Genomic DNA, 57,671 nt, shown 5'->3' on the forward strand with positions numbered 1-57,671 from the left:
TTTTAATGCAATCCTTAATTTCCTTGGCAATAAATCATAATTCATTCTATTTCAGTTAGTATCGAAGGTTTAGGGATGTTGTTGAGGAAATAGGTGCTTGGGGTATTAGGGTATTGGGGAGAAACGAGTTAAGAGTTAGTAAGTTATTAATTATTCACTATTCGCTATTTACCTTTGCCCCTTGCCCTTTTCACTGGTTAAGATACAATAACAAAAGGTTTAGACAAAGAATTTGAATCTACTTGAAATTATGGTTTCTTCCCCTGAACTAAAATCATCATCTTTGGTGGAAAATATCGTTAAATTGTTGCGTTGGGATAAACCCGCAGGAAGACTTATTTTAATGATACCTGCATTGTGGGCTTTATTTTTAGCTGGAGAAGGAAAACCTCCTTTACCTTTAGTTGGGGTTGTTATTCTCGGCAGTTTAGCCACCAGTGCGGCCGGTTGTGTTATCAATGATTTATGGGATCGAAATCTTGATAATCAGGTGGAAAGAACTAAAACTCGCCCTCTTGCCTCCCGTGCGTTGTCGGTAAAAGTGGGAATAGTTGTCTTTTTTATTAGTTTAGCTTGTGCGGCGGTGTTAGCTTTTTATCTTAATGCCCTCAGTTTTTGGCTTTGCGTGGGGGCTGTACCTTTTATTGTCTGTTATCCTTTAGCCAAGAGGGTTTTTCCTGTGCCTCAATTGGTTTTATCCTTGGCGTGGGGATTTGCTGTATTAATCAGTTGGAGTGCGGTGACAGGGAATCTTAATAACAATACATGGTTGTTGTGGGGGGCAACGGTAACATGGACGATGGGGTTTGATACGGTATATGCTATGAGTGATAAAGAAGATGATCTAAAAGTGGGAATTAATTCTAGTGCCATCTTTTTTGATGATTTGGTCGGGGATGCAGTCGGCTTATTTTATGCTCTTACGGCTGGTTTATTTGCTTATATTGCTATGGTTAATGGTTTTAACCTCTTTTTTGGGGTGACATGGGCGATCGCAGTTATTTTATGGGTAGGGCAGTATATCCAAATTAGAGGCATTAATCAGGATTCGATTAATTATGGTCAAATTTTTAGTCAAAATGTCTGGATTGGCTTTATTTTACTGTTAGGAATTATTTTGGGGGTGAGATAAAAAGACAGAATGGAAAATTGGTTAGGCTTGATGATTGGTAATTCTCGACTCCATTGGGCTTATTTTCAGGGTAAAGAATTAAGAAAAACATGGAATACTCTTTCTGCGGATACTGTCAAAGAATTAGAAACAGTTTTAGATGAGGAGCTTTTTAGCTATATTCAGAGTCGAATGTCTTTATATGTGGCTTCGGTTGTGCCATCGGCTACGAAAATTTATCTTTCCCTACCTCAAACAATTATCATTAATTATCAAAAAATACCCCTACACAATATTTATGATAGTATGGGATGCGATCGCATCTTAGCTTTATGGGGGGGAGGATGTCATTATGGTTTTCCTTGCCTAGTAATTGATAGTGGTACAGCTTTAACCTTTTCAGGGGCAGATGAGAAACAAAACTTTCAAGGAGGGGCAATTATGCCAGGGGTGAGATTACAATTACAAACCCTTTTCTTTAACACGGCCGCTTTACCTGAAGTACAAATTATGGGGGAAATAACCCCCCGTTGGGCAACAGATACCCCCTGTGCCATCCAAAGTGGGGTTGTTTATACTATCGTTGCGGGAATCAAAGATTTTGCTCAAGATTGGTTTAAAAAATATCCCCAAAGTAAAGTCATTTTGACAGGAGGAGATGCTTTATTGTTATCTCGATATTTAGCAAATATTGATCCTGATTTTAGTCAAAAATTAATTGTTGATCCTGATTTAATTTTTTGGGGTATGCAATATTATCAAAGTGCGATCGAATTTAGGGATTAACCATTTTTCATTCCTCATTTGCCCTTTTTATCCTTTCCTAATTCCCAATAATTAAGTTTTTTTCCATTACAAAGTTGCTTCTTCCTTAACTAATTTACTCCAACCTAAATCCTTTAAATTATTATTACGTCTTAAAGGACGAGTTACTAACTCTAAAATATCACGAGCATTAGTAAAACCATGAATTTGGGCAAAAGTGAACTCTACAGACCATTTTGTGCTGATTCCCCTTGCTTCTAAAGGATTAGCATGAGCCATGCCTGTTATCACTAAATCAGGTTGAATCTCTTTGATTCTCTGCAATTGATTATAGTTATCGGGTTTTTCCACAATAGTCGGTAAAGATACCCCCATTTCCTGACAAGTTTGGGCAAGAAAATCTAATTCAGCTTTTTGATAACGCTTATCCATGTAAGGGATACCAATTTCAGGTACAGTCATACCGCAACGAATTAAGAAACGAGCAAGAGAAATTTCGAGTAAATTGTCACCCATGAAGAAAACTGACTTACCTTTAATTAAATCAACATAATCTTGCAGATTTTCCCAGATTTTTGCCTCTCTTTCTTCTAAACCTTGAGGCTCAACTCCTAACACAGAGCAAATTTTCTCAATCCATGCCCGAGTGCCATCAGGGCCAATGGGGAAGGGTGCGCCAATTAATTTACACTTACGGCGACGCATTAAAGTGGTAGCAGTGCGACTTAAGAAAGGATTTACCCCTGCCACATAATAACCCTCATCAATCACGGGTAACTCGGTATAACGTTTTGCCGGTAGCCAACCATCGATTTTTACTCCCTGTTTTTTCAACTCTAAGGTTAAATTAGTAACAACGGGATCAGGTAATGAACCAAATAAGACTAATGGGGGATGCTCATGATATTCATTATGAACTGTATCTTCCTGTTTTTTGCCAAAATTAAGCAATTTCTGGATAGCATTTCTTTCTTGCTTATCTTCCGTCTGTTTAACTTCTGCTTCCTTCGGACAACGATTCGCCATGGCCGCTAATACCGTATCTTCTCCTTGAGTAAAGGCATAATCCAAACCATTAGCACGAGCTACCACAATGGGAATACCAATTTCTTGTTCTAACTGAGGGGCGATACCTTCTAAATCCATCTTGATAATTTCTGTGGTACAAGTACCAATCCAAACAATTACACTAGGATTGCGATCGCGCTTTATTTGTTCACAGAGGCGTTTTAGTTCATTATAATCATTAAGTTGAGCGGAAATATCCCCTTCTTCAAGTTCTGCCATAGCGTAACGAGGTTCAGCAAAAATCATCACTCCCATCGCATTTTGAAGGAAATAACCACAGGTTTTTGTACCAATAACTAAAAAGAAACTATCTTCAATTTTTTGGTATAACCAAGCCACACAACTGATAGGGCAAAAAGTGTGATAATTACCAGTTTCACATTCAAAATTTAATTCAGGAGTAGTAGTTTTTTCCGGTGTAAAAGTCATAAATTTTTAATTCTATATTGTTGATATAAACTAATTCTTTTTTTCGTAATTAAGGGCTTTAGACCTTTTTCTCATTTACTGAGAATAATTTAGTTAACTTCTGTTGTTAAATTTTTCGTTCTTTTTTCTCTTTACCGCATTTTAATTTGAGATAAATTAATGCCAATAAAATATGAAAAAATATGGTTAATTAATTTATAGATTATGTCAGGCTGTTGCCAACTGTAAAAAGCTCCAGAGAAGCTATTTCTAGTAAATAGACATTTGCATAGATACAGACAAGATGCCTATTTTACGGTGAGAGAATTAGATAGGATAAAGATAAAATCACCATTAATTATTCATTGATTTAAACCATCATTAACTCTAATTCATCCTCTTTATCCTCTTTGGCTTGAGGAGGATTCAAATAATAATCAGAAAGTAAGCCGAATAATTCTCTGTCGTGGGCTTCACTGGGAACTACTCCCTCTGGTAATGCTAAAATCTGATCAGCGATATTCAAATAATAATCGCACACATAATCTAAAGTTTGGTCTTTTTCTGCCATTTCAAATAAGGTTTTTCCCTTGACTCTGGAGACTCGGATGTCTTCAATTAGGGGTAAAACCTCTAACACAGGCATTGCCACATGAGATACATATTTATCAATTAAATCCCGTTTCGAGGTGCGATTACCAATCAACCCTGCTAAACGAAGAGGATGGGTGCGCGCTTTTTCTCTGACAGAGGCGGCGATACGATTGGCGGCAAATAAAGCATCAAATCCATTATCAGTAACAATTAAACAGTAATCAGCATAGTTAAGAGGGGCGGCAAATCCTCCACAGACAACATCTCCTAAAACATCGAATAAAATAACATCATACTCATCAAAGGCGTTTAACTCCTTGAGTAATTTAACCGTTTCCCCTACTACATAGCCACCGCAACCAGCCCCCGCAGGAGGGCCACCAGCTTCAACGCAATCAACTCCTGCATAGCCTTTATAAATAACATCTTCAGGCCAAATATCTTCATAGTGAAAATCTTTTTCTTGTAGGGTGTCGATAATAGTGGGAATTAAAAAACCTGTGAGGGTAAAAGTGCTATCGTGTTTCGGATCGCACCCTATTTGTAATACTTTTTTGCCTCTTTTAGCGAGGGCGGTGGAAATATTGCAACTGGTGGTAGATTTACCGATGCCACCTTTTCCATATACTGCTAGGGTTAAAGTCATTTTACTAATGTCTGATTAAAATTTATTCTTTTTGCATTATTGACTAATTTTTAGGAAATTAACAGGTGCTATGGTTTTATCTTTGGTAGCTATAGAGCTTTATTTTGTTTATTTCTGTTTTAATGGAATTTTTTAGCCTTAAATTCTTTTTTAACCTTATATTTTGTTATTAATAATATTTTGTCAATTAATTTACAGTAATTATGTTTAAAAGCAAACTTTTAGATTTATGATTGCTTAATATTCTCTAAAGTTGCCATTTAGTAAGGCTTTAATGATAAATAAAATGCGATCGCATCTTTGGGGAAATGATTTGAGAGAAGCAAAAAACCCCAAAAAAAAATTAAATGTTAATTATTATGTAGATGTTAACTATTGTGTAGCTCGAAAGGAATTAGGGTAACAGTGTTTAATTAATTTCTCCCTGAAACCTGACACCCGAAACCTCTTTCCTAACTCTAAACGGAAATAAGATAGCTTTTGATTTTCTCAATGACTTGATCTATGCTTAAATTATCAGTAATAAGCTCGATCGCATCTTCAGCTTTTTTCAAGGGTGCAATAGCTCTGGTACTATCTAAGTAATCTCTCTCCTCTATTTCCTTGATTAAAGTATCTAAGTCAATATCATTTTCTCCCTGATTTTGTAAATCAATTAAACGTCTCTTGGCTCTTGCTTGGGGAGTAGCAGTTAAAAATATCTTTAATTGGGCATGGGGAAAAACATTCGTGCCAATATCTCGCCCTTCTGCCACAATACCCCCTTTTGCTCCATATTCTTGTTGCAATGTTACCATTTTTTCTCTTACCGCAGACTGTGCCGCAACTTTTGACACCTGATTAGTAACTCTTGGGGTGCGAATCTCTTTTGTTATATCCTGCCCATTAATTTTTACCGTCACAGGAATTTGTAAATTATCACTAGGTAACAATTCTAACTGCACATTTGCCACCAAAGAAGCAATACTTTCTTCATCTTCAACATTAATATTATTTTCCATCACCAACCAAGTAATCGCCCGATACATCGCTCCAGTATCCAAATAAATATAACCCAATTCACGAGCTAAACGACGGCTAACGGTTGATTTTCCTGCCCCTGCCGGTCCATCAAGGGCTATAATCGGTTTAGTCACTGTTAAAATCACATTATCTATCAAACGAGTATTACCAACATAAACAGCGATCGCAATTAAAGCAGAATCGCTTATTTCTGTCAAGGGTTGCAAAGTTTCAGGCTCAACTATTTCTACATATTGCAATTGTATATTTACATCATTTAAGCCTTTTTTATTAAGAGAATCATTAAGATTTAAGCCTTGCTTATTAAGGGAATTGTCAAGATTTAAGCCCCCCTTATTAAGGGGGGTTTGGGGGGATCTAAACTCCTCCTTAATAATCTGTAACAATTTCTGACAATCCTTTTCTCCCTCTTGAAAAGCTCGTTGTGCTTTGCTCAAACTGCGATAAAGTAAAGTAGCTTTTTCCTTTTCCTCAGAGGATAAATACTGATTACGAGAACTCAACGCTAATCCTGATTCTTCTCGAATAATAGGGCAAGACTGTACCTGTACGGGAATATTGAGGTCTTTTGTCATTTTTTTGATAATAGCCACTTGTTGAGCGTCTTTCTGCCCAAAATAGGCAACATTTGGACGGACTAGGTTGAATAATTTAGTGACGATAGTAGCCACTCCCTGAAAATGCCCTTGACGATATTTCCCACACAAAACCGAAGTCATAGCAGTGGGGGGATTGACGATGGTGCTTTCTTCTTCTGAAGGATAAATTTCGTTCACAGAAGGAGTAAATAAGAGCTTAACCCCTAATTGCTTACATATTGCCTTATCTTGCTCTAATGGTCTTGGATATTGGTCTAAATCTTCATTTTTGCCAAATTGTAGCGGATTGACAAAGATACTCACCACCACAAAATCTGTTTCCGTTACCGCCCGTTGAATTAAACTTTCATGCCCGGAATGTAATGCACCCATAGTTGGCACAAACCCAATTTTTTGAGAAGGAGAAACCCTGCTTATTTCTCTTTGTAATTCACTAATACTGGTTACAATTAACATGAAGCTCAAGAATTTTTGCAATAATTGTTTATGGCTAATCAAGAATTAATTAACCAAGTTCGTCTTTCAATTTTCAATCTTCCTTCTCCCATTGTCAATTTTATTTCTCGCTTTTTTCCCCTCATCGTTAAAGCAATTATTCTACTGTTATTAGCCATCAGTTTTATTCTTCTTACTCCTCAATCTGTCAACGCCCAAACGGCGGTTAATTTTACCTATGCTGAATTGGAAGGGGAAGACTTTTCTCACCGAGACTTAACAGGTTCAGTTTTTGCCGCTTCTAATCTACGCAATGCTTCTTTTTATCAATCTAATCTCACTAATTCTGTGATGACAGAGGGAATTTTATTTGGTGCTGATTTACGAGAAACCGACTTTACAGGTTCATTAATTGATCGTGTTACCCTTGATTTTGCTGACTTACGCAACGCTATTTTTACAGATGCGATCGCAACTCGTACCCGTTTTTATGATACAAATATAGAAGGAGCAGACTTTACAGGGGCAGTAATTGACCGTTATCAAATAGCCTTAATGTGCGATCGAGCTTCTGGAGTTAATTCTATCACGGGGGTAGCGACTAGAGACAGCTTAGGATGTGATTTCAATTAGATGCTCAAATAATTTCAGTTGTCGAGCAAAAATATGAGGATAAGGGCAAGTTTCAGGTTGCAGGTGTTAGGGAGAAACGAGTTCGGAGTTATTAATTATCCACTATTTACCATTGTCCCTTGCCTTTTGCTTTATAACCCATAAATTTTCACGATAAGCAAAGGTACAGTAAAAGTTAAAGTAAAGGTTAAAGGTAAACCAACACGGGTATAATCGAGAAATTTATATCCCCCCGGTGCATAAACCATCGTATTCGTTTGATAACCAATAGGGGCTAAATAGCTATTAGAGGCCGCAAAAGTTACCGCATACATAAAGGATAAAGGTTCAAGTCCGATAGTTTCCGCCACTTTAACCGCAATAGGAATCATTAAAACCACTGCGGCATTATTAGATAAAACCTCCGTCAACATGGAAGTAGCAAAATAAAATAAAACTAAAATCCAATACCCTGATAAATTTCCTGCCACTTTCAATAAATTATCCGCTAACCATTGGTTTGTGCCAGAATTATCCATCGCAATACCCAAAGGTATTAAACCAGCTAAAAGAAAAATAATATCCCATCTGACAGAGCCATAAATTTCACCCGGTTTGAGACATCCTGTCATCACCATTACTAAAACCCCCGCTAAACTACTCACCAAGATAGGTACTAAATCAAAAGCAGAAGTTAAGATAACCGCTAAAATAATAGCTAAGGCAATTCCTGCTTTATTTTGTCTTAAACCCTCTCGATTTTTTTCTTCTAAAACTAATAACTCTCTAGTGGTTTGTAAACCGATAAAACTGTCTTTTGGGGCTTGAATTAAGAGTAAATCGCCAAATTTTAGAGGAATTTTGCCAAATCTTTCTCTAATTAATTCTTGACCTCTTCTTACGGCTAAAACTGTAGCATTATAACGTTGTCTAAATCTTAAATCTTTTAAACTAGAGCCAATTAAACGAGAATTGGATAGTATCAAAACCTCCGCTATTTTTTCTTCTTGGGAATTATTTTGTTCTTCTAATTCTTGAGAATTGAATTTAAAGTCTGCGAGGATTTCCACTCCTCTTTCGTCTTTGATATTTAATAAGTTACTACGACTTCCCCTAACTAATAAAATATCTCCTACCGCTAAAACTTTATCCGCTAAAGGTGGTGGAAAGTGGGTATCATTGCGGATAATTTCTAAAACATCTAAATCAAATTTACGTTGAATTTCACTACTGCGCAAAGTTTGTCCTATTAAACTCGATTTGGGGGGAATAATCATTTCACTGACGTATTCTTTTAATTCATAATCTTCCGCTAAAGATTCTCCCCCCGGAGGTTTTCTTGCTGGTAACAATTTTGGAGAGGCGATAGATAAATAAATTAAGCCGATTAAAAATACGGGTAAACCAAGTTTAGTAAATTGGAAAATGCCAAATTCTGGATAGCCTAATTGCACGGCAATTCCACTGGCAAGAATGTTAGTTGATGTACCTAGTAAAGTAATTAATCCCCCCAATATTGTCAGAAATGACATGGGTATGAGCAGTTTAGAAATAGAAACTTTTGCTTGTTTACTCCACTGTTCAACAATTGGTAAAAAAATTGCAACTACTGCAGTATTATTAATAAAAGCGCTAATAGGACCTACAATCACCCCTAGAGTGAAAATTTGCTGAGTCGGATTTTTCCCCCCCCATTGAATTAGCCAATCTCTGATAATATTAAGAATGCCTGTTTTGGTTATTCCTGCACTGAGAATAAACATCGCCATAACGGTAATAGTTGCGGAGTTACCAAATCCAGAGATACCTTCATTAGGAGAAACTAACCCCAATATCATCAAAACAACGGTAATGGATAAAGAAGTTAAATCTACGGGCAACCATTCGGCAATAAAGGCAATTAGGGCAACAATTAAAACTGTTAAGGTCAAAAAGATAGGGGAAATGTCCAACCAATTCATAGACTATATGCTTAAAGATTAGTAATCAATATACAGAATTTTTTGTTTTTATGGGGGTATCTTTTAATTTTGTTGTGGTTTTATTATTATGGTTTCGACGAGGAAAGATGTAAATATGATTAATTCTTCTGCTTATCTTCTAGTGGTTCATGGTAGTCGAAATTCTTTTTATGCTCAACAGTTAAGAGATTTAGCTTTTTTAGTGAGAAAAAAATTAGATTTGTTGCAGGTTACTTATGATTTAGATGTTGCTTATTTAGAGTTAGGGAGTCAATCTTTATCTGAGAAAATTATCGAATTTGGGAATCAATTAGAAAGAAAAGGTTATAAAAGTCTTAAGGTTTTACCCTTATTTTTGTTATCAGGTACTCATGTTATCAATGATATTCCTTCTGAAGTGGAAGTTTCTCGGCAAAAATGTTCTCTACAAATCGAGATTTTACCTCATTTGGGAAAGAGTTTATCTTTAATTTCCTTACTATGTGCTGAATTTGAAAGGCGGGGAAATTTAGACCATCATAAAGATTCTGGTATTGAACGCATTTTATTTTGTCATGGTACAAGTTTACAAAAGGGAAATGAAGAAATAGAAGGTTTGGCAGGTGAAATCAACGCCCAGGTGGCTTATTGGTCAATAAAACCGAATTTAAACTCTGTTATAGCCCAATTGGCTCTTAATGATCCTCAACAAATCATGATTATGCCTTATTTTCTCTTTACGGGAAAAATTATAGATGCGATCGCATCTGAAGTGGAGAAGTTACAAAAAAAAGTAAGTTGCGAATTAAAGTTATTGCCACCTCTGACTCAGATTGATGGTTTCTCCGATATTATCATCAATAGACTTCTTGCAGAAGTCGAGCAATAGGGAAAGGAAAAGTCTTTTTAATCAAATTATGAATTTGTCAAGTCTAATTCGCTAGACAAATCTAAGTGAAAACTTCAAGGAAATAGAAATTAGAATAGAACTAAGGCAGTTAAAGATTAATTAAAACGAAACTTATTGCCAAATTTCCCAAATTGTTATATGGAGATAGCCAAATGGAAGCCCTAGTCAGCATAGTCATCCCCGTTGTAATTTTTGCCTTCACAGGCTTTAAAGTCGATCGAGAATATGAAAGAGGGGTAATTTTTCGTTTAGGGAGAATGAGTAGTATCAAAGGACCTGGTATTTATTGGACAATTCCTCTGATTGATCAAAAAGCTAAAATTGACATTCGTACAAAAACAGTTGATATACAATCCCAAGAAACCATTACCGCCGATAGTGTCACTGTCAGAGTTAATGCGGTATTATACTACAGAGTCTTAGATCCCGATCGCGCTATCAATCGTATCGAAAACTACGAATTTGCAGTTTATCAAGCATCTATGACTACCCTGCGGAATGTAGTTGGACAAAATATTTTAGATGATATACTACGAAATAGAGACAAAATTAACCATCAAATCCAAGAAATAGTTGATGAGATTACTGATCCTTGGGGTATAGTCATTGAAAGAGTGGAAATGAAGGATGTAGAAATTCCCCAATCTATGCAAAGAGCAATGGCACAGGAGGCAGAAGCCATTAGAGAAAAACGGGCAAGACTGATTAAAGCCTCCGCAGAAAAAGAAGCCTCTTTAATGCTTTCTGAAGCTAGTAATCAAATTGCAGAAAATCCCATCGCCCTTGAGTTGAGAAGGCTACAAACTTTAACGGAAATCGGTGCAGAAAATAATACCACTACAGTTATGTTAGTGCCAACCGAATTAATCACTATGACTAAACAAATGGCAGAAAAGATGAGTAAGAGCTAGAAGCAAGGAGCAAAATTAAAAGGGCAAAGGTAAATAGCGAATAGTGTTGGGGTGAATAATTAAAAACTCCGAACACTCATTACTCGTTACTTATTACTTTCTCCTAACACCTGCAACCTGAAACCTCTTTCCTAACTCATAATCTCCTTACCCACATCTCGATATTTCTTCCATGCCACTTTAGCGCGATCGTCGCTGTAGTCTTTGACCGTTTTTCCGTGTTGTGAAGCTCTTTCAAAAGCGATTAAAAGGGGGATTTCTGTTTTGAATAGAGGCAAATTTTGCTCTTTTAAAAAATACTTTGCAGTTCTGCTATTGCTTGTACGAGAATCTACTTTTGTCAAGAGAATTTTATAATTATTAACATTATGTTTTTTCAGCATTTCTACTGCTTTGATAGTCGCATCAAGATCCAAGTGATTAGGGGTGGTGGGAATAATCATCAAATCATTTCCCTTTGCTAAGTCCACAAAATCATCTTCTTCTGGACCTCCTCTCATATCTGTGACGATGTGTTTATGAGTTGCCATAAAAGGGGCAGAACCTGCCTGAGAAGCAACTGTAAAAGGTAATTTTTCCTCCCTAGCCCACACTAAAGCAGAACGATTGCGATCGGCATCAACAAGTAGAGTTGGTTGATCTGTTTGTAGATAAGCGGCTAAATGAATAGCTGTTGTGGTTTTGCCAACACCACCTTTTAAGGATGCAATAGCGATTAACATAATTTTTTAATAGTATTTTGTGTTTTATTAATTTAGGTTTTATATTAATGGTTTTTTAGGCTTAATTTGTTATTTTTTCAATCAGTTTAGATAGATTTTATCTTAAATTATTCACAAGAATGGGAAACACAAACACCATCAATGATAAATATAAATATAGTTAATAGTCAGTAGTTTTTCTATTAGGCAATGAGCTTAAGAACCTTGTTTTATAAATTATTCACTATTGACATTGCCTCTTGTCTTATAACTTTCCCCTATCACAACCAGAAAAATGTATCCTGAACTCAGGTTATTATAAACTAAAAAAAAGAAACCTAACCTAAACATTAAATGTGAATAATCCAACAAAAAAGAAAAACTTGATCACTCAATTAAATTGGAAACCTTGGTTATTTTTAACACCAGCCTTAATCTTATTAACTATTTTCTTATTCATACCTATTTTAATGGTATTTTACCTTAGTTTTACTGATGGCAACATAATTCAAATTAGTTGGATTGGACTCAAAAATTATCAAAAACTATTAATAGATCCCGATTTTTCTCAAATTATTTTTAATACAATTTACTTCTCAACTTTTACCATTATTCCGAGTTTAATTATTCCCTTATTTTTAGCAATACTACTCAATCAACATATACCCCTAAAAGGATTTTTCCGCACAGCTTATTTTATTCCCTCCATAACATCTTTAGTCGCTATGGGATTAGGATTTCGTTGGTTATTTCAAAACAATGGCACTATTAATCAAATACTATTCAAACTTAATTTTTATCCCATCAACTGGTTAAACAATACATTTTGGGCTATGCCTGTACTTATTCTTTTTAGCACATGGCGACAAATAGGTTTTAACTTAGTAGTTTTTCTGGCAGGATTACAAATAATTCCTCAAAACCGTTACGAAGCCGCAGAATTAGACGGTGCAAATTTTTGGGCAAAAATATGGTATATCACCTTACCAGCCTTAAAACCAACTCTTATTTTTGCGACTATTACCACAACTATTTTTACCTTGAAATCCTTTGAGCAAGTTTACATAATGACAGGAGGAGGCCCCTCCAATTCCACGAATATTTTAGCTTTTTATATTTATGAATTAGCTTTCCGTCAATTTAATTTCGGCTATGCCTCTGCCAGTACAACAATTCTTCTTGTGATAGCTTTAATTTTAGTTTCTTTACAATTATTTACCACTAAAGATAATGAGTAGAGAGAAAGGGTGATGAGAAGAGAGGGTGAGAGGGCAGGACTGTTTCATTTTCAAATTTTAAAAGAAAAATAAAGGCGATCGCCTGATAAAATAAAAGGGCAAAAGATCGCATTTATTATAGGTTGAAAAAATGTTAAATAATTTAGTTAACAAATTACTAGAAATTCAAGACTTTCGCAAAAAAAAACAGCTTCGTTATCAACAGAGAAATAGACAAGAAAGAATAGAATATTTCCAAATTTTAGGAAAAATAATCAAAGAGTATGGTAGTAGAAGTCTTGTTTTTATTGATGAGTCAGGATTTGAAGAAACAATAATTTGTCCTGATGGTTGGTCAAAGAAAGGGGTAAAAATTTATGGAAATAAACAAGGAAAACGGGGTAAAAGAGAAAATTTAGTAGCAGGAAGAAGAAAGAAAGAAAAAGATTTTATTGCACCAATGATATTTACAGGAAGTTTAAATGCAGAAGGTTTTGAAGGATGGTTAGAAAGATATTTATTGCCATCACTTAAAAAGTTATCGGTGCTAATTATGGATAATGCACCAATTCACCGGAAAAATATAATTAAACAATTAGTAGAAGAATCAGGACACATAATTTTATTTTTGCCAAAATACTCTCCAGATTTAAATGATATTGAACATGATTTTGCCGCATTAAAGAAAATGAGAATGTATGCCCCTTCAGGAACATCTTTAGATGAAATTATCCGTGATTATTGCACAAGTTAAATGTAACTTTCTTATTTGAAATTACTATATATTGCGATCGCATTTTTTATTTGACCATAGTAGATGGTGGGAGTTACCCACCTTAAAAAACTATTAGTTTTCCTCTAACTTCATTGAAACTATTTGTATTAATTAATACTCAAAATCCACGTGCCAACGCTTAATCTTAAAGGCACTTGCCCCGGAGTGAGTATCTGTCCTTGAAAATAAAAAGTACCGCCAGAGTTGGGGTTTTTTACGTTGGAGAATACTAACTCTACTTGATTACTTTCGAGCAAAGGTTCTTCTAAGGCAATTTCAATGATACGACTTTCTTCATCCCAAATGATTTCCCTAACTGGTAAAGTGGCATTTTTAGCTCTGACTTCTATTTTATTAATGTCAAATTTGCCATCAAAATAGTCTGGATAGCTGATAAAAAATTTATCTACACCTTGAGTTAATTTTTTCCCCGGAATTCTTAAACGATAACGATCCCATTGTCCTGCATTTCCGCCAAAATCTAGGCGATAATTTAGTACATCTTTACGATCAACCCCGCTAAAAATAGTTAACCCCGGATTGGTTTGAGCAAAGACAAGATAGGGTAAACCTGTTACTAGGGTAGTACTTAAGGCAATAGTGGCAAAAATACTTTTTTTATTGAGTTTAAATAGATTAGTCATGGTTTAGTATATGTTTAGTTTTTTAGTTTATTGAGCTAATGGATAATGTAACAAACTATTTCTATGGACTGTGTTTCTTATTCTTTTTGTTCCTTGACAGGGGTTTTTATTCCTGATTCTGTACAGATATAATCTAAGGGTTTATCCCACGATTCCCTTATCAGTTTATCAACATAAGCAAAGTCAAAAATAATGCCGATTCTAGTTATATTTTGCCATATTGGTTGAGCAAAGAGGCGATCGTAGTATCCTCCTCCATATCCTAACCTATAACCGAAGCGATCGCACCCCACTGCTGGAACTAAAATTAAATCCACCTGATGAGGGCAAATTAAGGGCGAGTGAGTAGAAGGCTCAAGGATACCATATTTTCCAGTCTCTAAGTCATTCATAGAAGTAAATTGATGCCAAATTAACTCATTTCCTTGGCAACGAGGTAAGCCCCAAATTTTTCTTTTATCATGATGCAATAGGCTTAAGTCTGGTTCTTGCTTAAAACTTAAATAACTAAGAATAATTTTACTTTTACTTACCAATAAATTCTTTGATAAATGGTGACAAATTTGCTTACTTTTTTCCTGCCATTGAGGTGATGATAGTTTTAATCTCTCTTGTAAATATTGTTTTCTTAGCTGTTTTTTTTCTCTGTTCATTCTTAACTTTAGTGGGTATCTTCTTTTGTATAGTCTGGATGGGATAAATAAATATTTTTAATGGGTATTTCTTCAATATTTTTTTGATTATCATATACTTCTAAACCACGGTAACTAATAACATATTTTTTATTATTTGTAGTTTCAGTTTCATAGCTAAAATTATTAGTTAGATGAGCAGGAATATTATTTATTTCCTCTTGACTTTTTTTAGCAATTTGCAAGTAATTCATCTCAATGGCATTAACGTTATCTTTTTCTTCAATACAGATATAAATATTATCTTGTTCCGTTTCAAATACTGCCACTGGTTTTCTTGGTTGACAAGATGCGATCGCATTTTTTTCTAATGCTCCTTGTAGGATATTTATTTCTACTTCCTTTGGTAAATAATGAGTCGAAATTACAGGCTCTATTTTAGTAATAATACTAGCTTGAATAACCTTAAAATCAAAAGGACTAATATTGTATATTTTGCTATCAGGATCATCATAATTACCTTCCGTTGCTCCATAGGTGGGAAAAGAACCAAAAGCCCTCAAACTAATCATTGTTTCCTGAGTATTATTATTTATTTGAATTAACTGTTTTTCCTCATTATTTGTACATATATAAATAGTGGATTGTGGCAATTTAAAATTAGCTTCTAATTGAAAACTATTACATATATTAGAATTAACCTTTTCAGCTTTTGCAGACTTAACTAAAGAAATAAAAGGAAAAGAAAGATTGATTATTTCAAAAATTAAAACAATAAAAAAAGAAAGTGGTAAGTTATACTTAAACATGAACTATCTTATTCAATAAGAAATTATTTTAATATAGAACTATAGCCTATAATATCATAATCAAAATATTTTAGAAAAATAAAATTTACTATCTACAAAAATGAGAAAAGAATATATCAAAAAATCAAAAATCTTGAGTTTAATTCTCAGACATCAACCAGAGTATATAGATATAAAACTAGATGAAAAAGGATGGGTTTCCATAAATGAACTTTTATCAGGTTGTGAAAAAAAAGGGATAAAAATAAGTCGAGACGAAATAGAAGAAATAGTCGAAACGAATGATAAAAAAAGATTTACGATTTGTACATCTACCGACAAAATAAAAGCTAATCAAGGACATTCCATTAAGGTTGCATTAAATCTCGAATGTGCAAATCCTCCCGATATTCTTTATCACGGTACAACAACTAAATTCAAAGATTCAATACTAAAACAAGGACTACTGAAAATGAATCGTCATCATGTACATCTTTCCTCAGATATTGAAACAGCCAAAAAAGTGGGTAGCAGACACGGAAAAGTAATGATATTAGCAATTGACGCTAAGAAAATGACAGAAGACGGATATAAATTTTATCTTTCCGAGAATAACATCTGGTTAGTTGATCAAGTGCCTTCTATTTATTTCTCAAACACAATAAACTAAAAAACTATTTTAATAGAGATAGACAAAAAAGCCAGAGGTTTGCTGTTACTATCTTATAGTCACTACTTGTCACCATGTGTTTAGCTCCCGATATGAGTTTTATTCCCTTTCCCCAAGTTTTAAGAGAAATACCATAAACAATAATAAATAAACAAATATTAAATCTTTATAAAGGACACTTTACAGAAACTAGGAAAAATGTAAAAATAGATACAGAAATAAAAAATAAATCTCTTTGAAAATCAAGTTCTAAAAAAAATGCACTTTATAGGTTGTAGATTACAATCGTTAGCCTTTGAAAGTAATAACCTTAAACACAATAAAAAATAAGGTGAATATTTAAGAGAATGATGGTCAATGATTAATCTATACCGAAATTAAATGAAGTCATAATTTTGCTAAGAAGAATAATGATAAACAGAGAGATAAACAATAAACATAATTAAGTGGAATCTATTTAATTTCGACCTCATAAGAATCTTATTTATTATCACCAGAGGAGTTAAGAGAGTGAATATGAAATATCGTGGAAATGTCTATAAATCAGAAAACAACTTTTTGGAAGTAAAAGAAACTGATATAGTTGGTGGTAAATATCGTGGTTGTCAGTGGAATCATAAATTACCTAGACACGTAACACAGCTAAGACCCAAATTAGGTCTTCAATATCGTGGTGTAAGTTATTGTAGTAATCCCACAATGTCTAACTCCGTTGACAGCAATATCAATGTCGCCGCAATAAGTAATGAAACAAGAAAGACAATAGTTTGCGAAAAGATACATAGTGTCCATCTTGAAAATATGCGTCGTAATTTAGAGAAAAGAATCAAAGCCGCTCAAGAGGAAAATAATGAGACACTGTTATTAATGTTGAAAAAAGAAAGCCTTGAGTTGGAGTTAGTTTAATTGCTTACAGTTTAGAAAAAATCTCAAACTCGTAATTTTTCTGTTGTACATAACTCTTAAACCAAAACTGATTGACTTCTAATTGTGGAGTTGGTCAGTTTTTTTTATTTCATGATTGATTTACAATAAATAACCAAATAATATTATTTTAGTTCTCAGTCATGAATTTAATTAAGCGCAGTTTATATTTAATTTCTCTAACTTTTTTTTTTGGGGAATAACAGGATGTACTAATTTAATTAATTGGGGTATCGCCTTTCCTCAAATACAAGAAATTACTCAAATTAAAAACGAAACTAATTTAACCCAATCGGTAATCATACAAGGAAAAATTGAAAAATCAATTCCTCTACTCAATTCCTATGCTTATAAAATTAAGGATGAAACTGGTTCAATATGGGTTGTTACACCTAGTCAGAAATTTGGGCAAGGGGAAGATGTAACGATACAAGGTCAACTAAAATATAGAGATATTACTATTGAAGATAAAGATTGGGGAGAATTTTACGTCGTGGCAGATAATTAAACCTTTTTTGAACGACTGTTTATACTTAACCTAAATTCAATGAAAAAAGTATTGAAAAATCAAACCTGAAACCTACTGATTAGAAGATATGGTTATATCAAACTGAGGTTAGATCAATTTAACCGCATTTTCTGTCAATAATAAATACTTTTTGCCTAATATCAAGTTCGGATAATTAGTTATAAATAACGTCTCTGGTTTTTGCCCACCAATGATAACAAGTTAAACCTTTGATTAATTCTTGTTGTTTCATTCGCTTTTGACAACGATATATCAATAAATTTTCTAACTCGTCTAAATTATCTGGAGATTGATTCGCTATTACTTCATCCAATAATCGCCATAACCCTCTTTTGTCAAACTCCGCAAACACTTGCAATTTATAGATTATGGAACTTAAGTCAATATGATTGACTAGAGTTACTTTTTTGTCATTGTCATTGAATAGATGCAACTATTTTAATTATAAGTTATCATCCGAACTTGATATTAGAAGAAAATCAATCAACATAAGTTTTCTGTAAATTATTATGACTTTTTACGAATTTCCTCTTCTCTTTTCCCTATCATCACCAGACAATTTTATATAGAGTTCAGGTCAAGTTAAGTATTATTAACGGAAAGAAAAAGCAGTATTGTGAGGAGTATTTCCCAAAGCGTCGCTAAGTTGAGAATGAATATAACCGTTAGTGGCTAATATTCTACCACTATCCAAATCGAACTCAGAGCCATCATAGGCAGTGACAAATCCTCCTGCCTCTTTAACTATTACAACCCCTGCTAATAAATCCCAAGGTTTTAATCCCCTTTCCCAATAACCATCAAGTCGGCCTGTGGCTACATCACATAAATCTAAGGATGCACTTCCTCCTCTCCTTACCCCCTGAGTTAAATGAGTCAAATAACAAAATTCTGCATAGTTATTATCTTCTGTTTCTCTACGATCATAAGCAAAGCCTGTTACTAATAAACTATTTGTTAAGTTATTTGTTCTCGAAACCCTAATTGGTGCATGATTCAATGTTGCCCCTAAACCATCAGCTCCACTCCATAACTCTTCACGAATGGGATTATATACAACTCCCACTAAGGGTTTTCCTGAAGCCAGTAAGCCAATGGAAACGGCCGCTTGAGGATAACCATGAGCGTAATTTGTTGTACCATCAAGAGGATCTATTACCCACAAATATTCACTTTCTTGGATGCCAATTGTGCCTGATTCTTCGGCAAGAATACCATGATCAGGATAATGTCTTTTTATGACACTTAATACTTTTTCTTCAGATTTTTGATCTACTTCTGTAATTAAGTCTCCAGACCTACCTTTTTCCCTAATATCTAATTGTTTACCCCAATATTGTTTTAAAATAGCTCCTCCTTCTTGGGCGGCTAAAATAGCAATATCAAGAAGTTTTTGTTTGTTAAGATTTGAAGATTCGCTCATCTTTAAGTTAATTGAAAATTGATTAGATTTTTTTGTTGAAATCTGACAAAGGGCAACAATGAATAAAATAGACTGTTTCCCTAATGTAATTGTTATAAATTAACAAATTTAATTCCACCTAAAACCTTTAACCTGACACCTTTTTGGGGATAATTTATCATATCCAGAGTAAGTGAGCCTTTATTCCTAATTCCCAACAATGTTTTGCTAACTTTTGATTGTCAAAGCTCTTTATTTTATCTATATTGTCAACTTTTAGTTAACAATTAAATTTGATTTTTAATCAGGAAGTTTATATTGAGAAACAATTTTTTCCGCATACTCAGGAACATGATCTTTTAGTTTTTCTGGATAATTACGTTTAACATAAAGATAATTGCGGGTAAAGTGAGAGTCAATGGAAAAACGAGCATATTCTAAGCCTTTTGGCCCTACTTTTTCTATTACTACCCCCATTAGTTTCGCCGCCCACATGGGTAGTGTTACTCCTTTATCATAAGCAGGAATACTGTTTTGTACCGCTTGGGTGCGATCGCCTCTTGAGATAACAGGTTGAGTGTGTAACTGGCTTTTAACTAAATCAAGCATTTCCCTACCAATATCATTACGAACTACAATCCACTGCCAACCAAAAGGAGCTCCCATATAACCTACAACCAAATCTGCAAGAGAGTTGACATAATCAAAACAAGTCATACAAGAAGGAGCAAAAACATCCTTTAATTGATTAGTTTTTAAGCCAAAGAAAGGTACTTTTTCCACACTGCCATCTTCATGTTTAAAATGTACCCGAAAATCCTGCATAAACTCGTAAGCTACAACAGTATCAGGAGATTTACTGGTAGTCTCTAAAAACTTCTGCAATCCTGCACGAGTGACATTATCCACGCAAGGAGTGCCTAAAACATAGAGTTTTTCTAAGCCTAACTTATCCTCCACTGCCCTTAAAGCCTGAATTTGACAACCAACCCCAATTACCAATAAGCGTTTCATCCCCGATTGTTCAATCTGTTCGAGTATCGATAAATTAGGGGATAGAGTAGGTTTATTCACCTTTGCCCCCAGAATTTCCTCTGTAGTGGTAGCAATAATGGGTTTAGGTTGAAAACGATCTTCATCACTGTTTTGAACGCATACAACTCCTTCTACAAGCCCCTGCGTTAACATTTCACAGGCGATCGTACTTACAATACCAGTCCACTGTGCCCCTTCAATAGGTTCAATTTTTTTTGCAGACATCATTTCCTGATGCACTCCAAAATAGAGGTCATTTTCGTTGTTTAAGTCTCGACTACGCCCATGGGCAATGGTTTCTAATTCAGCAATTTGTTGATTAATAAAAGCACAGGCTTCTTTTACATAATGGATATAATAGGTATCGCACAATCCGCATTCACTACATAAGTCTTTTGCAGGGCGACGACTACCTTGTTTTAAGGCTTTAGCTTTACGATGAGAATTGATTACAGTCATTATTTGTTTAAATTAATGTCAAAATATTAGTAAAAGTCTGTATTAGGTTTCAGGTATTAGGTTTCAGATTTTAGGTAACTATTCATTATTCATTCACTTTAACTCTTTGGGTAATCATACGAATACCACCATCACGAATAAGAATAACAGAATACCAGTGATCCTGATTATCGGTGACAGGTAACTTAACTCTTTTAAAAATTCCTCCTGCCGTTAAAGCGTCTAATTCAATGCTAGAAGGTTCAAGATAAAGAGAAGGAGATACTTTTTCTTCTGATACTCCTCCTAATACAATATCAGCACCAACAGGTTCTTCTAAAATTACGTCAAAATCAAATTCTTGCCCAACATTTACTTTTGTGGGTAAATTTACTCTCGCTTTTGGTGGATTTTCTCCTGATGTGATTTCTGTTTTTTCGCTAATGATGTCTTGCTTTGTTAACTGATTATTAGAAAAATGTTGATTAGCTTTTATTTCAGAATTGAGGATAAATTTTTTGCCACCACTTTCATAACTTCCCTCTATTTTGGTTAAGGTTACTGCTGATAATTCTCCTTGTTTTTCTTCCCAAGATTCAATGCTAGTCGTATATTTCAAATCGGGATATTTTGACCATGTTTTTTCTAAGTATTCTTCTATGCTTTGAGAATTAAACCCATCTGATGATTTGAATGAGGGGGAAATATTTTCTTTTAAGAGTTCAAGATTTCTATTATTAGCGGCACTATCAATTTTTGTTACTATTTCTAATATGTTTGATGGAATATTATTGGATTGGGCTTTGACTTGTTTAAATTGGGTAATAGTTAAAGATAAGCCTAATAAGATTAAAAGCAAAAATTTATTTGTTTTGTTCATAAAATTAGTGATGTTAAATATCTATTTTTATTTTTACGAATATTGATAAAAGTATTGTTGATTCTTACAACAAAAGATGTCAAGTTTGAGGTTTCAGGTGTTAAAAGTTTTTCATTATTAATTATCCTTGCCCCTTACCCTCTTACCTTTTCATTAATTACTAATACTAATTCCCGATAGAATAGAATTACCTGTATTTGTACAAAACCAGTGTAGTTTATTCGGATTTAAGGCTAATTTAATATTATTCTCATTCCATTGTAGTTCAGGATTGATTAATATTCTCAGGGAGTGGTTCGAGTTGGGAATTTCGACACTAACTAATAATTCTCGCCCAAAATTTTCGGTTAATAAAACTTTGCCCGTTACTGTTATTTTATCTTTTTCTGTGGCAAGGGTAATGTCTTCGGGGCGAATGCCCAAATCAACTTCGGAAAGAGATTTATTACCTTCGGGAAGGGGGATGATTGTTTCTCCGAGTAAAGCCTTCCCTTGTTTACATTCTAGGTTTAAAAGATTCATTTGTGGACTACCGACAAATCCTGCCACAAATCTATTGGCTGGTTGATTATAAATGCGATCAGGTGTATCAATTTGCTGGATTAACCCATCTAATAATACCACTACTTTGCTTGACAGGGTCATGGCTTCAGTTTGATCATGGGTAACATAAATCACGGGTTTATTTTGATTGGCAAATAGTTGTTTCAATTCCGCCCTTACTTTTTCTCTCAGTAGTGCATCTAGGTTACTCAATGGTTCATCTAAAAGAAAAACATCTGGCTTTCTGACTAAAGCACGGGCTAAGGCGACTCTTTGTCGTTGCCCTCCTGAAAGTTGTTTTGGTTTGCGATTGAGTAAATCGGTTAAGCCTAAGTTGCTACTAACCACAGTAACTCTATTTTTGATTTCTTCTGGGGGAATTTTTCTTATTCTTAGGGCAGAGGCAATATTGTCAAATACACTCATGTGGGGATATAGAGCGTAGCTTTGAAATACCATAGCCATGTTGCGATCGCCCGGAGAAATATTATTTAACTCTTTTTCATCTAGAATAACTTTACCGTTAGTGGGTTTTTCCAATCCAGCTATTAAACGAAGTAAGGTAGATTTTCCGCATCCAGAAGGTCCTAAAAGAGTGATAAAATCACCATCATTAACAGTCAAGCTAATATCTTTGACGGGAATTACACTGGGTGCAAATTGTTTTTTGAGATTTTCTAGTTTTAGTTGTGCCATAATTTTAATTACTAATTCATTATTACTAACTAAGCCAAGACGTAATTTAGCTTATATTTTTGCTTAATTCTCGAAAATAACTCAAACACCTACCTCTACCTATTAAACACCTACCTATTGCCCGTTGCCTATTCCCCATTCCCCGTCTTAACCAGACAAATTAATAATGCACTCCTAGAAAAATTAGCCCTTGATAGCCCCTGCAGTAATACCTTGAACAATACGGCGTTGAAATGTTAAGACAAGTATTATCAGAGGTAATGTTCCCAAAATGGTAGCAGATGCGATCGCACCGTAGGGAATTTCGAAAGCACTACTGCCTCCTATTTTAGCCACAGCGATAGGAATAGTTTGTAAACTATCTCTAGTGATAAAAGTGAGAGCAAAAATAAATTCATTCCAAGCAAAAATGAAGGTTAAAATTCCCGTTGTCACCAAAGCGGGTAAAGTTAGAGGTAAAACAATTTTCCACAAAATAGACATTGTTTTATAACCATCTATACGGGCAGAGTCTTCTAAATCTTTTGGTAATTGTAAGAAGAAACTACGTAAAATTAAAATAGTTAAGGGTAAATTAATTGCAGTATAAGGAATAATTAAAGATAAATAATTATTACCTAAATTGAAAAACTTAACTATTTCTAATAAACCCAAAAAAAGTAAAACATAAGGAAACAGACTAACGACCAAAACCAAAGACAGAATAATATTTTTAAACGGTAAATTTAATCTAGCTAAAGCATAAGCAGAAGGCGCACCAATAACAACGCAAAGAATAGTGGAAATTAGAGAAACAAAAGCACTGTTGAACATATAGCGAAGAAAAACAAAACCCAAATCCAAATAATGCTCAAGAGTTAATTGTTCTAAATTAGGGAAATAAACTGTAGGAATTTTTGTAATAGCCTCATTTGTTTTAAGAGAAGTTAAAATCTGCCATAACATAGGTGCTAAACAAAATAATATCATGAAAATTATGCCTAGCCATAAAATAATTTTTTGCTTATTTAATGTATTAATCATAGAGAATTAAAAATTAGAACAATTAATGATTGTGACTGCAAATTAAATTTAAAAATCTAATACCAAATATCAATTTTTTTGTAATTTAGAAATCAGAAAAAAAGTCAAAGCAACCACTAAAATTAATAGTAGAAAAGTAACTACAACTAAAGAAGCACCATAGCCAAAATCCAGATAACGACGAACTGTAGCATAAATATAAATAGCTACCATTTCTGTACTACCAGCGGGGCCTCCTCCAGTCATTACCTGCACTAAATCAAATACTCCGAAAGATTGAGCAAAACGAAATAAAAGGGCAATCAAAATTTGGGGAGTTAGTAAAGGAATCGTAATTTGCCAAAAACTTTGCCATGGAGATGCACCATCCATCTGATGGGCTTCATACAAATCTGAAGGAATAGATTGTAATCCTGCTAATAGAATAATGGCAATAAAAGGAGTTGTTTTCCACACATCAGCTACGATAAGAGATAACATCGCCCGATTAGGTTCACCTAACCAATTAATATTTTCAGAAATGAAACCTAAACGCATTAAAATATCATTAACAACCCCATATTGGTCATTAAAAATCCATGCCCAAGCTAAACCCATAACCGCAGTGGGTAAAGCCCAAGGAATTAAAGCAGTTGTGCGCACGATTCCTCTAGCAAAAAAGGCTTGATTGAGAATCAAAGCAAAAATCATTCCCAGAATTAACTCAAGGGTGAGACTAACGGCGGTAAAAATAGTTGTATTTCTTAAACTTTGCCAAAAACGCCCGTCTCCTAATAATCGGCTGTAGTTACTAAAACCAGCAAAAATTGATTCTAATTCCGTACCTAAATTCTGTTGAAAAAAACTCATCCAGAAAGCACGGGTAATAGGATAAATAAAAACGAGAGTCAGAATAATTAACGCAGGAATTATCAACCACCAACCGATATATTTTTCTTGGTTATAATTATTTGTTGATAATCTCATTATTTAGTTATAAATAGTCACAGAAATAGTATAACGGCTAATCTAATATTCATCAAATTGTTAAATATTTTTTTGATGCCTTACCAATATGAGGCTTTATAGGAAAGAGATATTATGTTGATTTTATCTAATTAGAAAGAAAATAAATTGTCTATGTGATAATCTTTTAAGAAGAAATAAACGGTTTATGCTTGACATTAATAAACAAAAATATGGAGGAAATTACATTTTTTATTGCTATTTATTTGAGTAAATATTATGTTATAATATCTTAATTATGTTATATTTAAACAACTGAAAATACTTACAATTTATTATAATAAACTTGATGTTAGTATCGTTCAAATCACTATGATTAAAATTGCCATAGATTAATTTATCAATACCATGAGCTCAATAGGATCGCTATAATCAAATTAAACTTATATATATAAATTCAATTATTATGACAAAAGCAATTTGGAAAGAAGTTATTGTTGCTGAAAGTGACAATTGCGAAATAGTCGAAGGAAATAGCTATTTTCCCCCTGATAGCATTAAATCAGAGTATTTTCTTTCTAGTGATACTCACACTACTTGTGGTTGGAAGGGTGTTGCTAGTTACTACACATTAAAAGTAAATGGGGAAGAAAATAAAGATGCCGCTTGGTATTACCCCAATCCGAAAGAAAAAGCATTAAATATCAAAGGCTATGTTGCCTTTTGGCGTGGAGTTAAAATAGAAAATTAAACTTGAATTTATATATCCCTTCAATTACTATAATACCTTCATGAACCATTCTGTAAGTAGTACTAAAAGCCCCTTAAATTTAATTCAGTGGCTCGAATATCATTGGGCGACTCCTGCTTATGGGGGATGGGTTTTAATCGGTATTGCTTTAAGTTTTTTCGGGGCGGCAACCAACACGATGGCAGGATGGCTTTATGTTTTGAGCGGAATGCTACTTTCTTTGTTGGGATTGAATTTTGTTGTGGCAATTAATACTCTCAAAAAATTGCAGATTAAACGTTTAGCGATCGCATCTGTTCATGCAGGAGATGAATTAACCCTTTCTTTAAAGATTAATAATCCTACGCAAAAAAACAAAACTTTAATCACCATTTTAGAACACATCCCCCCCTCATTGGGCAAAGAAATAAAACATAATATTGAAACTCTGCCATCTGGACAAGAAATACTTTTAACAGCTTATTTACAGACAAATAATAGAGGTATTTATCATTGGGATTATCTTAGTTTAAGAACCGCCGCCCCCTTTGGTTTATTTTATTGTAGTCGTTACTCTCAAGTTAAGACAAGTGCGATCGTTTATCCCCATATTCTCACCTTACAAAACTGTCCTTTGATTGATAACTTAGGTCAAGAAGAAGCCAGAAAAAGAGAAAGCAATCAAATATATAATAATGCCACAGAAGGAGTGACAAAGGCTTTAAGACAATATCGTTATGGAGACCCTATTCGCTTAATTCATTGGCGTACAAGCGCTCGTTTAGGAGAATTACAAGTAAGAGAGTTAGAAACCATTACAGGAGGCGAAGAAATTACAATCTGTTTAGATAACTCTGGAGAATGGGATAAACAAGATTTTGAAAATGCAGTTATAGCAGTTGCGTCAATGTATTGTTACGCCAGTCGTCAACAACTAGAAGTTAAAGTATGGATAGGGGATATGGGATTGATTCATGGAAGAAAAGTCACCCTCGAAACTCTAGCAGGAGTCAACTATGGAGGTACGATGAAAGATAATATTCCCCAATTACCTTTAATTTGGATTTCTCACAACTCTAATTACCTAAACTCTTTACCTTTAGGAAGTCGTTATTTTCTATTTAACAAAGATATTGTTTCCTCTTCTCTCAAGGGTATAATTTATGATTCCGAAACCAGTTTAATCAGTCAATTACAAAAACCTTTACAATAGACGCACACTCAAAAAAAATACAGGCTAGATGCCTGTTTTACAGTAAAAAACAATATTTTTAGAAAAAATTTAATATTTTTAAAATAACTGACCTCAGTTCGGTTTAAGAATATCGGGTAAGTGTCAGGTTGTTGGGGTATTAGGGGGAAACAAGTAATGAGTTAGGAGTTAGGAGTTAAGAGTTAGAAGTTATTAATTATCAACTATTTACCTTTGCCCCTTGCCCTTTGCCCTTTGCCCTTTTCTCCATCACTCATGGATAAAAATTTATCCCGAACTCAGGTTAACTAAATAATAACTAAATAATTTTTTTCAGAAAAAACTTTTTCACATTTCCCATAAAGGCTTTAAAAGGATGTTGAAATTTATCTAACTCATAATCTGCTCTTTGTTCTATTTTTTGCACTACTTCAGGATCAAGGTTTAACAGTTGAATAAGTTGACGATATACTGCTTTTTCATCAGGACAAATTAAATTACCTTCATTATCAGGACTAGCTTTAATCACCATATAGGCGAGTTTGGCGGCTAAACAACGATCTTCATTAGTTTTTAATTGAGACACTAAATCAGAAAGGGGTATTGGATTTTGTTTATAGCGATTTAAAATGTCTTTAAAAGCAATTTCTGCATTAATTCTGGCTTGAGTTTGTTCAGCAACGCTAAATGAAGATAGACCCATCGTATTATAAAAAGGATCAGGATCATCAAAGTAAATCGGTTCGGGTTCGGGAGGAAGATTAGACTTAAACTTTTCTAATAGTATTTCCGTTTCTTCTTCACTCAATTCATCATCAGCCCATGCTAAAGCACAAACTATATTAAGAATCAATAATTGAGATTCTGGCAAAAATAAACTAGGATTGTCTGACATTCTATTCTTCTTTTTTTATTGATAGTTAATAATATAATCAAGTATATTTAACCTGAAAAACTATTTTGGCTAAAAAAATTTACTTAAATAGTAATTAGTAATTAGGAATTAGTTAACTGGTGTTCTCCTTTATTTAAGAAAGTGGCAATATCTTTAGAGGGTAAAGGACGACTTAGTAAATTACCTTGTATTTGATGACAACCCAAATTTCTCAATAATTCCATTTGTTCTAGTTTTTCCACACCTACAGCTACTAGACGAGAATTATAACCCTCACAAAATGCACTCATACATTGCACTAAAGATTGATTTTGAGGGTTGCTATCTAATTGAGTGATAATAGAGGGACTAATTTTTACAGTGTTAAAGGGGACTTTTTGTAAATAAACAAGGGAAGAAGTTCCACTGCCAAAACCATCAAAACAGAGCCGAACTTTTTGTTCTGATAATTTATTTAAAACTTGATAGGCATAGTCGGGATTTTGTAAGAAGCAGTTTTCTGTGATTTCTAGTTCTAGTAAATGGGCGGGTAATCCAGTTTGTTCGAGAATTCTAGTGATTGTTTCTAAAAAGTTGGGTTGACAGAATTGACGGGCGGAAATGTTAACCCCAATGGGTAGAGGTGAAATATTTTCTTGAGTCCACTTGTGCATCTGCATGGTGGCGGTTTGTAAAATCCAAACTCCTAAAGGCAACATAAAATCAGTTTCCTCTGTCAAACGCAAAAAGTGACGAGGAGTAATTTTTCCTAATTCGGGATGTTCCCACCGCAGTAAGGTTTCTAAGCCAGTTAGTTCTCTTGTATTAATATCTGTTTGGGGTTGATAGCAGAGGAAGAATTGTTGTTCTTTAACGGCTGTACCAATTAAGTTTTCTAGTTTCAGAAGACTAGCACCTTTTGGAGTGAGGTTGAATCCCGTTACCCCATAATTAGGATTATTTATTTTTACTTGTTCAAGGGATAGTAAACCATTTTTGGTGATTAAGGATTTGTCTTCCCCATCTATGGGATAAATCAATAAACTTAATTTTAGCTCTAGTTTAACTTGCTTATTGGCTGTCTGTTCTTGTAAGTAGCTAGTAAGAGTTGATGATATTTTTTTTGTAATTCTAGCAGGATCTCTTGGCCCTCTGATATGGGGAAATAAGACGGCAAATTTGTCTTCATCCCACCTAGCTATTAGATCACCTGTTCTAAGGCATGATTGAAAAATTTGAGTAAAGTTTTGTAGTAGTTTCTCGCTTTCATCTTTTGGGTGTTGATTTTGATATTCTTGCCAGTTTTCGATTTGTGCAAATAATACTCCCATTAGATATTGATAACGTTGGGCATTTGCGATCGCAATTTCTAATTGTTGTTCAAATAAATTTTGATTAGGAATATTTAAAAGAGCATCATGAAATGCTAAATAATTAGAATAGTCTTGGGAAGAACTTACCTGCTTATTAGGATTACGAAGTACAAAACAAAAAATTTCTTTATTCTGATAAGTAATTAAACTCACACTTGATTCTAAATTAACTAATGTACCATCAGGACGACGATAAAGATATTCTTCTAGTAAATCTTGCTTCGTTTCTTGTACTTGAGTTAAATCTTTATTAAAACTGGTTAAATCACTGGCAATAATATTGTAAAGAGTTAAATTACTTAAGTCTTCGGAAGAATATCCCAACAATTTGGAAAAACCATCGTTGATTTCAATAATTCTGCGATTACTAGCATAAGCAAGAAAAACTCCCTCAGAAATATGTTTAAGAATGGCAAGGTAACGAGCTTGACTATCTTTTAATTGAGCTTCAGTTTGTTTTCTTTGAGTAAAATCATAAATATAACTTCTTACCAGTTTTTTTTCAGACAAATAATGAACATACTGCTCAAAAACTTCCGAGCCGATTTTCACCTCTCTGAGAAATAAATTTCCTTGCCGATTATTATACTCAGTTAATAAACCCGAAAGAATGGGATGCTCTAATTTATCCTCATGGATTGTGTCAAATTTAATACTAGCGGCAGGATTTATATAAGTAATATTTCCTTCCCAATCTAGCTCGATAATTGGATTTGGACTTAATTCAGGGAATGAAGCTAAACGAATCAACTCTTGTTGGTCTTCAGGATTACTTGAATTTTCTTCTTTACTAATCATAGTTTCGCTAGACTGATTAGTTAAAGTTACTCGTGAAGCGGATATGCGGTCTAAGTTTTCTGGGTTGAAAAGATCAATGCTAGAGTCGCTAGGGACAATATAATAATTAGCTTTTGCATCTGTGCCAAAACGAATACTATCTCCATGTTTTAATTCATGGGAAATAGTTGAATGCCCGTTGACAAATACACCATTAGTACTTTTTTTTCCTTGTAAATCTCCATCTATTAAGCGGTAAGAAAAATTTTCTCCCTCTTCATCCATTTTACGAATTAAAGTGGCGTGAGTTCTTGAAACTTGATAATCATAAAGAATAATAGGGTTATGAGAATCTCGCCCGATAGTGTAGTTGCTTTCTTCTAAAAAGACGATTCTTCTACCTTTCCTATCTTCAATTACGAGAATGTGACGAAATTCCTGTGCTTCACTCATTATGGATTTACCTAGAATAACTAATTTATGTTAAATAAATGTCAACTTTCTTCTTATGGCGGGTTGTTTTGAATACTTTGATTTGACTAATTTATCTTTGTCTTTCATCAATTATAGTTCACTAAGTAAATTATATTTCACTTGATATATAAACTTAAATTTTATTTATTAAGGTTAAGGTATTAACGAGAAAGAAGGCTTAGGGGAGGGGTATTGGGGGATTAAGGGGAAACTCACTCTGACAATCAATTGCTAATTATTAATTGAGACTACCATCAACACTAAAATGGTATTAATGATATAGAAAATACCTACTATTTGTGTTTCACTCCAACCGCTTAATTCTAAGTGATGGTGAATAGGTGCCATTTTAAATAATCTTTTTCCTTTCCCTTCTGAGTCTTTTGTCGCTTTGTAATATGTTACCTGAGCAATAACCGATAAGGATTCAATAAAAAATAATAAGCTGATAATAAATAAAGCCCATAGGTTTTCGCTTAAAATCCCCACTCCTGCTAACCCTGCCCCTAAAGCTAGTGAGCCAGTATCACCCATAAATACAGAGGCTTTATTGCGATTGTGTAAGACAAATCCTAAACAACTACCACTAATGGCTAAACAAAAAATAAGTAAATCGGGATGGGAGTTAGCGGTTAATATTCCTAAACCTAAAAATGCGATCGCACCTGTGCCTCCTGCTAATCCATCAACTCCATCAGTTAAGTTAGTAGCATTACTTTCAGCTACCATAACGAAGACGGCAACAAACCAAAAAAGAAAACTTAGAGGCAAAATGATGTTGAATGGTAAAGTAACATTGGTGATAGATGCAGGTTGAGTGAAAAACATCCAGACACAAAAAATAACGGCAAAACCTACCTGTAAAATTAATTTTTGTTTAGGGGTTAAACCTAAATTTGTTTTTTTACGCAAAATTTGCCAATCATCAACCCAACCGATAAAGCTATAGGCAAAAGTTAGTAATACTAAAGCAGTGACATTAGGGCTGAAATTTGCCATGATTAGAGCAATAATTAAGCCAGTGGGAATGAAGAAAATTCCGCCCATTGTAGGAGTTCCAGCTTTTTTGAGGTGACTTTGAGGGCCATCTTCTTGAATAATTTGAGAGGCTTTAATTTTCTGTAGTATGGGAACAACGATATAACCTAATATACCGCTAATGAGTGTTGCTATCCACAGAGGCAGAGTTTGAATTTTATCTAAGGATATAAAAGAAAGTGTAGAGAGAATTACGGTTAGCAAGATTAAAAGTAACCATCCTGTAGGATTGAAAATGCGATCGAATGATAATGTATTAGTTTTCATAGTTGTTGATAATTAATCATCAAGAAGAAGTGTTTACTTTAATAAAAGACTCTACCTCAGAGGGTTATTTCAGGTTGTCAAAATTCTATAATAAAATGGTCTTGATTTATCTGATTAAAATGATTTTTTTCCATAGGTTTATTCAAAAACTGAGGCTAAAAAATTAGTGGCACTATTGACATCTAAAGGAGGAGAATAGAAATAACCTTGAGCAAAGTCACAACCAAGATAAGTTAGAATGTCTTTCTGCATTTTATTTTCTACCCCTTCGGCCACAACTTCCATTTTCAAACTATGAGCTAAGGCTAGAATCGTTTTAATAATAGTTTGACTACTCATCTCAGCACTCATTTTATCCACAAAACTTTTATCTATTTTTAGGGTTTTAATCGGTAGAGAATGTAAGCGACTAAGGGAAGAATATCCCGTACCAAAATCATCGATACAAAGGTGAATACCTCTATCATTTATCTTGTTTAAAATGTCAAAAGTTGAAGAAGTTGCGTCTTCTAAATACCCTTCAGTAATTTCTATTTTTAAACAACTCTCAGGAAATAATTTTCGATTTAAAAAAGAATCTATTTTTTCTGTAATATTACTTTGAGATAAATTAATAATTGATAAATTAACATTAACAAAAATATGGGTAAAATTCCGAAAAGATGAATACCAAATTCCTAATTGGTGACAGGCTTTTGTCAATACAAAATCATTGAGCCAATTGATTAAGCCGATTTCCTCTGCAATGGAAACAAATAATTGTGGAGAAATAAAACCAAATTGGGGATGATTCCAACGAATTAGGGCTTCAAAGCCTTTAATAATGTTATTTTTTAGGCAAAAAATCGGTTGATAATATAAGTCTAATTTTTCTTCTTCTAATGCCTTTCTTAAATCATTTTCCAACTCTAGCCTAGATAAAGCCTGATTTCTGATAGTTTCATCTAAAATAACATAAGTTCCTTTACCATTTTTTTTTGCTTGATATAAGGCAACATCTCCATCCCTTAAAATATTAGTAACATCTACTTTTTGATAGTTATGAATTGCTACCCCAATACTGGCATTAATAAATAATTTATAATTATTAACAATAAAAGGTTTTTGTAATTCTTGTAAAAGTAATTTAACAGTATTAGTTATATTTTTTATACATTTATCATCTTGTAAAAGAATAATAAACTCATCCCCCCCAAAACGACTAACGAGAGAATTTTCGGGAGAAAAATGAATCAATCTTTCCGCAACTAAGATTAATAATTTATCTCCAATTAAATGTCCTAAACTGTCATTAATTACTTTAAAACGATCTAAATCAATAAAGAGAATAGAATGGAAAATATCAGCATTAATCGGGTTTTTATTGTTTGCTTCTTGAATTAAATCAGTTAAATAAGAATTAAGCCAATTACGGTTTGGTAATTTTGTTAAGTCATCATAGTAGGCTTTGTATGCTAATTCCTTTTCTCTTTGTCTTAACTCTAATAATGCTTGATGTAAATTTTTTGTTTTTTCATTAACTTTATCTTCCAAATTTTTATTCAATTTAATTAGCTTTTTCTCCGCTTTTTTTCTAGCTTTTATTTCTGCTTCTAATTGTTTATTTTTATGGCTTAGTGTTTTGTTTACATTAACCAATTTTAAATGTATTTTTACTCTATATAATACTTCTTCTGGTTGGAATGGTTTAGTTATATAATCAACTCCTCCAATTTTTAAGCCCTTTATTTTATATTCCAAATCGTCTAATGAGGTCATAAAAATAATGGGGATATTTGCGATCGCACTATTCTTTTTTATTTCAATACAAGTCTCAAATCCGTTAATTTCAGGCATTTTTATATCCAAAAGGATTAAATTTGGCTGTATTTCTATTGCTTTTTCTATGCCTTGATAGCCATTTTTACACTCAAAAGTTTTAAAATTTTCTCGCTCTAAAATCTTCACTAAGACTTTTCTATAAGTTGCATTATCGTCAATGATTAGAATTAAATCTGAGTGTTTATCTCCCATAAGTTATTAAGTTATTTATAGCTTAATCAAAAATTAAGCAGTTTTTAACCTTTGATTAACCAAGGTTTTTATACTGACTTTAATTATTATAATCAAGAATCTAAAATGTATGAAAACAATTTTTATTACATATAGTAATTCATAGTTTGTTATTAATTAAAAGCTATATTTTATCAAAAAAATATTTTAGAAAAAAACAGAGATAATGTTTATTATCCAGTAGTTATGATTAATTAAGACAAAATAATTTCTCTAACCTTTTTTTAACAGTTTTTATAGCAAAATAAAAGCTAAAAGTTTATAAATTATTATTAAATAATTCCTTATTTTTTAACCTAACCAATAATATACATATTCAGCATAATAGAGCCTAAATAATATCATTGAAATTGACTTAAAATAACTATTGCTCCCGAATGACTAGCAATATAAGCACCAATTTGATTCGCTTTAGAAATGATTTCAAGAGGTTTTAAACCTTGTAAATATCCTGTTATAATAGCCGCCGAAACTCCATCTCCTGCTCCTACTGAATCTGCATTAATATCTTTTGTTGCTCTCGATATTTCTCCACTATACTCTCCAGTTTTATCAATCCATTTAGTGCCTTTCTCTCCCTGAGTTAAAACTATTAAATCTAATTGATAATTATTTAACCAAGTTGAAAGATTGCGATCGAATTTAAGATGATTAATGAGATATTCTGCTTCAAATAAATTAAGTTTGAGAATATTAGTATGATAAATACTTTGTAGAATTATTTGTTGATTAATTATCGGATTACGCAAGTTTAAATCTAAAAATTTTATCCCTTTAAATTGACTGATAATAGTGTTTATAGTTTGACGGCTGACAATATTTCTTTGAGCTAAAGTACCAAAATATAGAACCTGGTAATTGTGCAAATTATTGAGTAAATTATTATCTAAAGCTAAGTAATCCCAAGCAACATTTTCTTTAATAAGATAGCTTGGCTCTCCACTTTTGCTTAAATTAACAATTACTTTGCCTGTTTCTTTTTCTTGATCCCATTGTATATAATCAGAATTAACCCCTTTTTGATGTAAATTTTTGGCAATTTTCGCTCCTAAAATATCTTGCCCAATTCTCGTTAACAGGGTCACTTCTGCCCCTAGTTGTACACAGTTAACACTAAAATTAACAGGAGCACCTCCTAAAACTTTTTTATGGGGAAAAAAATCAAATAATGCCTCCCCAATGGCTAATATATTATTCATAATTAATGATCCAAAAATCTGATCCAACAATCGGAAACAATGACAAACTATGAAATATTAGTAAATTTTGCTACACCCAACAAGGTCATAATTTTGGATGATTTATGGGGTGTATTGCTTTTTCGTCAGAGAATCGACTAATCCTTCCAGAGTATATTCTTGGGCTTCAATATCAACTTTACCTAACAATTCTTGACAAGTCATAGATGTTTGAGGACCTATAGATGCGATCGCAACTTCTGTTAATAATGATGATAAAGTTAACTGGGGAGTTGTTTGTAAGGCTTGAGTTACAAGATAATGAAAATTACGGACAGTTTTAGAACTAGCAAAGGTAATAATACTAATAACTTCTTTTACTAAAGCATCCCAAACTATATCATCTATGGTATCAGGACAAGTGGATTGATAAGCAGGTATTTCCACAACTTCCCCCCCTTGTTGGGTTAATTCTTGTACTAAAATCTCTCTACCTCCCGTTTCTACCCTGGGAAATAAAATTTTTTTGCCCTCAATACTTTCAGGAAAATTAATCACAAGAGAATCAGCGATAAAATCAGGTGGGATAAAGTCAGGGGATATATTATATTTCTCCAAAAAATGAGCAGTTTTTTTACCCACCACAGCTATTTTTAAGTTTTTGAGATGATTAATATTCTTACCAAGATGATGTAACCTTTCCAAGAAATACTCAACCCCATTAGCAGAAGTCAGAATCAACCAATGAAAATCACTAATATGATTAATTGCTTTATCTAGGGGTTGCCAACTAGAAGGAGGCTTAATTTCCAACGCTGGCATTTCCAAAACTGTCGCCCCTTTGGCTTCTAACATTTGCCGAAAACTATTTCCACTTTGATAGGCACGGGTAATTAAAATTGTTTCTCCTGCTAAGGGATATGATTCTCGATAATTGGACATTATTAGACTCTATAATATATGTTATGTAATAATTTCACAGATGATTGGGGTGTTAGGGTGCTAGGGAAATGAGAGTTCGCTGCACTCGTTCCACAAAGCGGTACGGAGTTCGGGGTTAGGAGTTAGAAGTTAGAAGTTATTAATTATCATCAACTATTTACCTTTGCCCCTTGCCCTTTAATTTTGCCTTTTTGAAATCTATTCACTCATTACCCTTCCTTATTTATCTAACCACTTTACCAATAACAATAATGCAGGGAGATAAAGAAATATTAACTGTTTGCTCAATAATATTACCTAGTGTGCCTTTCCATATCTGTTGTTGATTGCTTCCTGCTTGTTTAATAATCGCAATGGGAAAAAGATGCGATCGCCCGTACTCTTGGAGTTTATCGACAATAACAGGTAAATTTCTACTACCCATTAAAATAACAAGAGTGTTAACTTGACTGAGGACTTGCCAATTTAATAAATTAGAATCATGTCCTGTAACAACCATAAAACCATGACTATCTTTTTTTTCTGTGAGAAATATATTGGCTAATAAGGGAGCGGCAATAGAAGAAGAAATCCCCGGTATAAGTTCATAATCTGCATTAATAGCTTGTAAAGTTTCAATTTCTGGATTTATTCTGCCAAATATCCCCGGATCACCTCCTTTGAGTCTGATTATAGTTTTATATACGGGTGCATATTGTGCCAATAGTTGATTAATAGCTTCTTGGGGAGTACTTGCTTTTCCTCCTCTTTTGCCTACAGGGATTTGCAAACAATTTTTTGGCACAAGCTGAAGAATTTGACGATTAATCAAAGCATCATAGATAATAACGTCCGCTTGAGAAATGAGACGATGAGCTTTTACTGTCAAATGATCAATATCACCAATACCAGCACCAACAAAAAATACAGTCATTCAATCATTAAAAGTTAGAGATCAAAAACAAAAAAAGGGTTGACAATCAACTAAAAAATTTACTCATTGACAACTAAAAGTTGACAATATAGGTCACCTCAACACCATAATACCCAGATACAATCTTAATATTTTTAATTTAAGTCATACTCAATTCTTAAGCAGAAGGTAGTCTTTGGGTACAGGGACGAATTAGGGGACCGGGCAAAATGCGATCGCCTTCTACTCCCACGGGAATACCTCTTAATTGTCGTAAAGCATTAATTGCTTTAACACAGTCACAGCCAAACATTTGCACTGCGGTATCGCTTTCTTCTTCTGTTACTTCTAATAGTAGATGTCCTTCTTCATTTTGTTCTACATTCGGGAATTGATTAACAGACTCTTGTTGATTAATTTGGGGAAAAGCCGCTAAATATTGATTCCCAGTACAAACACTGCGATTGCAGTTTAAGTTACTAGGGCTAGGATTAGAGGCAGAAATAGAACCTTCAGAGTTTGGTATATCTAAGGCTTGAACTGAATCTCCATAAACTAGATTAAGAAAAAGAGTTCCAATCATAGCAGGAGATGAGAGTAATAAAATTTTCAGCGAAGAATTAATATTCATAATCAAAACTTATTCACTATCACACCAGAATAGATCAATTTTTATCAATTTTACCAAGATTCTATTGGCTTATTTTACTTTTACTCTTAGCCCCTATTTATTGTGACCCTATTTTTTCTAAAAGAGGCGATCGAATTTGTAGGTTTCGTATTAAAATTCAGCAAAAGTGTGATTAAATTTATCGTCTTCAGCAATTATGAGTAATTCAGGTAAAGTTTCTGTGGGGATTGTAGGTGCGTCTGGTTATGGTGGCGTACAATTAGTTAGGTTACTATTAGAGCATCCAGAGGTAGAGGTTGTTTATTTAGGGGGTGATAGTAGTGCTGGAAAAAATTATGGCGATCTATATCCTCATCTATATAATAAAGTCAAAACAAAAATAGAACCTATCGACTTAGATGCGATCGCATCTCGTTGTCAAGTAGTCTTTCTAGGACTTCCTAACGGTTTAGCCTGTGGCTTTGCCCCTCAATTAATTGCCAAAGGCTGTAAAGTATTAGACTTATCCGCCGATTACCGCTTCAAAAACCTAGACACCTATACAGCATGGTATAAAACCGAAAGAGAAGATAAAGATATAGCATCCACCGCAGTATATGGCTTACCTGAATTATATCGAGAACAAATCAAAAATAGTAGTTTAATTGGTTGCCCCGGATGTTACCCTACTGCTAGTTTGTTAGCCTTAGCCCCCTTATTAAAACAGGGTTTAGTTTTACCAGAAACAATTATTATCGACGCAAAATCTGGAACATCAGGAGGAGGAAGACAAGGAAAAATAAATTTGCTTTTAGCAGAAGCAGATGGTTCATTGGGAGCTTATGGAGTAGCAAAACATCGCCATACCCCAGAAATTGAACAAATTTGCTCAGATTTAGCCCGTAGAGATGTAAAAATTCAATTTACTCCCCATCTTATCCCTATGCCGAGAGGAATTCTCGCCACTGTTTACGGTACATTAACTGATCCCGGATTAGTGACCGATGATATAATTACTGTTTATAAAGCCTTCTACCGTAACTCCATTTTTGTAGAAGTTTTAGACAAAGGAATTTATCCCCAAACAAAATGGGCTTGTGGTACAAATGTTGGTTATATAGGTATCGAAGTTGATCCTCGTACGGGCAGAGTAATTGTCATGTCAGCCATTGATAACTTAATTAAAGGACAAGCAGGACAAGCCGTACAATGTTTAAATATTATGATGGGATGGGAAGAAAATCTCGGTTTGCCCACTCTAGGTTTTTATCCCTAAATAATCTCAAGTCGGTTTAAGAATATCGGATAAGGATAGGTTTGACGGTTTCAGGTGTTAGGGAAATGAGTTAGGAGTTAGGAGTTAGGGGTTTTATAAAAGTAGGGGAGTGGGGAGTAGGGAGTAGGGAGAATTAAAAATTCGGAAATTTTCTAACATCTAACACCTGAAACCTGAAACCTGAAACCTGTCACCTTTTAATTATCAACTATTTACCTCTGCCCTTTGCCCCTTGCCCCTTGCCCTTTTAACTTTGCTCTGTACATCGTTACCCTTTATCTTTTCCAGTTTATTTTGCCAAAAGTCTATGAAATTAGGTAATTAAAGAAAACTTAAAATCCCTGTTTCTCCATCTATTTCTACTTTTCCTCCTACTGGTAAACAGGCATTATCCCCATCATGCCCAAAAGGTAAGTCACTGATAATTGGTATCTCTAACCCCTGAAAACGATCGCACCACACTTGTTCCACAGTCCAACTGGGGATATTTTCGGGAGCATCACAACCACTAAAACGCCCTAAAACAACTCCCTTAACTTTGTCCAAAATGCCCATTAAACGCCACTGGGTAATCATGCGATCAATCTTATAGGGTGCTTCCTGCACATCTTCTAAGGCTAAAATTACGTCATTAAAGTCGGGACATACAGGGGTACATAAAAGGTGGGTTGCCACCGTTAAATTAGCAGGTAATAACTTTCCTATGGCTTTTTTACTCCCCCATCCCCTTCCTTGTAAGCTCGGCAACTTTTCTCCTTCAATATAATTAAATAAACGCTCTATTGACCATTGAGACTCTTGAGCAATAGTGGTTAAAACTGGACCATGAAGACTGATAATGTTCTCATTATAAAGACTCCATAACAGGCTTGTGATATCAGAAAAACCGATTAACCATTTCGGTGGGTTAATATTTGCCCATTGCCAATTTTCCAATAATCTTGCCCCCCCATAACCACCTCTTACGCAAATTATTCCTTTATATTTAGGGTTTGTCCATGCTGTTTCTAAGGCTTTACGGCGAATAGTGTCATTTCCAGCCAAATACCCCTCTCTTGCCTCATAATTCTCCTCTAAAACAATTTTATAACCTCTTTCTTGCCAAATCTTTAATCCTTCTTTAAATCTTTCCTTTTCTCTTTCTCTTAATGTACCACTAGGTGCGATCGCAATTAAGGTATCACCTTTCTGTAATGGAGGAGGAACTAACATAATACACTCAAAAAAAAGTTATTATCCTAAAAAAATATTGTTTATTGTCGATTGTTAAGGGTTAATTGTCAATTACTAAATGTAAAAGAAAAAATTTATTATTAATATTTGTTTTTATCTATAGTCAGTTTGATAAATTATGCCATCTACTTAAGTCAATCAAAAGTTAAGAAAAAACAGAGAAACTCCCATGAATATTAAAGATTCATCTCCATCTTTTTATTTTTTATCCCCTTAAAAGACCATAACTAAAACATTGATAGACTTTATAAAGAAAAGTAACAAAATCTTGACTTAAATGAGAAAGGATTAAAAACCAAAGCCTTATCTGAGGGAATGTTAAATAAATTTTAAATATTGTTAAGCAAGAACCACAATGGTGACAAATAGCCCTTATCATCTTCAGTAATGTAGTAGTTTAAGTATTTGTCGAGAGAGGAATCCCTCATGACAGTAAGCCCTCAAAAAGAGGCGAAAGCTAAAGTAATTGTAGATAAAGATCCAGTACCTACCTCTTTCGAGAAGTGGGGTAAACCCGGACATTTTGATCGTACTTTAGCTAGAGGTCCCAAAACCACCACTTGGATTTGGAATCTTCACGCCGATGCACACGATTTTGATAGTCAAACCAGTGACTTAGAAGATATTTCTCGTAAAATCTTCAGTGCTCACTTTGGTCATTTAGCAGTAGTATTCGTCTGGTTAAGTGGAATGTACTTCCACGGAGCAAAGTTTTCTAACTACTCCGCTTGGTTAGCAGATCCCTTAAATATTAAACCCAGCGCACAAGTTGTTTGGCCTGTTGTTGGTCAAGACATCCTCAATGCCGACGTAGGCGGTGGTTTCCACGGTATTCAAATTACCTCTGGTTTCTTCCAATTATGGAGAGCATCTGGTATCACCAACGAGTATCAGTTATACTGTACTGCCATCGGTGGTTTAGTTATGGCTGGTTTAATGCTCTTTGCCGGTTGGTTTCATTACCATAAAGCCGCTCCCAAGTTGGAATGGTTCCAAAATGCGGAATCCATGATGAACCACCATTTAGCAGGTTTACTCGGTTTAGGCTCTTTAGGATGGGCAGGTCACCAAATCCATGTATCTTTACCTATTAACAAGTTATTAGATGCAGGTGTTGCTCCTAACGAGATTCCCTTACCTCATGAGTTTATCCTCGATCCTGCGAAAATGGCTGAGTTATATCCCAGCTTCGCGCAAGGTTTAACACCATTCTTTACTTTGAATTGGGGTGTTTACTCTGATTTCTTAACCTTCAAAGGTGGTTTGAACCCTGTTACTGGTGGCTTATGGCTCTCTGATACCGCTCACCATCACTTGGCGATCGCAGTATTATTCATCATCGCAGGTCATATGTACCGCACCAACTGGGGTATCGGTCATAGCATGAAGGAAATCTTAGAAGGTCACAAAGGACCCTTCACTGGTGAAGGTCACAAAGGACTCTATGAAATCTTAACCACATCATGGCACGCACAATTGGCAATTAACCTCGCTTTATTAGGTTCTTTGACCATCATTGTTGCTCAACATATGTACGCAATGCCTCCTTATCCTTACCTCGCTACCGACTACGGTACTCAATTATCTATCTTTACTCACCATATGTGGATAGGTGGATTCTTGATTGTAGGTGCAGGAGCTCATGCTTCTATCTTCATGGTTCGTGACTACGATCCTGCTAAGAATGTTAATAACCTCTTAGACAGAGTACTTCGTCACCGTGACGCTATTATTTCTCACCTCAACTGGGTATGTATCTGGTTAGGCTTCCACAGCTTTGGGTTGTATATTCACAATGACACCATGAGAGCTTTAGGTCGTCCTCAAGATATGTTCTCTGATAGCGCTATCCAATTACAGCCTGTTTTTGCTCAATGGATTCAAGGACTTCACGCCGCTGCGGCTGGTGCAACCGCTCCTTTCGCTAGTGCTGGTGTTAGCCCTGTATTCGGTGGAGACGTTGTTGCCGTCGGTGGCAAAGTTGCGATGATGCCTATCACTTTAGGTACTGCTGATTTCATGGTTCACCATATCCATGCGTTTACCATTCACGTTACCGTTTTAATCCTTCTCAAAGGTGTGTTGTACTCCCGTAGCTCTCGCTTAATCCCTGATAAAGCTGAGTTAGGTTTCCGCTTCCCTTGTGATGGTCCTGGTCGTGGCGGTACTTGTCAAGTATCTGGATGGGATCATGTCTTCTTAGGTTTATTCTGGATGTACAACTCTTTATCTATTGTTATCTTCCACTTCAGTTGGAAAATGCAATCTGATGTTTGGGGTACAGTATTACCTGATGGTAGCGTCTCTCACATTACTGGTGGTAACTTTGCCCAAAGTGCAATTACTATCAACGGTTGGTTAAGAGACTTCCTCTGGGCACAAGCGGCTAATGTAATTAATTCTTACGGCTCTGCTTTATCTGCTTATGGCATTATGTTCTTAGCAGGTCACTTTGTCTTCGCTTTTAGCTTAATGTTCTTATTTAGTGGACGTGGCTACTGGCAGGAATTAATCGAATCCATTGTTTGGGCTCATAATAAACTCAAGTTAGCTCCCGCTATTCAACCTCGCGCTTTGAGTATTGTTCAAGGCCGTGCGGTAGGTGTGGCTCACTATCTCTTAGGAGGAATTGTGACTACTTGGGCATTCTTCCTCTGTCGGATTCTATCCGTAGGTTAAGAATGTAAACTTTCACTAATTTAGTGGGAAAATCTACGGCAAAATAAGTTATAAAATAACAGATAAAGCCGTTTTTACTAACAATAATTGTTAATAGTTGAAAGTCTATATTTATCTTAGATTCTTCACTATTAACTAACATTTAAAAATCAATTTAATTCCTTGCCTAGTTTCTTTTAAATAAATTTAATTCCGAGGGCTAGGCAAGATAAAATCCAAAATTGACCAGCGTATTTTAAACGTTGACTCTGATTGTGTAACAGGAGAATTCCTAAAAAAAGCTATGGCAACTAAATTTCCCAAATTTAGCCAAGATTTAGCCCAAGATCCAACTACACGAAGAATATGGTACGGAATTGCTACTGCTCATGACTTTGAAACTCATGACGGTATGACTGAGGAGAATCTTTATCAAAAGATTTTTGCTTCTCACTTCGGTCATTTAGCAATCATCTTTCTTTGGACTTCTGGTACTGTATTCCACGTTGCTTGGCAGGGCAATTTTGAGCAGTGGATCAAAGATCCTTTAAACGTTCGTCCCATCGCCCATGCGATTTGGGATCCTCATTTCGGTCAAGGTGCAGTTGATGCGTTCACCCAAGCAGGTGCTTCTAGTCCTGTAAACGTCGCCTACTCTGGTGTTTATCATTGGTTCTACACCATCGGGATGACCAACAATCAAGACTTATACCAAGGTGCGGTATTCCTTTTAATTCTTTCCGCTCTGTTCTTGTTTGCTGGTTGGTTGCACTTACAACCTAAGTTCCGTCCTAGCCTTTCTTGGTTCAAAAATGCTGAATCTCGCTTAAACCACCACTTAGCTGGTTTGTTCGGTGTTAGTTCTTTAGCATGGACTGGTCACTTAGTACACGTAGCAATCCCCGAATCTCGTGGTGTACACGTAGGTTGGGATAACTTCTTAAGTGTTAAACCTCACCCCGCAGGATTAGCTCCTTTCTTCACTGGTAATTGGGGCGTTTATGCTCAAAATCCTGATACTGCTAGTCATGTATTTGGAACTTCTGAAGGTGCGGGAAGTGCGATTTTAACTTTCTTAGGTGGCTTCCATCCTCAAACTGAGTCTCTTTGGTTAACTGACATCGCTCATCACCATTTAGCGATCGCCGTTATCTTCATCGTGGCAGGTCATATGTACCGCACTAACTGGGGAATCGGTCACAGCATCAAAGACATCTTATCCGCTCACAATCCTCCTCAAGGAACTCCTTTTGGTGGAGCATTAGGTGCAGGACACAGAGGACTTTATGACACCATCAATAACTCTTTACACTTCCAGTTAGGTTTAGCCCTTGCTTGTTTAGGAGTTATCACTTCTTTGGTGGCTCAACATATGTACTCTTTGCCTTCCTATGCTTTTATTGCGAAGGATTACACCACTCAGGCGGCACTTTACACTCACCACCAGTACATCGCTGGTTTCCTAATGGTAGGTGCTTTTGCTCACGGTGCTATTTTCTTTGTCCGTGACTACGATCCTGAAGCGAACAAAGATAACGTTTTAGCTCGTATGCTCGAACACAAAGAGGCGATTATTTCTCACTTAAGTTGGGTATCTTTATTCTTAGGTTTCCACACTTTAGGACTTTATGTTCACAATGATGTCGTGGTTGCTTTCGGTACTCCTGAGAAACAAATCTTAATCGAGCCTGTGTTTGCTCAATTCGTTCAAGCGGCTTCTGGTAAAGCTCTCTACGGTTTCGATGCTTTGCTATCTAATCCTGATAGTGTTGCTTCTACCGCTAGTGCTGTATGGTTACCTGGTTGGTTAGATGCTATTAACAGTGGTACTAATTCCTTGTTCCTCAATATTGGACCTGGAGATTTCTTAGTACACCATGCGATCGCCCTCGGTTTACATACCACCACCTTAATTCTTGTTAAAGGTGCTTTAGATGCTCGTGGTTCTAAATTAATGCCCGACAAAAAAGACTTCGGTTTCTCCTTCCCTTGTGATGGACCTGGTCGTGGCGGTACTTGTGACATCTCTGCTTGGGATGCTTTCTACCTCGCTATGTTCTGGATGCTCAACACTTTAGGTTGGTTAACCTTCTACTGGCATTGGAAACACCTCGGTATCTGGACTGGTAACGTTGCTCAGTTTAACGAAAACTCTACCTACTTAATGGGTTGGTTCAGAGACTACTTATGGGCGAACTCTGCTCAGTTAATCAACGGTTATAACCCTTACGGTGTAAACAACCTTTCTGTTTGGGCGTGGATGTTCTTATTCGGACACCTCGTTTGGGCGACTGGTTTCATGTTCTTAATCTCTTGGCGTGGTTACTGGCAAGAATTAATCGAAACCATCGTTTGGGCTCATGAGCGCACTCCTTTAGCTAACTTAGTTCGTTGGAAAGATAAGCCCGTTGCTTTATCCATCGTTCAAGCTCGTTTGGTTGGTTTAGCTCACTTTACTATCGGCTATATCTTAACCTATGCGGCGTTCTTGATTGCTTCTACTGCTGGTAAGTTCGGTTGATAATCGGCTTTATCTTTCAGTTAAGTAATTAACAATTCAACCCTCTACCTACTCGGTGGGGGGTTTTCGTTTTTAGGGTTACTGATTTGAAGAGCAAATTTACACCTGATAAACAATATCAATCTTCAAATTATTTCAAAGTAAAGACTAAAAGTTACTGATTTAGCCCTTGTGTGAGACCTATAAGAAGTCTATGATAGAAGAGTTTGCATTTTCGCTAAGATAGAGATCGGAAATTATCGTAGTCAGTGGGAATTTGTCTGCACAATTAAAGACAATTTTTCTGTAATTGCAATTTTATATCAAACTTTTAGAAAATTTTATTTTTTAATATTATGACAGCAACTTTAGAAGCACCTCCAAAAAATCGTCGTTTAGTCTTTCCCTTTACTGCTATTGTTGGTCAAGAGCAAATGAAACTTGCCTTATTACTTAATGTCATTGACCCCAAAATTGGTGGGGTAATGATTATGGGAGATAGAGGCACTGGAAAATCCACAACTATTCGTGCGTTAGCTGATTTATTACCTGAAATTGAAGTAGCAGAAAATGATCCCTACAATTCTTCTGCCACAGATTTTGAGTTGATGGGTGATGAGGTAAAAGAAAAAATCCAGAATGGAGAACAAGTTGCGATCGCACGTAAAAAAGTACCAATGGTTGACTTACCTTTAGGTGCAACAGAAGATCGTGTTTGTGGAACAATTGATATTGAAAAAGCATTATCTGAAGGGGTAAAAGCCTTTGAACCGGGGCTATTGGCAAAAGCTAACCGAGGAATTCTTTATGTGGATGAGGTTAACCTTTTAGATGATCACCTTGTGGACGTTTTACTCGACTCCGCCGCTAGTGGTTGGAATACAGTAGAAAGAGAAGGTATCTCTATTCGTCACCCTGCCCGTTTCGTCTTAGTTGGTTCAGGAAACCCAGAAGAAGGGGAATTACGCCCTCAGTTGTTAGATCGTTTTGGAATGCACGCAGAAATTCGTACGGTGAAAGAACCAGACTTAAGGGTGCAAATTGTCGAACAAAGAGCAGAATTCGATCGCAATCCTCAAGAATTCCTTGCACAATATCAAGAAAAACAAGAAGAGTTGCAAAGAAAATTAGTAGATGCTCAAAATCTTTTACCTCAAGTAACGATTGATTATGATATTAGAGTCAAAATTTCTGAAATTTGTGCAGAATTAGACGTTGATGGTCTTAGAGGAGATATTGTAACTAATCGTGCCGCAAAAGCGATCGCAGCCTTTGAATCTCGTACTGAAGTAACTGTTGATGATATTCGTCGAGTAATGCCCCTATGTTTACGTCATCGTCTTAGAAAAGATCCCTTAGAAACTATTGATTCTGGCTATAAAGTGGAAAAATCTATCAATCGTGTTTTCGGTTTGGAAGTAACAGAATAAGTTATACGGTTAATGGTTTAAGATTTGAAGTATTGGGGAGAAGTTCATTAATTATTAATTGTCAATTATTAATTGTCATTAATTGTCCTGCCCCTTGCTTCATTTATTTCTTAAATCTTTGCTAGAATCCCCTTAAAGATTGTGATTAATTAGAGTTTATGACAGACAACGAAAAAAAAGAGCCAATCATCCCTAGCCCCGAAGTAGAACAGGAAAAAATAACTCCCCTACGTTGCATGACAGGAAGTGCTATTTCTGGAGGTTTAGCCGTAGCGGCTTACTTATTGACCAAATCCGTAATATTGACCTATGTTAATATGCCGATTAAATTTAATAATCCCTTAGCGGCAAATATTGCTAGTACAGTAAGAACATTAATTATGGGAGTAACTACCATGGCAACTTTTTTATTTTTAATGGTGGCAGTTGGTTTATTTGCATTGGGGGTAAAAAGATTTATTGAAGAGAAAAGAGAACCTATTAACTGAGGTTTTTAACTCACATGAGTAGAGTTTGATAAAAAAATGATGTCAAGGATGTAAAAAACAGGTACGGAGTAATGAGGTTAATTTGGATACTTTCGCTATAAGAATTGATTTTTATGTTAAATAATGCTTAAAGCCTTGGTATGATAAGGTTTTTAATTACCAAAAGCAGAGTCTAGACAAGTTTCTCGTATCGAATACAGTGGTGTTGAGTTACTAATTTCTAATGCTTATGGAAAAATTTAACCACAAACCTAAAACCTAAAACCTAAAATCGAACTAAAGACTAATAATCTCGCCGTTTAATTGCCCTAAATCTAAACAAGAATCTTGCCAAACCTTTCCATCTAAAGCCAACTGCTCAATATAACTAGCCAGACGTAACGCTTTTAAGGCTTGTTCTCCCCCCACAGAAGGCTTATTACCTCCTCTCACGCAACTAACAAAATGCTCTAATTCTGCGTGTAAGGGTTCAATATTGCTGGTATAAACTTTTTCAATTAAACCATCTTGACGATATAAAACTTGTCCATAATCAGTGGTATAGTTAGCTGTTGTTTGACGATGAATTAAAATCTCATTATTAAGAAAATCTGCTTCTGTTAAACTGTTTCGGCAATGAGCTACAATACGGCGGATTTTACGGTGAGTAACTTTACTAGCGGTAACAGTGGCAACAATTCCATTGGCAAAATTAAGAGTTGCAGTAACGTAGTCTAAATACTGGGACTCAGGAGCTCGGCTTCCTGTGGCACTCAATTTGGTAACTGGAGAAGCAGCTAACTCTAAAAGTAAGTCTAAGTCATGAATCATCAAGTCTAACACCACAGATACATCGTTCGCCCTTTGAGAATATGGACTCATGCGGTGGGCTTCTAATGCTAATAAATTTTCTGTTTTTAAAACTTTGCTTAATTCTTGGAAAGCAGGGTTAAATCTCTCAATGTGACCTACTTGTAAAATACAATTAGAGGCGGCGGCCGCATTAACTAAAGATTCAGCTTCAGCTATACTAGCGGCGATAGGTTTTTCAATAAGAACATGAACCCCTCTACTTAGACATTCTAAACCAACTTGATGGTGAAGTCTTGTGGGGGCTGCAATACAGACTGCTTCCACATGAGGTAACAACTCTAAGTAATTTTCATAGAAATGTACTCTATATTTACTAGCAATATCTAAGCCTCTTTCTACGTTAACATCAGCAATACCAACCAATTCTACATCCTTAAGTAAGCTCAAAACACGGGTATGATGTTGCCCCATATTTCCCACACCGATAACACCTATTTTTAAAGGTTTATTATAGTAATTTTTCTGTATGGGCAAATTATCCGTTGATAATCTTTGATTTTTCATTTATTTGACACTCCTCGACACAATAATATTTTAATTTTCTTGTCTAATAGATATATTTACTTAATTAACTCAGATACTATCATAGTTATCAAATTTGTGCTGATTTTTTTTCTATTTTGTTCATGAGTGTATTTTAACCTAACAAAATTTTGATAAATCATCAATACATTTCATTAAATTAGAGCTTGTAAAAGGGCTTGAAATTTGAGTTTTATTTCTGTTAATTCTTGCTCTGGTTTTGAGCCTATAACAATCCCTGCACCAGCATACAAACGGGCATAATTTTCTTTAATTAAAGCGGATCTAATTCCCACTATAAATTCACAATTTCCCTGTAAATCTAACCAGCCAATAGGGGCGGCATAAAGAGAGCGATCGAATTTTTCTGATACTTCTATTTCTTGACAGGCTACCTCAATTGGTACTCCAGCAACGGCAGGGGTAGGATGCAATTGTTTAACAATTTCTAAGGGGTTTATTTCCTCTTTTATTTCTGCATAAATTGGGGTCCATAAATGTTGAATATTTGATAATTTTAATAGTTGTAAAGATGCTTTTTTTGGTTGTAAGCCCATAGCAGATAGTTGATTAAAAATAAAGTTACTTACGGCTTGATGTTCCCTTTTTTCTTTTTCACTATCGAGTAAATTATTCCCAATTAAAAAATCCTCATCTTCACTCTTTCCCCTTGGTGCAGAACCTGCTAAGGCATCACTGACAAGTTGATTATCTTTGATAGAAAGCAGTCTTTCTGGACTAGCACCAATAAAATATTCTTGGTCTTCATTACCAATGGAAAAAATATAACAATCAGGATGATTATTTCTTAAATTTTCTAGGGATTTTATAATGTTGAATTTATTTTCTGTTTTGATTTCTAAAGCATGAGCAACTACAATTTTAGTTAATTTTTCTGATTTAATCGCTTCTAAGCCTTTGTTTACTTTATCTATAAATCCTTGATATTTAGCATTTTCCAAATGAGAGTTTATTTTATTTTCTTGAGAATAATTAACCTTATAGTTTAATTCTATTTTTTCACTAAAGTTATCTTTTAGATAATTAAGAATTTCTTTCTTATTTTGATTGTAAGTATTAATAGTTACTGAATATTTATTGTCTTTTTTTATTAATTGAATAAATGGTAAAAAAATGGTAGCTAAAGGAAAGGATTTATTATCAAGATTATAGGCTTGTTCAAAAAAGCGAAAATAAGTAAAAAAATGAGGCTGATAATTATCTTGATCTTCATTTAAAATGTGGATTAACTTTTGATTATAATTAATAAATTCTTGGCACTTTTGAAAACGATCAATATCCTTATTTTGATGACAAATAGTTTTATCTATGTTTAAACTTTTAATTGCTCCTATGGCTGCGATCGCTTCTTTTTTGCGTTGATTTTGCCAATAAAAAATAGGTTGTTTATCTGTTTGTAAAACTGAAATAAAAACTAGAGGGTCTATGGGTTCTACTTCACAAGAAATAGAAAAAATAGGCGATGGGGATGAATTATTTTTAATATTAAAATTAGAGGAAAAAATTAATTTTTTAAGCTCCTGAATATAGTCTAAAACAGAAAGATGATTAGGAATAATTGCCATAGAACTAAGGTTATTAATAAAACAAAAATTAAAATCAAGTTTTCAATATGAGTGCCTCTATAGAAATAGTAACGAAGATTAGTATTTAATGTTAGAGAAAAGGAATAAGTAATAGACAATGAATAAAAAGCTCAAGAAATGATTAATTAACCTATTGAGTTTCTATGTGAGTACGGCAATATCTCAGTATAATAGTTGGGAAATTGATTTAATCACTAACTATGAGCGTAGCAGAAGAAAAAATAAAGCCCATTGTTGAGGAAGTACCGAGTAAAAGTAAATTATGGTATGCGGCGATTAAACCACCTATGTACACTGTGGCAGTGATACCGATATGTTTTGGGACTGCTTTGGCATATGGAGAAACGGGAGTCTTTAACCCTTTAATTTTTGTTACTTTTCTTTTCTCTGCTATCTTAATCATTGCTTGGTTAAATCTCAGTAACGATTTTTTCGACTCTTACACGGGAATAGATATAAATAAAGCTCATTCTGTTGTCAATTTAACAGGAAATGCTTCCCTTATCTTCTGGATTAGCAACATCTGTCTTGCTTTAGGTTTAATGGGAATTGTCATGATTAATCTTTGGCTTGGAGATTGGACTGTAATGGGTTTAATTTTCGCTTGTTGTTTTTTAGGCTATACTTATCAAGGACCTCCTTTTCGCTTCGGTTATTTAGGTTTAGGGGAAATTATTTGTTTTATTACTTTTGGTCCAATGGCGATCGCATCTGCTTATTATAGTCAAGCTCAGGATTTTTCTGTTAGTAGTTTATGGGCTTCTGTACTAATTGGCATTTCTACCTCGATTATTTTATTTTGCTCTCATTTTCATCAGGTGGAAGACGACATTAAAGCGGGGAAAAAATCGCCCATCGTGCGTTTAGGTACTGCTAATGGTGCAAAAGTATTAACAACTTCTACTTTGGTCTTTTATGGCTTATGTGTTTTATTTACTTTACTTCATTTATTACCCTATAGCAGTTTAATTGTTTTTCTTTCATTACCTCCTGCCATAAAAATGATTAATCATGTGAATGAAAATCACGATCGCCCTTCCCTAGTACAAAATAGTAAATTTATTGCGGTTAAATATCACTTTTTCAGTGGTTTATTGTTATCCGTATCTTTAATACTTAATAATAGATGATGATTAATTAGGAATTAGTGGTTAGTAATTAAATGACTTATCACCATTGAATATTCACTCTTTCCTTTCTCCTCCTTCTTTTCCTCAAATTATAAAGAACTATATATAAAATTAAACTATTATGGCAAAAACAGCACAAAAAAGAACTTTTTTACTAGAATTTGAAAAACCCTTAGTAGAACTACAAGCGAGAATCGATCAAATTAGGGAATTAGGAGAAGAAAAACAATTAGACGTATCAGGACAATTACAAGAATTAGAAGGCAAAGTCGAACAACTACGGCAGGAAATTTTTAGTACCTTAACTCCAGCTCAAAAACTACAAATTGCTCGTCATCCTCGTCGCCCCTCAACTCTCGATTATGTACAGGCTATGTGCGATGAATGGTTAGAACTTCATGGCGATCGCAGAGGTTCAGATGATCTAGCTCTCATTGGTGGTATTGCTCGTTTAGACGGTAGAGCCGTTGTAATTATTGGTCATCAAAAAGGTAGAGACACAAAAGATAATGTTGCCCGTAATTTTGGTATGGCATCCCCCGGAGGTTATCGCAAGGCGATGCGTTTAATGGAACACGCTAACCGTTTTTCTATGCCTATCATTACTTTTATTGATACCCCCGGTGCTTATGCAGGAGTGGAAGCAGAAAAATTAGGACAAGGAGAAGCGATCGCCTATAATTTAAGAGAAATGTTTAGTCTGGAAGTTCCCATTATCAGTACTGTTATTGGAGAAGGAGGTTCAGGGGGTGCATTAGGTATTGGAGTTGCGGAAAAATTGATGATGTTTGAACACTCTGTCTATACCGTTGCTAGTCCCGAAGCCTGTGCGGCCATTTTGTGGAAGGATGCGAAAAAATCGGAACAAGCCGCCCAAGCCCTAAAAATTACAGCCTATGATTTGAAAGACTTAGGTATCATTGATCAAATATTACCAGAACCCCCTGGGTGTGCTCATTCTGACCCCCTTGCTACCGCAGAAATTCTTAAACAAGCTATTTTAGAAAACTTAGAATATTTATCTCAATTACCCACAGATAAATTAAAAGAATTACGCTATCAAAAATTCCGTAATATTGGAGTTTTTATTGAATAAATCTCAGCTTAGTATAAAATTACCAAATAAGCAGGGCGTTTTCATTCTCAAAAATGTCAATTACTAAAGCTAATATTCAATGGCATCGTTTGACAGGAGGTTTAGTAAAGGCAGAGTCAATTTAAAAAACATAAAACCGTCAAACCTGCTCCGTAGCTCATATTCTCCTGTCTAGTAACAATTATCCTGATAAAGATTAATATACTCCATAGCTTGAGATACAGCAGAAGAACGTAAATTTCTTGTTTCTGTGGGAAAAATTCTTAATACGGATTGGGGGGTAAGATAAATGGCACACCATGAGACATCAAAGTAAAGTTGTGCTTCTACTAAAGATTTGATGAAATGCACGGTAAAGTCTTCGGGCATAGCAAAGGCCGCTTGAGACAATAAATCAAGGGGTGTTGCAGAAAAAAGATTATTATTACTGTTGATATCTAGGGGGGAAAGATTGAAATAGTCATCCATAGCTAATAAGTAGCCTAAAACGAATTTATCTTTCGGTGTTAAGTCGGTTAAAACGAGATTGTTAACAGCAACTCCTCTCTTTTTGGCTAAGGCTTGAAGAAAAATATAACCATTATTTTGTCCGTCAATATTCCAACCTAGTTTATTGATAACGGCGGCTTTTTCGTCTAGGGGAGCATTACTGAGTAGAAATCTTAGGGCTTCTCCTTGTAAGGGTTTTTTCTCTTGAATGGTATCAATTACGGTTAAATCTTGATAGGCACTGGCTAAATCCGTTGAGGTTAGAGGGCTGTCTGCTTTTGCTATGGGAGTTTGTAAAAGAAAAGCTGTAATTTGTAATATACTACTTAATACGATCGCATAGCGCCACTTCGTTAACACACCTAAGGCAGATTGTTGAAGTAATAGTTGTTTTAAGATTGTTTTCATCATTGATTAATCATCCTGCACAGTATAAGAGAAAGGAAAAGAGCTTTGTAACTCAATTAATTCATCTCGGTGAGCCTGAATGGTAATGATTGTATCCTTGGAATTTTCTGGTTTGGCATCTAAACGAAAAGCTACTTCCTCTACTCGACTAGCACCACGCCAATAAAACCAACCTGCAAGGGGAGCAAAAATTACTAAACCCACAAAATAGATGTATTCTATCTTAAATAACATTGATAAGACTAAAGCAAAACAGAATAAGCCACAACCGGCTAAAAAACTAAGAAAACTAGCAAGGAAGATACTAGGAGAAACAAAGCCTTCTAGGGTTACTTTATTTTTGTCTGGATCAATGGCTTTTACCTGATAAGATCTTTGTAGAAAATAATTGCGTAAATAACTAAGAATATTATCCTCGTTATCTTGACAAGCTAAGGTTACAATTTCGGTACGGTCTTTGATACTGCCTCTAATGAAAAAGAATAAACCTATCATCAACAGTATAGTTAAGAGTAGAGTAGAAGTCATTTTTCTTTCTTAATTTGCTTAATTTTGTGTCGTTTAATCAGTATATTTAATTCTCTCACAGTTTTTTATCTTTCATTCTTTCACTGACCACAATTAAAAGATTTACGATGTAAGGGAGTTAACCCATAAAGTGCGATCGCATCTCGGTGTTTTTTTGTACCATAGCCTTTATTATTTTTTAAGTCATAGTTGGGGTATCGTTGATCATATTCGAGCATCTTTTCATCTCGCCATACCTTCGCTAAAATACTAGCAGAAGCAATAAGAGGCGATCGCATATCCCCTTTAACTAAAGATATTTGAGGAAAAGCTAAATTAGGTAAAGTAAACTTACCATCAACTAAACAAAGATAAGGAGAAATAGACAAATTAAGAATTGCTTTCGTCATAGCCAGTAGAGAAGCCTGAAAAATGTTAATCTGATCAATAGTAATATTATCTACTTCCACAACAGAATAACAATCAACCACCGTTTTTATCGGATTGATTAAACTTTGTCTTTTTCTTGCTGTTAACTTTTTGCTATCATTTACCCCAATATCCTTCAATAAATGTATTTTCTTCAAAGGCATTGCCACCGCCGCCGCTACCACTCCCCCAAATAAACAACCCCTCCCCACTTCATCAACTCCCACAATTAAAGAATCAGAATTAGACTTTAACAAAGAATAATGGAAACTAGATTCTAAAAAATTGATTTTATGTTGTTTCATAACTCTTGATGATAATTTAGTAATCCAAACTGTAAGTTAACCAAGCCACAATGTAAGAAAAGAATATAACTTTTCTGGAGAAATTAGAGAAAAATAAGCAAAAAAAAATTAAAATGAGACACGAGTTGTAATTTAATATCACTTAAGTTGATCTCAAAAAAATATTATTAGTTGTTTTATTACTCACCGATTATGACAAATAAAAATGATTCCTCTCCCACCCCTATATATTATGTTTCACCCACAGGGAAAGTTCACGCCCAAACCTGTCGCTATTGTCAACCAGATAAAGACGGCTGGAAAACTATCGACTCTCTACAAACTGCACTAGAACATAAATATCAACTTTGTCGTCTTTGTTGTCCTTCAGAAGAAGAAATCGTTAAACTTCAGGTAAAATCAGACTCTCAAGATAAATCTACTGAGGGGAATCCCACAACCCAAGTTTCCCCAGACAAAAATCAGGAAACATCAGAAACAGTCTCCCAATCCTCTCAAGATAAAACAAAAGATAAGGCTAAAAATCAATCAACTACAAATAAAGAGGAAAATCAACCAGTAAGTAGTAAAGAAAAGAAAAATAAAACTAATTCCCCATCGGAAAAAAATCAAAAAGACAAGCCCCCAGTAGAAAAAAAACGTTATAAAATATTAGCAGGAAATGGTTGTCATCAGGCGATCGCAGAAATTCGTGGGATGTTAATACCCCCCAGTGAAGGAGAAAAATGTTTCCACTTAATTCTTCCCGATGGAACACAATTAGAAGCTACATTTAAAAATAGTCGTATTCTTTGGTTAGCCCACAATAAACCAGAATTATTAGGCGATCACTGGTTTAGAGGTTATCCTAAAATGAAGGATAATAAATTAGTCAGTTTACAAATTATTGCTTGGGATGGCACAATGCCCACTAATCCCAGAGGGGAAGAATCTTGGGAATTTACAGGAGTTTGGACATTACAGAAAAATATTACTGTCCAGCGCTCTATGATGTTAGAAGATGTGCGAAAAATAGCCAAAGAAACAGGGTTTATCAAAAAGTTTAAATATACCTTTATTAATTCTTTTGATTGGGTAAAAAATAAAAAATTATGGGCAGGATACGTTTATAAAGTTTTATGCAAAAGAAAAGGAGATGTATTAGAAATTAAAAAAGTAATACCCTATGCTTGTCCAAGAGTAAAACCTGTACCAAAAACCAACAATTTTAAAGGGAAAAAACCATTTAATAAGAGTGTGAAACCTTCATTCCAAAATAAATAATTATTAGAATAGAGGTGTCGGGGTGTTGGCTTATTAGAGTGCTAGGGTTTCTTTTAAGGGGAGATACAGAGGGGTTTGCCCTTTTCGCCCTCACTCATAGATGAAAATTTATCCCGAACTTAGGTTAATTATCCACTATTCCTTATTTAAGTTAGTATAGCTTTTCTATTTCTAAAGTCTTCATGATATTCTCTCAAGAGAAAAATTCAAACCAACAAGAATAAATTATATGGCGTCATTTCGAGATCTAATTAAATATTATGACAATTATAAAATAACGGTTATTTTTAGTATTGGTATTGCGGGTTTATTTGAAATATTAGACTTAATAGTACCTTATTTAATTGGACAAATTCTTAATATTATTTCTTCACAAAAAGTTGATAATTTTACTAATAATTTAATTGAAAAAACAGCCTTTTTATTTCCTTATTTAAAAGATTTTACAACTTTATCTCTAACAATTTTAGTAATGTTTATTTTTATAATTACTGTTGTTAGAGCCCCTATTCAACCTTGGATAGCTTCTTGGTTTCATTGGGAAGTTGCCTTAAAATCTCGTAAAGACTATTCAGAAAAAGTGATAGAGAAAATACTTTCCTTACCTTTAAGTTTTTATGATGAAAATAATCCGGGGAGAATTGCGGGGAGAGTAGCCAGAGGAATTGCAAACCATACATGGACTTATCCTGAAATTGCAGGTCAATTAATACCTAAGTTGATCAGAGTTTTTGGAATTTTTCTTGTTATTCTTTTATTAGAAAAATGGATTGCTATTGGTTTTATAATCTCTTTTTTATTGATTTTAATTTTTACTTTAATTCATCTACAAAAACTAATTAGAGAGGAACAGTTATTAGATAAACATCAAGAAAATACAGAAAGTCGAACATCAGAAATTATTACTAATATAAAAACAGTCAAGGCTTTTGCCACAGAATCACAGGAATTAAATAGACAAAAAAAACGTCTTAATCGTGAGTATCAAGTAGTTATTAATCGTATTCATTTGGGCTATGTAAAGTTAGCTACATGGTCGAGAACTGTGGTTCAATTATCTTTATTTTTAGTATTTATTTCTATTCTTATTCCTACGGTTAAACAACAAATTTCTTTGGGGCATTTCATTACAATTTATACCATTGCTAGTATGGCTTATAGTGAAATTGAACCTATTAGTAATTTAGCGGAAGTTTTTGCCCGTCGCTACGCTTCAATGATTCGTTTTCATGAATTTATGAATTTACCCGTTGGGGAAGATGCTTCTAGTTTATCCCCTTCTTTTTCTGGTCAAAATTCCTATCAATTTACTGGAAAAATAGAATTAAAAAATATTGCTTTTGGATATAATCAAAATCGTTTAGTTTTGGAAGATATTAACTTATTGATTAATCCTTATGAAACTGTTGCTTTAGTAGGTAAATCTGGTTCAGGCAAATCAACCTTAGTTAAGTTGTTATACCGTTATTTTGAACCGATAAAAGGACAAATTTTCATGGATGGAAAAAATATTTATGACCTTGATATTACCAACTATAGAAAGCGTTTGGCGATTGTTCATCAAGATGTGGATATGTTTAATGGTACAATTTTTGATAATCTAATTTATGGTAATCCTTATGTTAGCGTTGAAGAAGTGAAAAGAGCTTGTGCGATCGCACGTGTAGATGAGTTTATAAGAGAATTACCAGATGGATATTATACAGTAGTGGGAGAAAGAGGAGTAAGACTATCAGGAGGGCAGAAACAAAGACTCGGCATCGCAAGGGCATTAGTTATGAATCCCGATATTTTAATCTTCGATGAGGCAACATCTAGCCTTGATTATGAATCAGAAAGGGAAATTCAACTGGCGATGCGATCAATTTTTGGTACTCGCACAACTATTATTATTGCCCATCGTCTCAGCACTGTTAGAGAAGCTGATAAAATAGTAGTCCTAGATCAAGGTAAAATAGCTGAATTGGGTAATCATGAACAATTATTAGCTCAACAGGGCATTTATCAAAGACTACATTCCTTACAAGAAAGCGGTGATTTATATTAACTTTAGTTGGGCTTAAGCATATCGAGTAAGGGCAAGTTGCAGGTATCAGGTTTTAATTAACGGCTAATGGAAATCTCCTCTCGTTAAACGTATTTGGGCTAAGGCAAAGACAACAGGTATAATTCTAGTGTAGTTAGTTGCGATCGCTCTCCATCCTAAATCAGCGAA

General features: G+C 34.6%; 51 protein-coding genes and 1 pseudogene (2 of these 52 cut by a window edge). 22 read left to right on the forward strand and 30 right to left on the reverse strand.

Annotated elements, in window-relative coordinates; genetic code table 11:
* From Dongsha4_RS10595 to Dongsha4_RS10605, 3 genes are all read left to right on the forward strand, one after another.
* Positions 1–40 carry the final stretch of an alpha/beta fold hydrolase gene (locus Dongsha4_RS10595; RefSeq protein WP_330202362.1) on the forward strand. It extends 551 nt beyond the left edge of the window, so 40 of the gene's 591 nt are visible here — the last part of the coding sequence; its start codon lies off the left edge, out of view; the stop codon is at positions 38–40.
* 210 nt (positions 41–250) lie between these two features.
* Positions 251–1,132 carry a 4-hydroxybenzoate solanesyltransferase gene (locus Dongsha4_RS10600; RefSeq protein ID WP_330202363.1) on the forward strand — a complete coding sequence of 294 codons (882 nt, stop codon included), beginning with the start codon at positions 251–253 and terminating at the stop codon, positions 1,130–1,132.
* A gap of 9 nt (positions 1,133–1,141) precedes the next feature.
* A complete protein-coding gene (locus Dongsha4_RS10605; RefSeq protein WP_330202364.1) occupies positions 1,142–1,897 on the forward strand; it encodes a pantothenate kinase in 756 nt (251 codons plus the stop codon).
* A 66-nt stretch (positions 1,898–1,963) separates the two neighbouring features.
* Here Dongsha4_RS10605 and Dongsha4_RS10610 read toward each other — a convergent pair whose 3' ends face one another.
* On the reverse strand, positions 1,964–3,373 hold the full coding sequence (locus Dongsha4_RS10610) for a ferredoxin:protochlorophyllide reductase (ATP-dependent) subunit N (RefSeq protein WP_330202365.1): 1,410 nt from the start codon (positions 3,371–3,373) through the stop codon (positions 1,964–1,966).
* A gap of 349 nt (positions 3,374–3,722) precedes the next feature.
* On the reverse strand, positions 3,723–4,592 hold the full coding sequence (gene bchL, locus Dongsha4_RS10615) for a ferredoxin:protochlorophyllide reductase (ATP-dependent) iron-sulfur ATP-binding protein (protein WP_330202366.1): 870 nt from the start codon (positions 4,590–4,592) through the stop codon (positions 3,723–3,725).
* Positions 4,593–4,866: 274 nt separating this feature from the next.
* On the opposite strand from bchL, the gene Dongsha4_RS10620 reads away from it, so the two are divergent.
* Positions 4,867–4,995 carry a hypothetical protein gene (locus tag Dongsha4_RS10620; RefSeq protein ID WP_330202367.1) on the forward strand — a complete coding sequence of 43 codons (129 nt, stop codon included), beginning with the start codon at positions 4,867–4,869 and terminating at the stop codon, positions 4,993–4,995.
* Positions 4,996–5,050: 55 nt separating this feature from the next.
* Here the strand turns inward: Dongsha4_RS10620 and panC are convergent, their stop codons facing one another.
* The gene (panC, locus tag Dongsha4_RS10625) at positions 5,051–6,670 is read right to left on the reverse strand and encodes a pantoate--beta-alanine ligase (RefSeq protein WP_330202368.1); all 1,620 of its coding nucleotides are present in this window, start codon (positions 6,668–6,670) and stop codon (positions 5,051–5,053) included.
* Between the two features lie 30 nt (positions 6,671–6,700).
* Here panC and Dongsha4_RS10630 point away from each other — a divergent pair, with 30 nt between their 5' ends.
* Positions 6,701–7,282: a pentapeptide repeat-containing protein gene (locus tag Dongsha4_RS10630; RefSeq protein ID WP_330202369.1), complete on the forward strand. Its 582-nt coding sequence runs from the start codon at positions 6,701–6,703 to the stop codon at positions 7,280–7,282.
* A 131-nt stretch (positions 7,283–7,413) separates the two neighbouring features.
* Here the strand turns inward: Dongsha4_RS10630 and Dongsha4_RS10635 are convergent, their stop codons facing one another.
* The gene (locus tag Dongsha4_RS10635; protein ID WP_330202370.1) at positions 7,414–9,222 is read right to left on the reverse strand and encodes an SLC13 family permease; all 1,809 of its coding nucleotides are present in this window, start codon (positions 9,220–9,222) and stop codon (positions 7,414–7,416) included.
* A gap of 115 nt (positions 9,223–9,337) precedes the next feature.
* On the opposite strand from Dongsha4_RS10635, the gene Dongsha4_RS10640 reads away from it, so the two are divergent.
* Both Dongsha4_RS10640 and Dongsha4_RS10645 read left to right on the forward strand, forming a co-directional pair.
* The gene (locus Dongsha4_RS10640) at positions 9,338–10,090 is read left to right on the forward strand and encodes a sirohydrochlorin chelatase (protein WP_330202371.1); all 753 of its coding nucleotides are present in this window, start codon (positions 9,338–9,340) and stop codon (positions 10,088–10,090) included.
* A 173-nt stretch (positions 10,091–10,263) separates the two neighbouring features.
* The gene (locus Dongsha4_RS10645) at positions 10,264–11,022 is read left to right on the forward strand and encodes a slipin family protein (RefSeq protein ID WP_330202372.1); all 759 of its coding nucleotides are present in this window, start codon (positions 10,264–10,266) and stop codon (positions 11,020–11,022) included.
* A gap of 131 nt (positions 11,023–11,153) precedes the next feature.
* Here Dongsha4_RS10645 and Dongsha4_RS10650 read toward each other — a convergent pair whose 3' ends face one another.
* On the reverse strand, positions 11,154–11,744 hold the full coding sequence (locus tag Dongsha4_RS10650; protein WP_015220941.1) for a ParA family protein: 591 nt from the start codon (positions 11,742–11,744) through the stop codon (positions 11,154–11,156).
* 335 nt (positions 11,745–12,079) lie between these two features.
* On the opposite strand from Dongsha4_RS10650, the gene Dongsha4_RS10655 reads away from it, so the two are divergent.
* Complete coding sequence (locus Dongsha4_RS10655) at positions 12,080–12,961, forward strand: sugar ABC transporter permease (RefSeq protein WP_330202373.1); 882 nt, start codon at positions 12,080–12,082, stop codon at positions 12,959–12,961.
* 175 nt (positions 12,962–13,136) lie between these two features.
* Positions 13,137–13,694: pseudogene (locus Dongsha4_RS10660) on the forward strand (IS630 family transposase); the annotation flags it as partial.
* Between the two features lie 128 nt (positions 13,695–13,822).
* Here the strand turns inward: Dongsha4_RS10660 and Dongsha4_RS10665 are convergent.
* The 3 genes from Dongsha4_RS10665 to Dongsha4_RS10675 form a co-directional block, all read right to left on the reverse strand.
* Positions 13,823–14,359: a DUF2808 domain-containing protein gene (locus Dongsha4_RS10665; protein ID WP_330202374.1), complete on the reverse strand. Its 537-nt coding sequence runs from the start codon at positions 14,357–14,359 to the stop codon at positions 13,823–13,825.
* Between the two features lie 77 nt (positions 14,360–14,436).
* Positions 14,437–15,012: a 5-formyltetrahydrofolate cyclo-ligase gene (locus Dongsha4_RS10670; protein WP_330202375.1), complete on the reverse strand. Its 576-nt coding sequence runs from the start codon at positions 15,010–15,012 to the stop codon at positions 14,437–14,439.
* Positions 15,013–15,020: 8 nt separating this feature from the next.
* The gene (locus tag Dongsha4_RS10675) at positions 15,021–15,800 is read right to left on the reverse strand and encodes a hypothetical protein (RefSeq protein WP_330202376.1); all 780 of its coding nucleotides are present in this window, start codon (positions 15,798–15,800) and stop codon (positions 15,021–15,023) included.
* A 100-nt stretch (positions 15,801–15,900) separates the two neighbouring features.
* Here Dongsha4_RS10675 and Dongsha4_RS10680 point away from each other — a divergent pair, with 100 nt between their 5' ends.
* Together Dongsha4_RS10680 and Dongsha4_RS10685 are read left to right on the forward strand one after the other, a co-directional pair.
* Positions 15,901–16,449, forward strand: coding sequence for an RNA 2'-phosphotransferase (locus Dongsha4_RS10680; protein ID WP_330202377.1), 549 nt, complete (start codon positions 15,901–15,903; stop codon positions 16,447–16,449).
* Between the two features lie 516 nt (positions 16,450–16,965).
* Positions 16,966–17,355 carry a DUF4278 domain-containing protein gene (locus Dongsha4_RS10685; RefSeq protein WP_330202378.1) on the forward strand — a complete coding sequence of 130 codons (390 nt, stop codon included), beginning with the start codon at positions 16,966–16,968 and terminating at the stop codon, positions 17,353–17,355.
* Positions 17,356–18,056: 701 nt separating this feature from the next.
* On the opposite strand, the gene Dongsha4_RS10690 is transcribed toward Dongsha4_RS10685, so the two are convergent.
* The 7 genes from Dongsha4_RS10690 to Dongsha4_RS10720 form a co-directional block, all read right to left on the reverse strand.
* Entirely contained in the window at positions 18,057–18,254 is a 198-nt protein-coding gene (locus Dongsha4_RS10690) for a hypothetical protein (protein ID WP_330202379.1), read from the reverse strand.
* Between the two features lie 240 nt (positions 18,255–18,494).
* On the reverse strand, positions 18,495–19,325 hold the full coding sequence (locus Dongsha4_RS10695; protein WP_330202380.1) for an inositol monophosphatase family protein: 831 nt from the start codon (positions 19,323–19,325) through the stop codon (positions 18,495–18,497).
* Positions 19,326–19,604: 279 nt separating this feature from the next.
* Positions 19,605–20,798: a Coenzyme F420 hydrogenase/dehydrogenase, beta subunit C-terminal domain gene (locus Dongsha4_RS10700; protein WP_330202381.1), complete on the reverse strand. Its 1,194-nt coding sequence runs from the start codon at positions 20,796–20,798 to the stop codon at positions 19,605–19,607.
* A gap of 85 nt (positions 20,799–20,883) precedes the next feature.
* The gene (locus Dongsha4_RS10705) at positions 20,884–21,657 is read right to left on the reverse strand and encodes a nuclear transport factor 2 family protein (protein WP_330202382.1); all 774 of its coding nucleotides are present in this window, start codon (positions 21,655–21,657) and stop codon (positions 20,884–20,886) included.
* 153 nt (positions 21,658–21,810) lie between these two features.
* Entirely contained in the window at positions 21,811–22,896 is a 1,086-nt protein-coding gene (locus tag Dongsha4_RS10710) for an ABC transporter ATP-binding protein (protein WP_330202383.1), read from the reverse strand.
* Positions 22,897–23,079: 183 nt separating this feature from the next.
* Positions 23,080–23,919 carry a carbohydrate ABC transporter permease gene (locus Dongsha4_RS10715; RefSeq protein ID WP_330202384.1) on the reverse strand — a complete coding sequence of 280 codons (840 nt, stop codon included), beginning with the start codon at positions 23,917–23,919 and terminating at the stop codon, positions 23,080–23,082.
* Between the two features lie 69 nt (positions 23,920–23,988).
* On the reverse strand, positions 23,989–24,885 hold the full coding sequence (locus tag Dongsha4_RS10720; protein WP_330202385.1) for a sugar ABC transporter permease: 897 nt from the start codon (positions 24,883–24,885) through the stop codon (positions 23,989–23,991).
* 445 nt (positions 24,886–25,330) lie between these two features.
* Here Dongsha4_RS10720 and Dongsha4_RS10725 point away from each other — a divergent pair, with 445 nt between their 5' ends.
* On the forward strand, positions 25,331–25,615 hold the full coding sequence (locus tag Dongsha4_RS10725) for a DUF427 domain-containing protein (RefSeq protein WP_330202386.1): 285 nt from the start codon (positions 25,331–25,333) through the stop codon (positions 25,613–25,615).
* Positions 25,616–25,655: 40 nt separating this feature from the next.
* A complete protein-coding gene (locus Dongsha4_RS10730; protein WP_330202387.1) occupies positions 25,656–26,807 on the forward strand; it encodes a DUF58 domain-containing protein in 1,152 nt (383 codons plus the stop codon).
* Positions 26,808–27,105: 298 nt separating this feature from the next.
* Here Dongsha4_RS10730 and Dongsha4_RS10735 read toward each other — a convergent pair whose 3' ends face one another.
* The 8 genes from Dongsha4_RS10735 to Dongsha4_RS10770 form a co-directional block, all read right to left on the reverse strand.
* Complete coding sequence (locus Dongsha4_RS10735; protein ID WP_330202388.1) at positions 27,106–27,681, reverse strand: TerB family tellurite resistance protein; 576 nt, start codon at positions 27,679–27,681, stop codon at positions 27,106–27,108.
* Positions 27,682–27,782: 101 nt separating this feature from the next.
* Positions 27,783–30,263: an EAL domain-containing protein gene (locus tag Dongsha4_RS10740; protein WP_330202389.1), complete on the reverse strand. Its 2,481-nt coding sequence runs from the start codon at positions 30,261–30,263 to the stop codon at positions 27,783–27,785.
* Between the two features lie 252 nt (positions 30,264–30,515).
* A complete protein-coding gene (gene mraY, locus Dongsha4_RS10745; protein WP_330202390.1) occupies positions 30,516–31,589 on the reverse strand; it encodes a phospho-N-acetylmuramoyl-pentapeptide-transferase in 1,074 nt (357 codons plus the stop codon).
* A 138-nt stretch (positions 31,590–31,727) separates the two neighbouring features.
* Positions 31,728–33,602: an EAL domain-containing protein gene (locus Dongsha4_RS10750; RefSeq protein ID WP_330202391.1), complete on the reverse strand. Its 1,875-nt coding sequence runs from the start codon at positions 33,600–33,602 to the stop codon at positions 31,728–31,730.
* A 380-nt stretch (positions 33,603–33,982) separates the two neighbouring features.
* On the reverse strand, positions 33,983–34,840 hold the full coding sequence (locus Dongsha4_RS10755; RefSeq protein WP_330202392.1) for a PfkB family carbohydrate kinase: 858 nt from the start codon (positions 34,838–34,840) through the stop codon (positions 33,983–33,985).
* 102 nt (positions 34,841–34,942) lie between these two features.
* A complete protein-coding gene (locus tag Dongsha4_RS10760) occupies positions 34,943–35,761 on the reverse strand; it encodes a uroporphyrinogen-III synthase (protein WP_330202393.1) in 819 nt (272 codons plus the stop codon).
* A 223-nt stretch (positions 35,762–35,984) separates the two neighbouring features.
* On the reverse strand, positions 35,985–36,674 hold the full coding sequence (gene cobA / locus Dongsha4_RS10765; protein WP_330202394.1) for a uroporphyrinogen-III C-methyltransferase: 690 nt from the start codon (positions 36,672–36,674) through the stop codon (positions 35,985–35,987).
* Between the two features lie 157 nt (positions 36,675–36,831).
* Complete coding sequence (locus Dongsha4_RS10770) at positions 36,832–37,284, reverse strand: hypothetical protein (RefSeq protein WP_330202395.1); 453 nt, start codon at positions 37,282–37,284, stop codon at positions 36,832–36,834.
* Between the two features lie 196 nt (positions 37,285–37,480).
* Here Dongsha4_RS10770 and argC point away from each other — a divergent pair, with 196 nt between their 5' ends.
* Positions 37,481–38,539, forward strand: a complete 1,059-nt coding sequence (gene argC, locus Dongsha4_RS10775) for an N-acetyl-gamma-glutamyl-phosphate reductase (RefSeq protein WP_330202396.1) — start codon at positions 37,481–37,483, stop codon at positions 38,537–38,539.
* A 321-nt stretch (positions 38,540–38,860) separates the two neighbouring features.
* Here the strand turns inward: argC and Dongsha4_RS10780 are convergent, their stop codons facing one another.
* The gene (locus tag Dongsha4_RS10780; RefSeq protein ID WP_330202397.1) at positions 38,861–39,751 is read right to left on the reverse strand and encodes an LD-carboxypeptidase; all 891 of its coding nucleotides are present in this window, start codon (positions 39,749–39,751) and stop codon (positions 38,861–38,863) included.
* Positions 39,752–40,198: 447 nt separating this feature from the next.
* Between Dongsha4_RS10780 and psaA the strand changes: the two genes are divergently transcribed.
* The 4 genes from psaA to Dongsha4_RS10800 all read left to right on the forward strand — a co-directional run bounded on the left by psaA (position 40,199) and on the right by Dongsha4_RS10800 (position 46,848).
* Positions 40,199–42,451, forward strand: coding sequence for a photosystem I core protein PsaA (gene psaA, locus Dongsha4_RS10785; RefSeq protein ID WP_330202398.1), 2,253 nt, complete (start codon positions 40,199–40,201; stop codon positions 42,449–42,451).
* 283 nt (positions 42,452–42,734) lie between these two features.
* Positions 42,735–44,951: a photosystem I core protein PsaB gene (psaB, locus tag Dongsha4_RS10790; protein WP_330202399.1), complete on the forward strand. Its 2,217-nt coding sequence runs from the start codon at positions 42,735–42,737 to the stop codon at positions 44,949–44,951.
* A 335-nt stretch (positions 44,952–45,286) separates the two neighbouring features.
* Positions 45,287–46,360: a magnesium chelatase ATPase subunit I gene (gene bchI / locus Dongsha4_RS10795; RefSeq protein ID WP_330202400.1), complete on the forward strand. Its 1,074-nt coding sequence runs from the start codon at positions 45,287–45,289 to the stop codon at positions 46,358–46,360.
* A gap of 158 nt (positions 46,361–46,518) precedes the next feature.
* Positions 46,519–46,848, forward strand: a complete 330-nt coding sequence (locus tag Dongsha4_RS10800; RefSeq protein WP_330202401.1) for a DUF3082 domain-containing protein — start codon at positions 46,519–46,521, stop codon at positions 46,846–46,848.
* 276 nt (positions 46,849–47,124) lie between these two features.
* Here the strand turns inward: Dongsha4_RS10800 and Dongsha4_RS10805 are convergent, their stop codons facing one another.
* Together Dongsha4_RS10805 and Dongsha4_RS10810 are read right to left on the reverse strand one after the other, a co-directional pair.
* Complete coding sequence (locus Dongsha4_RS10805) at positions 47,125–48,204, reverse strand: Gfo/Idh/MocA family oxidoreductase (protein ID WP_330202402.1); 1,080 nt, start codon at positions 48,202–48,204, stop codon at positions 47,125–47,127.
* 173 nt (positions 48,205–48,377) lie between these two features.
* On the reverse strand, positions 48,378–49,808 hold the full coding sequence (locus Dongsha4_RS10810) for an isochorismate synthase (protein WP_330202403.1): 1,431 nt from the start codon (positions 49,806–49,808) through the stop codon (positions 48,378–48,380).
* A 221-nt stretch (positions 49,809–50,029) separates the two neighbouring features.
* Here Dongsha4_RS10810 and menA point away from each other — a divergent pair, with 221 nt between their 5' ends.
* On the forward strand, positions 50,030–50,959 hold the full coding sequence (menA, locus tag Dongsha4_RS10815; RefSeq protein WP_330202404.1) for a 2-carboxy-1,4-naphthoquinone phytyltransferase: 930 nt from the start codon (positions 50,030–50,032) through the stop codon (positions 50,957–50,959).
* 121 nt (positions 50,960–51,080) lie between these two features.
* On the forward strand, positions 51,081–52,055 hold the full coding sequence (locus Dongsha4_RS10820; RefSeq protein ID WP_330202405.1) for an acetyl-CoA carboxylase carboxyltransferase subunit alpha: 975 nt from the start codon (positions 51,081–51,083) through the stop codon (positions 52,053–52,055).
* Positions 52,056–52,226: 171 nt separating this feature from the next.
* On the opposite strand, the gene Dongsha4_RS10825 is transcribed toward Dongsha4_RS10820, so the two are convergent.
* The 3 genes from Dongsha4_RS10825 to Dongsha4_RS10835 all read right to left on the reverse strand — a co-directional run bounded on the left by Dongsha4_RS10825 (position 52,227) and on the right by Dongsha4_RS10835 (position 54,193).
* The gene (locus tag Dongsha4_RS10825; protein WP_330202406.1) at positions 52,227–52,955 is read right to left on the reverse strand and encodes a hypothetical protein; all 729 of its coding nucleotides are present in this window, start codon (positions 52,953–52,955) and stop codon (positions 52,227–52,229) included.
* A gap of 3 nt (positions 52,956–52,958) precedes the next feature.
* On the reverse strand, positions 52,959–53,480 hold the full coding sequence (locus Dongsha4_RS10830; protein WP_330202407.1) for a cofactor assembly of complex C subunit B: 522 nt from the start codon (positions 53,478–53,480) through the stop codon (positions 52,959–52,961).
* Positions 53,481–53,560: 80 nt separating this feature from the next.
* Positions 53,561–54,193, reverse strand: a complete 633-nt coding sequence (locus Dongsha4_RS10835; RefSeq protein ID WP_330202408.1) for a ribonuclease HII — start codon at positions 54,191–54,193, stop codon at positions 53,561–53,563.
* A 192-nt stretch (positions 54,194–54,385) separates the two neighbouring features.
* Between Dongsha4_RS10835 and Dongsha4_RS10840 the strand changes: the two genes are divergently transcribed.
* Together Dongsha4_RS10840 and Dongsha4_RS10845 are read left to right on the forward strand one after the other, a co-directional pair.
* Positions 54,386–55,456 carry a hypothetical protein gene (locus Dongsha4_RS10840; RefSeq protein WP_330202409.1) on the forward strand — a complete coding sequence of 357 codons (1,071 nt, stop codon included), beginning with the start codon at positions 54,386–54,388 and terminating at the stop codon, positions 55,454–55,456.
* A gap of 229 nt (positions 55,457–55,685) precedes the next feature.
* On the forward strand, positions 55,686–57,503 hold the full coding sequence (locus tag Dongsha4_RS10845; protein ID WP_330202410.1) for an ABC transporter ATP-binding protein: 1,818 nt from the start codon (positions 55,686–55,688) through the stop codon (positions 57,501–57,503).
* Between the two features lie 63 nt (positions 57,504–57,566).
* Here Dongsha4_RS10845 and Dongsha4_RS10850 read toward each other — a convergent pair whose 3' ends face one another.
* Positions 57,567–57,671, reverse strand: partial view of a YaaW family protein gene (locus Dongsha4_RS10850; RefSeq protein WP_330202411.1) — the 3' portion only. The gene runs 729 nt beyond the window's last position; 105 of the gene's 834 nt are visible here — the last part of the coding sequence; its start codon lies off the right edge, out of view; it ends in the stop codon at positions 57,567–57,569.

This window comes from Cyanobacterium sp. Dongsha4, assembly GCF_036345015.1.
Classification (GTDB): Bacteria; Cyanobacteriota; Cyanobacteriia; order Cyanobacteriales; family Cyanobacteriaceae; genus PCC-10605.

Bases quoted from the DNA above. Each gene is read 5' to 3' on its own strand.
- Dongsha4_RS10675 (WP_330202376.1), bottom strand. From the start codon at position 15,800: ATGTTTAAGTATAACTTACCACTTTCTTTTTTTATTGTTTTAATTTTT.
- Dongsha4_RS10630 (WP_330202369.1), top strand. From the start codon at position 6,701: ATGGCTAATCAAGAATTAATTAACCAAGTTCGTCTTTCAATTTTCAAT.
- Dongsha4_RS10735 (WP_330202388.1), bottom strand. From the start codon at position 27,681: ATGTCAGACAATCCTAGTTTATTTTTGCCAGAATCTCAATTATTGATT.
- Dongsha4_RS10705 (WP_330202382.1), bottom strand. From the start codon at position 21,657: ATGAACAAAACAAATAAATTTTTGCTTTTAATCTTATTAGGCTTATCT.
- Dongsha4_RS10835 (WP_330202408.1), bottom strand. From the start codon at position 54,193: ATGAAACAACATAAAATCAATTTTTTAGAATCTAGTTTCCATTATTCT.
- Dongsha4_RS10620 (WP_330202367.1), top strand. From the start codon at position 4,867: ATGATAAATAAAATGCGATCGCATCTTTGGGGAAATGATTTGAGAGAA.
- Dongsha4_RS10645 (WP_330202372.1), top strand. From the start codon at position 10,264: ATGGAAGCCCTAGTCAGCATAGTCATCCCCGTTGTAATTTTTGCCTTC.
- Dongsha4_RS10635 (WP_330202370.1), bottom strand. From the start codon at position 9,222: ATGAATTGGTTGGACATTTCCCCTATCTTTTTGACCTTAACAGTTTTA.
- panC (WP_330202368.1), bottom strand. From the start codon at position 6,670: ATGTTAATTGTAACCAGTATTAGTGAATTACAAAGAGAAATAAGCAGG.
- Dongsha4_RS10725 (WP_330202386.1), top strand. From the start codon at position 25,331: ATGACAAAAGCAATTTGGAAAGAAGTTATTGTTGCTGAAAGTGACAAT.
- Dongsha4_RS10825 (WP_330202406.1), bottom strand. From the start codon at position 52,955: ATGATGAAAACAATCTTAAAACAACTATTACTTCAACAATCTGCCTTA.
- Dongsha4_RS10820 (WP_330202405.1), top strand. From the start codon at position 51,081: ATGGCAAAAACAGCACAAAAAAGAACTTTTTTACTAGAATTTGAAAAA.
- Dongsha4_RS10610 (WP_330202365.1), bottom strand. From the start codon at position 3,373: ATGACTTTTACACCGGAAAAAACTACTACTCCTGAATTAAATTTTGAA.
- bchI (WP_330202400.1), top strand. From the start codon at position 45,287: ATGACAGCAACTTTAGAAGCACCTCCAAAAAATCGTCGTTTAGTCTTT.
- Dongsha4_RS10685 (WP_330202378.1), top strand. From the start codon at position 16,966: ATGAAATATCGTGGAAATGTCTATAAATCAGAAAACAACTTTTTGGAA.
- Dongsha4_RS10740 (WP_330202389.1), bottom strand. From the start codon at position 30,263: ATGAGTGAAGCACAGGAATTTCGTCACATTCTCGTAATTGAAGATAGG.
- Dongsha4_RS10800 (WP_330202401.1), top strand. From the start codon at position 46,519: ATGACAGACAACGAAAAAAAAGAGCCAATCATCCCTAGCCCCGAAGTA.
- mraY (WP_330202390.1), bottom strand. From the start codon at position 31,589: ATGAAAACTAATACATTATCATTCGATCGCATTTTCAATCCTACAGGA.
- Dongsha4_RS10695 (WP_330202380.1), bottom strand. From the start codon at position 19,325: ATGAGCGAATCTTCAAATCTTAACAAACAAAAACTTCTTGATATTGCT.
- Dongsha4_RS10650 (WP_015220941.1), bottom strand. From the start codon at position 11,744: ATGTTAATCGCTATTGCATCCTTAAAAGGTGGTGTTGGCAAAACCACA.
- Dongsha4_RS10600 (WP_330202363.1), top strand. From the start codon at position 251: ATGGTTTCTTCCCCTGAACTAAAATCATCATCTTTGGTGGAAAATATC.
- Dongsha4_RS10840 (WP_330202409.1), top strand. From the start codon at position 54,386: ATGACAAATAAAAATGATTCCTCTCCCACCCCTATATATTATGTTTCA.
- Dongsha4_RS10845 (WP_330202410.1), top strand. From the start codon at position 55,686: ATGGCGTCATTTCGAGATCTAATTAAATATTATGACAATTATAAAATA.
- Dongsha4_RS10670 (WP_330202375.1), bottom strand. From the start codon at position 15,012: ATGAACAGAGAAAAAAAACAGCTAAGAAAACAATATTTACAAGAGAGA.
- Dongsha4_RS10760 (WP_330202393.1), bottom strand. From the start codon at position 35,761: ATGTCCAATTATCGAGAATCATATCCCTTAGCAGGAGAAACAATTTTA.
- Dongsha4_RS10750 (WP_330202391.1), bottom strand. From the start codon at position 33,602: ATGGGAGATAAACACTCAGATTTAATTCTAATCATTGACGATAATGCA.
- Dongsha4_RS10730 (WP_330202387.1), top strand. From the start codon at position 25,656: ATGAACCATTCTGTAAGTAGTACTAAAAGCCCCTTAAATTTAATTCAG.
- Dongsha4_RS10755 (WP_330202392.1), bottom strand. From the start codon at position 34,840: ATGAATAATATATTAGCCATTGGGGAGGCATTATTTGATTTTTTTCCC.
- Dongsha4_RS10770 (WP_330202395.1), bottom strand. From the start codon at position 37,284: ATGAATATTAATTCTTCGCTGAAAATTTTATTACTCTCATCTCCTGCT.
- Dongsha4_RS10680 (WP_330202377.1), top strand. From the start codon at position 15,901: ATGAGAAAAGAATATATCAAAAAATCAAAAATCTTGAGTTTAATTCTC.
- Dongsha4_RS10780 (WP_330202397.1), bottom strand. From the start codon at position 39,751: ATGTTAGTTCCTCCTCCATTACAGAAAGGTGATACCTTAATTGCGATC.
- Dongsha4_RS10665 (WP_330202374.1), bottom strand. From the start codon at position 14,359: ATGACTAATCTATTTAAACTCAATAAAAAAAGTATTTTTGCCACTATT.
- argC (WP_330202396.1), top strand. From the start codon at position 37,481: ATGAGTAATTCAGGTAAAGTTTCTGTGGGGATTGTAGGTGCGTCTGGT.
- cobA (WP_330202394.1), bottom strand. From the start codon at position 36,674: ATGACTGTATTTTTTGTTGGTGCTGGTATTGGTGATATTGATCATTTG.
- Dongsha4_RS10720 (WP_330202385.1), bottom strand. From the start codon at position 24,885: ATGAGATTATCAACAAATAATTATAACCAAGAAAAATATATCGGTTGG.
- Dongsha4_RS10810 (WP_330202403.1), bottom strand. From the start codon at position 49,808: ATGGCAATTATTCCTAATCATCTTTCTGTTTTAGACTATATTCAGGAG.
- Dongsha4_RS10805 (WP_330202402.1), bottom strand. From the start codon at position 48,204: ATGAAAAATCAAAGATTATCAACGGATAATTTGCCCATACAGAAAAAT.
- menA (WP_330202404.1), top strand. From the start codon at position 50,030: ATGAGCGTAGCAGAAGAAAAAATAAAGCCCATTGTTGAGGAAGTACCG.
- Dongsha4_RS10605 (WP_330202364.1), top strand. From the start codon at position 1,142: ATGGAAAATTGGTTAGGCTTGATGATTGGTAATTCTCGACTCCATTGG.
- Dongsha4_RS10700 (WP_330202381.1), bottom strand. From the start codon at position 20,798: ATGACTGTAATCAATTCTCATCGTAAAGCTAAAGCCTTAAAACAAGGT.
- psaB (WP_330202399.1), top strand. From the start codon at position 42,735: ATGGCAACTAAATTTCCCAAATTTAGCCAAGATTTAGCCCAAGATCCA.
- psaA (WP_330202398.1), top strand. From the start codon at position 40,199: ATGACAGTAAGCCCTCAAAAAGAGGCGAAAGCTAAAGTAATTGTAGAT.
- Dongsha4_RS10710 (WP_330202383.1), bottom strand. From the start codon at position 22,896: ATGGCACAACTAAAACTAGAAAATCTCAAAAAACAATTTGCACCCAGT.
- bchL (WP_330202366.1), bottom strand. From the start codon at position 4,592: ATGACTTTAACCCTAGCAGTATATGGAAAAGGTGGCATCGGTAAATCT.
- Dongsha4_RS10830 (WP_330202407.1), bottom strand. From the start codon at position 53,480: ATGACTTCTACTCTACTCTTAACTATACTGTTGATGATAGGTTTATTC.
- Dongsha4_RS10715 (WP_330202384.1), bottom strand. From the start codon at position 23,919: ATGATTAATACATTAAATAAGCAAAAAATTATTTTATGGCTAGGCATA.
- Dongsha4_RS10640 (WP_330202371.1), top strand. From the start codon at position 9,338: ATGATTAATTCTTCTGCTTATCTTCTAGTGGTTCATGGTAGTCGAAAT.